This window comes from Sphingomonas sp. BK345 (assembly GCF_014193845.1).
Taxonomy (GTDB): Bacteria; Pseudomonadota; Alphaproteobacteria; order Sphingomonadales; family Sphingomonadaceae; genus Sphingomonas.
The window spans coordinates 736,092-793,762 of sequence record NZ_JACHZX010000003.1; the positions used below are offsets into that span (position 1 = coordinate 736,092).

Consider the following 57,671-nt stretch of genomic DNA (forward strand, 5'->3'; position numbering starts at 1 on the left):
GCTCTCCTGCGCCTCAGCGGCGAGTGGGGCGGCGCCAAAGGCGAGCGCCAGGCCGAGAGCGGAAGGACGACGCGGACGGGACACGGAAGCGAAAGACATGCGGGCTCCTGGGGCGCGACAACCAGCGGCATCGAGATGATTGGTATGTTGCAACATTCCATACTGCTTCGGCGCCGCGACGCAACACCGCGCGGGATCGCTGCGATCCGAAACCGGCCCTTGGCCTGACTGCTCACGGAGTCACGCGCTGCAAGCGGGAGACGAGCGCGAGCGACGACACTAGCCCGGTGACGCAGTTACGTTGTAACGCCGCGCGTCGGCGCGGCGGCGTTATGGGTCAGGGCGGAATGAGTTCGGGTGCGCGATCGAGGTGGAGCGGACGACATACGTCAGCGGTGGCGCTGCCGGGGTGCTGTCGTTGACCGTCCCGTTCGTTCCACTCGCGTTCGGCGTCGCGGCCAGCCTGACGACGATCGCCGGCGGCGTGCTGGCGTTCCGACTGGCCCATCGCATGACGGCGATCCTGGCAATCGCGGCGGGGGTCGTGCTGGGAGTCGCCTTCTTCGACCTTCTGCCCGAGGCACTTGAGTTCGGCGAGCGAAGCTACACGCATCGGAGCACGATCGCGCTGGCGGCGCTCGGCTTCACCGGTTATCTGCTCCTAAGCCGCCTCCTGGCCACGGCGGAGAAGCGGAGCCGATGGCAGGCCCATCTCGGACCAGCCAGCCTGACGCTGCACAGCTTCCTCGACGGATTGCTGATGGGCATGGCCTTCCAGATCGCGCCGGAGATCGGCTGGGCGGTCGCGCTGGCGGTGCTGACGCACGACCTGGCAGACGGGGTCAACACGGTGAGCCTCGCGCTCTCCATAGCGCATCGCGGCTTGGCGGTGAGATGGCTCGTCGTCAACGGCCTGGCCCCGCTCGCTGGCGTCTTGATCGGGCTGCTGATCCGGCTGCCGGACGCGGTGTTCACCCCGTTGTTGGCGATCTTCGCCGGCGTGTTCCTCTACATCGGCGCCTGCGAGCTGCTGCCGCGGAGCCTCGCGAGGGACGGCCGGCTCCGTACCACCTGGGCGGTGCTGGCGGGGATCGCCCTGATGCTGGCGGTCACGCGGTACGCCGGCTAGGCTCTGGTCCAATGGGCGATAGTCCCCCGGGCGCATGTCAGGATCAAGCGCAGTCGCGTTCGTGGCATCTGGCGCCTGCCGGCGGCGGTCCGACCCTGGCAGCGGTAGGCGCCGCCCCGGCCATGTCAGCCGGCGATGATGTACGGGACGATGGCGGATCAGCGCGGCAGCCGCGGCATGACGCGTTGCTCGAGCAGGCGCGCCTCCGCGGCGCAGTCGCGCGCCGGGGCGGCGCCGCCCGCACGCAGCGCCGCCAGCTCCGCTCGGACCTCGCCCAGCGCGGCCTGGTAGGCGGGCTTCGTGGACACGAGCGCCATGGTGGCGGAGGCGGACTGCATGCCGGCCTCGACCGCGCTCTCGTTGTGCGCGCCGCAGACGAAGCGGCTGTCGCCGTAGGCGCGGCCGCGCGTCAGGATCTCCTGCGCGCGCTCCGGGATCGCCGCGGTGAGGACCAGCGCCCAGGTCCAGCCCCATGTCGTGTGTCCGGAGGGATAGTCGTAGCTCATGTGGTGGGCTCGCTCGTCGTAGAGCTGCGCGGGCGCCTGGCAGACGGGGCCGCGATCGATCACGAACGGGCGGTCTCGCCGGAACACCTCCTTGGCGTGCCCGGTCTGCGCGCCGGTGTCGGCACCGGCGCGCTGCACCAGGGCGGCGAGTTCGGGGGCGCTCTGCGGGGTGAGCTGCACCCCCGCTGCGCAGCTGAAGTCGTTCATCAGCGCCGGGACGCTGTAGTCGGCGTCGGCGGTGGCGAGCTGCCAGCGCGGTGATCCCTTCAGGGCGCGGGTCGCACGGAAGATCGTACGGTCGGTCTCGTAACGTGGGTCGCCCTTCGCCGGCGCCGGCTCCAGGACCGGCACGACGTCGAACTCGCCGTCCACCAGGAAGCCCCGGCTCTGCTGCGACGCTGCCACGCCGAGCGACGCGAGGCAGGAGAGGGTAAGGCCGAGGAGGACGTGGGCACGGCTCATGCTCGATCACCTATGGTTATGCGTGGCAATTATCCGGGAAGGGCGTGCGCGCTGCGTCGATCTCGAGCAAGGACCATCGCTCGGCGGTCCGTTGCGACGAGACATCCCGATGCGTTTGGACGCGACGAACCGAAAGGGGGCAGCTTGAAAGAGACTTGTCATCTGTCACTAAGGTCATGGTATGATACACTATCCCATATTTCTAGCTGAACGGAAGACAATGTCCACTACTCTCCCGCAGGTCGCGGATGGGCCGCGCACGCGGCGCTGGGTCCGGCTCGCCGACAGCGCGGCGATGGTCGCTTCCGCGCTGTGCCTCGTCCACTGTCTCGTCCTGCCGACTCTCCTGCTCGCCCTGCCGCTGCTCGCGGCGGTCGTGACCATCCCGGAGACGTTCCACCCGATCGCCTTTCTCGTGGCGCTGCCGTTCAGCGCGTTCGCGCTGCTCTCCGGTCATCGGCGCCATCGCCGCCGGTGGCCCGGCTTGATGGCCCTAGTCGGACTGACTCTGCTCGGGTTCGCCGCTTTCGTCATCGAGGGTGAAGCCGTCGAGCGCGCGATGAGCTCGCTCGGCGCGATCCTGCTCGCGATCGGCCACGTCGCGAACTGGCGGGCGATGACGCATCGGGGAGTGTCCTGCGTGGTCGGCGATGCCGCATGAGCACGCTGCTCCCGAGAAGCGTCGACAGGGTGTCGGCGCCTGGCCTCACAGTGTGGTCGGCGCGTATGTGCGTGTGGCGCGAGCGCGCCGGAGAAGCCATCGCTCGCGCGCGGTGCCCCGTCCCGCAGGCTGACTCACCGCTTCTCCCTTGCGGCGCGCGTGCGCTAGCGCGACGCTGGATCCTCGATCGCTACCAGGAAGCCCGATGCGTCTGATCCTCTTCACATTGCCCCTCCTGGCCGCGGCGACCCCGTTGTCCGCGCAGGTGATCCACCAATATGGCGCGCTCGCGCTCGCCCCGACGGGTGACCGCGTCGCCGCGGTGGAGAGCGGCGGCGGCCACGGAGCGGTGACGATCCGGCGCGTCGCCGATGGCGCGATCGTCCGCACCATCGACCCGTGCGCGACGTGCAGCTACACCGGCCTGACCTTCGCGCCCGATGGCGCGCTGCTGTTCCTCGCGCGCGATCCGGCCACCCCCGGCGTTCGGCTGCTTCGCGCCGACGCGAGCGCGAGCGCCCCGCGCCTCATCGCCACGGTGGCGGGGATCGCACAGACACCGCGGGTCTCCCCCGACGGCCGCCGCGTCGCGCTGCTGATCACGCTCGGCGCCGCGAAGGAGTCGGGCGCGACCCAGGCGGGCGTCCGCCAGGTCGGCGAGATCGGCGAGCGGAACGACGAGCAGCGGCTCGCGATCGTCGACATCGACGGCGCGGCGCGCGCGGCGACACCGCTGTCGCCGGCTGGGCGCTACGTCTACGAATATGACTGGACGCCCGACGGCCGCACCCTCGTCGCCACGACCGCGCTGGGTAACGGCGACAGCAACTGGTGGGTAGCGACGCTCGACGCGATCGACGCGCGCACCGGCGCGGTCAGGTCGATCGCTCGACCGACCACCCAGCTCAACCAGCCGCGCGTGTCGCCCGACGGCCGCACCGTGGCCTATATTGGCGGGCTGATGAGCGACTTCGGCTCGATCGGCGGCGACGTCTTCACCGTTCCCCTGGCGGGAGGCACGCCCGCCAACGTCACCGCGGGCGCGCGGTCCACCGTCACCACCATCGCCTGGACCGCAGGCGGGCTGCGCACCGTCGCGCTGTCGGGCGACGAGGTGCAGCTCGGCAGGCTGCGGCCCGGCCAGCCGATCGCACGCGCCGACGGTCGCGCGGTGACCGCGTCGGCGGGCGACGGGCGCGCGGTCTTCTCGGCCGACGGGCGCGTCGCCGCCGCGGTGCTGCAGGACTTCACGCACGCGCCCGCGATCTATGCGGGGCCGCTCGGCGCGCTGCGCCAGCTAACCCACGACAATGACGCGCTGCCGGCGCGCGCGGCCGCTCGCAGCGTCCGCTGGACCAGCGAGGGCTATGACGTGCAGGGTTGGCTGCTCGCGCCGCGCGCACCGGTCGCGGGCAAGGCGCCGATGATCACGGTTGTGCACGGCGGCCCGGCCGCGGCCACCACGCCGACCTATCTGGCGCCGACCTCGCTCAACGCGGCACTGGTGGCCGCGGGCTATTACGTGTTCCTGCCGAACCCGCGCGGCAGCTACGGCCAGGGTGAGGCGTTCACCACGGCGAACCGGCGCGATTTCGGCGGCGGCGACCTGCGGGACATCCTCGCCGGGATCGACGCGGTGGAGCGGGTCGCACCCGTGGACGACGCGCGCCTCGGCCTCGCCGGGTGCAGCTACGGCGGCTTCATGGCCATGTGGGCGAACACGCAGACTAACCGCTTCAAGGGGATCGTCGCGGGCGCCGGCCTGTCGAACTGGGTGAGCTACTACGGCACCAACGGCATCGACCAGTGGATGCTGCCCTTCTTCGGCAAGACGATGTACGACGACATGGCCGCCTACGAGAAGGTGTCGGCGATCTACCACGCGAAGAGCGCCCGGACGCCGACATTCATCTACGTCGGCGAGCGCGACATCGAGGTGCCGCCGACCCAATCGATCGAGTGGTGGCACGCGCTGCGCGACCGCCACGTGCCCGTGAGCCTCGTCGTCTACCCCGACGCGGGCCACTGCGTCACCGGCGCGGACCAGGCGAGCGACGTCCGCGCGCGCTCCGTCGCGTGGCTCGACCGCTATGTGAGAGGGCAATAGCCTTGGCCGGTCGGCCGCACGCGGCCGCCGCAGCGATCCTCAAGCAGGACGTCCGGCGAGGGGCCTAGTCTTCGCCGTGCTTCGGCCCGCCGACCGCGACCGGGGACGCCTCGGCCGGGCCGACCGTCTCCTGCAGCGCGAGCCGCTCGTCGCCGGTGGCCATGAACGCTAGCGGATCGATCGCGCGGTCCGCGACGCGTACCTCATAGTGGAGGTGGCTCCCGGTCGAGCGCCCGGTCGAGCCGACTAGCGCGATCACGTCGCCGCGATGCACCCGCTGCCCCGCGGTGACGAGGATGCGTGAGAGATGTCCGTAGCGCGTCTGGATGCGGGCGCCGTGGTCGAGCTGGACGAGGTTGCCGTAGCCGCGCGCACGCTCAGCCTGGCTGACGATCCCGTCGGCGGTGGCATGGACCGGCGTCCCGGTCGAGGCGGCCAGATCGACTCCCGCGTGCATCGCGGTACCATGGCCGAACGGATCGCTGCGCATACCGAAAGGGGATGTATAGCGGAAACTGTCGAGCGGCCGCTGCGACGGCACCGACGCTTCAGAGCGTGGCGGGCGATCCGCCGCTTTCCACCGGTCGAAGAGATCCCGGAACGGCAGGTCGCCTTGCAGGGGCACAGTGCTTACCGCGGAGCCGGCGGCCGCGTCGACGTCGTCCCGCGCGTCGGTCGCATGCGCTGGTGCGCTGGTCACTGTTGCAAGAACGAGTGCGAAGGCGGCGTACCAGCGCGTGGCTGTGCTCAGTCCGACGTTCATCATGCTCAATGTCCCCGCGTCCTCCGTCTTGCCCAGACGTCACCACGGCGTCTCGCTGAACTCAACGTGTGATGAGATACTGTATCGATGGATGGTTGCCGTCGTGCGCCGGAACGTTGAGCCCCGTTCACTGTCGGGTGGCTGCACCGGCGGGCAGGGTCGGCCATCGTGCGATACGAGGCGCGGCCTTCCAGGCTTTAGGCGAGACAATGCCACGAGCCACAAAAGCCTGAGAGGCGGCCGTCTAGGAGGTGATCTGTTCAGCTTCCTAATTCGCCATCGGTGTATCGATTAGATCTTCGAAGGACAAGAATTAGCTGATTGGTATATCAAATTAGCAAACTAGCTGTGACGAAAGATACCTTTGCATGAACTTCTATCTTTTAGGTCGCGTCTTCGGTTTAATGGCTAGGCGAACAGATTCCGCTCCGATCGAACTGCGTCGACAAGCTTCCCGAGTTCGGAACGTGTATTGAACAAGGATGGAGTGACGCGCAACACGGGGCCTGAAGCCAGTCCCTGTTTCGCGACGACGAGAACCCGATGTTTCTCGACGAAGCGCTGCTGCGCCAGGCGTGCCTGCTCCAAGGTCCGCTGACCGGGAAGACGAAAGGCACCGATGACGGCGCAACGGCCGGGCTCCTCGGGATGGACGATCTGCAAGCCAGGCAAGTCACGGATCGCTCTCGTCCAGTGTTCGCGCTTCCCGATCAGGTCAGCGAGCTTGCGGCTCGGCCCGATCGCGCGATGCTCGCTGATCGCCGTGGGTATCGTCAGCCTTGCCGCGAAATCGACGGTCCCGGTCGGTACACGAGCCCGGACGTCGTCTTCGTCGTGAATGTGGTTACCGAGCCACGGTGCGATGTCCGCCAGCCGGCTCGCTCGAACGTAGATCGCGCCTGTCCCGAGCGGGGCCGCCAACCACTTGTGGAGGCTGAAGCCCATGAGATCCACGCCGAGCTCGTCCACGTCCACGGGCAGCAGGCCGACGGACTGCGCGCTGTCGAGGATGACGTCGACGCCTCGTGCCCTCGCCATCGCCGCGATCTCGCGGACCGGCAGGACCAGACCGCTGCGGTTGGAGACATGCGTCAGAAGCAGCAAGCGGGCACGAGGCGTGTCACGTAGCACCTGCTCGTAGGCGGCAAGGATGTTCGCCGTCGTCGATGGCTCGGGAAGGGCGACGTGAACCTGCGTGGCGCCCCGCGCCGAGGCGAGATGCGCCATGGCGTATTGCATCTCGTCATAGTCGATGTCGGCTGTGATGACGGCATCGCCAGCCTTGAGCGGTCGGTAGTTCACGATCAGGGCGTACAGCGCTTCGGTGCCGCCGGCGCACAAGGCGACCTCGCCTGATCGTGCTCCGATCAAGTCGGCGACGCTGTCGGTTGCGGGCTGCAACCGCGCGTCCTGTGAGAGGCGTGGCAGGGCGCTGCGCAGGAACAACGCATTGTGGCGGTTCACCCACTCACCGTGCTGGCGATAGGCAGCAGCGACCGTTTGGGTCATCGCGCCATAATAAGCGGCGTCGAAGTTCGCGAGGCTGCGATCGACGTCGTAGCGGTCGATCATCGCATCTCTCCCTGCGCGGACCATTTCTCCGGGTGCGGGCCAGGCGGCGTCTGCGACCGCGCCGCCCACCAGGCTTATGAATGCTCTTCGCCCGTTCACCTCGGCTCCTCTCGCTTGACCCCGCGTCTTCTAACCGGCAGGAGTGATACAATATATCAATAAATCGAAAAGGGGTATCTTGTGGCTTTTCCGATGCGTCGTGCCGCGTTCCTGCTCTCCGCCGCTGCCTCCATGCCGGCATTCGCGCAGGGGAGCGACCCCGCGGTGGAGAGCGAGGCCGACACGATCATCGTCACGGGCAGCCGCTTCGGCGGCCGAACATCGACGCAATCGGCGACCCCGGTGGATGCGGTCGGGCGCGAGCAACTCCAGCAGAGCGGCCGGGTCGACCTGATCCAGCAGCTCAAGGTCGAGGTGCCCAGTTTCAACACGCCGAGGCCGCTCGGTTCGGGGGTTGGCGACTATCTGGTTCCACCTTCGCTGCGCGGTCTCGGGCCCGGCGAGGTGCTGGTCCTGGTCAACGGCAAGCGCCGGCACACGTCCAGCGACCTGAACGCCAGCAACGGCATCGGCCGCGGCGACGTGTCGGTCGACTTCAACGCCATTCCCTCCTTCGCACTCTCCCGCGCGGAGGTGCTGCGCGACGGCGCCTCTGCGCAATATGGCTCCGACGCGATCTCGGGCGTCATCAACCTGATCCTCGACCGCTCGGTCGGAACGCGCGCGCAGGTGACCGGCGGGATCACGACCGAGGGCGACGGCGCCTATGGTGAGGCGAGCGTCTCGTCGGGCATCCGCGTCGGGGAGGACGGGGTATTCAGGCTGACGGCGTCGTTCCAGCAGCATGAGGGCACCGACCGATCGCGCCCCGATACCCGGCAGCAGTATTTCGGCACCAGCGCGGCGGGTCGCCCCACGACCATCTCCGGCAACTATGGCTCCGGCACCGGGTTGACACCGTCGAACGGCACGCTCGACCCGCGCGAGGCGACGATCGACCGGAACGTGTTCCGCTTCGGCGATCAACCCAGCACCAACGCGCAGCTCTTCTATAACTTCGCGGCGGCCGCCTCTGACAGCGCCGAGGTCTACTCGTTCGGCGGCTACAACCGACTCGACGGCGACATCGAGTATTTCTTTCGTCGCGCTGGTCAGGACGAGACGATCCGCGCGCTCAATCCCGACGGTTACCGCCCGATCCTCGACTCAAAGATGGAGAATCTGTCAGTCGCCGTGGGCCTTCGCGGCGACGACCTCGCAGGCTTCGGTTGGGACCTGTCCACCGTGTACGGGCTCAACGCGCAGGATCTCTACTACGACAACAGCGTCAACGTGTCCTACGGTCTCGCAACCCCGCGGCGCTTCAACCGGCTGCGATCCGACTTCTACCAGTGGACGAGCAACCTCGACCTGACCCGCGGGATACCGCTCGGCGATGCCGAGCCGCTGAAGCTCGCCGCCGGCCTGGAGTATCGCGAGGAAACCTACCGGCTCTTCTCGGGTGACCCGGCCGGGTACCTCAACGGCGGGGTCCCGATCCTCGACGGACCCAATGCGGGACGACCCGCCATCGTGGGAGCGCAGCCCGGCCCCAGCAACGGCGCCGACGACCGCGCGTCGCAGGGTCGTCACAGCTGGGCCATATACGGCGACGTGGAGAAGACCCTGTTTGACCGCCTCCTGCTTCAGGGCACGGTGCGGCACGAACATTATTCCGACTTCGGGAACACCACCAACTTCAAGGTGGCCGGGCGCCTGGGGTTGTTCGGAAGCCTCGCGGCCCGCGCCTCGTACAACACCGGCTTCCGCGCGCCCGCGCTGGCACAATCGGGCTATAACGCCTCCAACACGCTGATCCTGAACGGTCAGCAGGCGATCGTTCGCGTCGCTGCAGTGGATAGCGCGGCCGCCCGCTTGGCCGGGGCGACCGATCTCAAGCCCGAGACGTCGCGCAACGTGTCGGCTGGCCTGGTCTTCGAGGCTGGCGGTCTTACCGCGACGCTCGACGCCTATCAGATCAAGGTGCGCGACCGCATCGCGATTTCCTCCACCTTCCAGGACCCGCGGCTCACCGCCTATCTGGCGGCGAACGGGCAGGGCAATTTCAGCGCCATCTCGTACCTGACCAACGCCGTCGACACGAAGACGCGCGGCGTGGACCTGGTGGTGAACTATCGCGCGCGTGTCGCCGACGGCGTGTTCAGCGCGACGCTGGCGGGCAACTACAACAAGACTACCTTCGATCGCATCGCCGGTACGCCCGCGCAGCTGGCAGCGCTCGGGCTCGCCACCCCGCTGTTCGACCTGACCCAGCAGCTGCGCTTCTCCGACAGCCTGCCACGCACCAAGGTGACGCTCGACCTCAATTACTCGCATGGGCCGTTCGCCATCTCGCTGACGAACACGCGCTACGGCGAGGTGTCGACCGTCGCGCTGACCAATCGCACCCCCGCTCAGGTTGCGGCGCTCGTGCCGGGCTATGACGTGTCCTTGGTACCCGTCTCGCCCACGACCGCCAACGCGGACATCATCCAGCGCTTCGGCGCCGAGGTGCTGACCGACCTCGAACTCTCGTGGCAGGCGACGCGCGCGCTGCGCCTCAGCGCGGGGGCGCAGAACCTGCTCGACGTCTATCCGGGCGAGAACATCGCTTCCACCGTCGCCTCGGTCGCGACCGGCAGCAATGGGGCCGACAACGCCGGTACGCAGCCCTACAACGCGATCTCGCCGTTCGGCTTCAACGGCCGTACCGTGTTCGTCCGGATGAGCCTGACCTTCTGAGGATTATTCCCGCCATGTCAGCGACCAGACGCGACTTCGTCATCGGCGCGGCAGCTCTCGCGGCCGTGCCGGTCAGCGCGGGTGCGGCGGGGCGACGCCGGCGCGTGGGCGTGGTCGGAGGGGGCATCATCGGTGCCTCCGTGGCGTTTCAGCTCGCGCGGGCCGGCGCGGAGGTAATCCTGTTCGAGCGGGAGGCGCCTGCCGCAAGAGCGACGCGGGCATCGGTCGCCTGGATCAACCCGGTCGTGAACGACGCTGCCTACATGCGGCTTCGCCTCGAGAGCATGCGGGCATGGCGTGAAGACGATCGTGCGCTCGGCATGAACGCGATCTGGGGTGGTTCGATCAGCTGGGCCTATCCTGACAAGGAAGAGGCACTGCGGGCCAAAGCTGCAGTGCTGCAGCACACCGACGATCCGCCGCGTGCGCTGACATCCAGGCAGATCACCGAGGTCAGTCGAGGCATACACGCTGGCGACGATGTGGCCTTCGCGTTCGAGACACGGCGTGATGGCCACGTCGACCCAGTGCAGGCGACCAGGCGCTATCTCGCAGCGGCGAAGAAGCTGGGGGCGCGAATATTGTATCCCTGCGAGGTCGAGGGGATCGTCGTCGCATCCGGGCGGATGACGCATGTCGAGACGAGCCGCGGGCGCTGGGCGCTCGACGACATCGTCAGCGTCGCCGGAGTCGATACACCCCGGATCATGGCGATGATGGACAGGACGCTGGAGCTCGCGCACAAGCCGGGGCTGGTCGTCCACACCGAGGCTCGACCGGTCGTCACCGACAAGGTCTTCGAAGCATCGAGCGTAATCGAGTTCAAGCAATACGCCGATGGCCGCTTCCTCACGAGCCTGACTGGTGGGCCGCCCGAGCTGCCGGTCCACGCCGCCATTCGTCAGCAGCGCGCGGCCTTCCCCGATGACGAGCTGCGCCGGCGTCACGGGCAGATGCTGATCGATCAGACCGCGACATATCTGCCCGCGATGGCGGGTACGCGACCCGCTCAGGTCCTGCTCGGCTTTCGTCCCTATCCGCTCGACAACCGCCCCATCTGCGGCCCGGTGCCCGGCGTCGAGGGTGCCTATTTAGTGGTGACGCACAGCGGTCTCACGCTGGCACCGATCCTGGGGCGCTACGTCGCGCAGGAGATCATGGAGAAGACGCCGGCCGCGTTGCTGACGCCGTACCGGCCGAGCCGCTTCATGAAGGTATGATTTTCAGGCTACGTCTTGGCTCCGGGGGGTGCGGTCTTCCGGAGAACGGCTAATTCGAGACGAACTTCCCTCTGATCCGATCCACGATCAAGATCGCCAGTACGGAAGCTCCAAATAGCGGCAGTAGAAGACCCAGCGCGGCGATCACGATCGCAGCCCACCCCAGCTTGACCTGCGTGCCGGGAGGCGCTGCACAGCCGCCTTTTGGTCGGCGCCCGTGCCACATCAGCAGACCCACGAGGCTGAGGCCGACCAATGCCATAGCCGTGATCAGGCCGATGACCTGATTTATGACGCCGAACAGCTGCCCCTCGTGCCACGCCACGCCGGGGCTCTGTCAAAGCTAAAGCACCTGCGGCGCTCGCCGGGGTAGGGGAGGGGTATGCTCCGCCCGCGCAAGCCAGCCAGTCCGTTCCGCTACTTCAACTCGTCACCCGAGGTGATCCGGCTGGTGGTGCTGATGTACGTGCGCTTCCCGCTGTCGCTGCTCCCGCTGTCGCTGCGGAACGTCGAGGACCTGCTGTTGGAACGCGGTATCGACATCTGCCACGAGACGGTGAGGCTGTGGTGGAACAGGTTCGGCCCGCTGTTCGCGGGCGAGGTGCGGCGGCAGCGGATGAGCCGGATGCGGGCTTCCGCCATTGGCGCTGGCACCTGGACGAGATGTACGTGAAGCTGATCCGCGAGATGGTCTACCTGTGGCGAGCGGTGGATCATGAGGGCGAGATGCTTGAGAGCTACGTCACCCGAACGCGCGACAAGAAGGCTGCGCTCGCCTTCATGAAGAAGGCGCTCAAGCGGCACGGCTCGCCTGAGGCGATCACCACCGATGGTCTACGCTCCTACGGCGCTGCGCTGAGCGAACTCGGCACGCGCGAGAAGCAGGAGGTGGGACGCTGGGCTAACAACCGGGTGGAGAACTCGCACCTGCCCTTCAGGCGACGAGAGCGGGCGACGCTGCGCTTCCGGCAGATGCGCACGTTACAGAAGTTCGCCTCGGTTCACGCCAACGTCCACAACCACATCAATCACGAACGCCACCTCGTCGATCGCCAGACCTACAAGCAGCGCCGCTCCGCGGCGCTGGCTGAGTGGCAGGCGCTCGCCAGCTGACCCGCCGCCCACGAAGGCCCGAGTGCATCGTGCAGAGACGAGTTCGCGTTAGACTGACAGCACCATCGAGAGCCTCGGAGGCGGACAACCTACTCGCGATCCGCACCTTGCTGCGAGTGGCTGGTCAAGAGGCGAACCTGCGTCATATCGATTCGTCTTTCCCGTGTTCCGGAGATAGTGCGTGAACATGGCCAGCCTCGCCGCTCCGATCACCTTCGTCACCGAGCGGCCAGCGGTCGACGCCGCCACGTTCGCGCGCGAGATCGTGGGAGGCTATGCCCCGGTCGTGCTGCGCGGCCAGGTGAGCCATTGGGCCGCGGTGCGCGCCGGGGCTCAGGGCGATCGCGCGATGGCGTCCTATCTCGCGCGTTTCGGCGGCGGGCGGCCGCTGGACGTGATGATCGGCGCGCCCTCGATCCAGGGCCGCTTCTTCTACGATGACACGCTGACCGGCTTCAATTTCACGCGCCAGACCGTGGCGCTGGGGCAGCTGCTCGGCGAGCTGGTCCGGTTCGCGGAGGAGCGCGTAGCGGCGCCGCACGCGCTCTACGCCAATGCGGCCACCGCGCCCGACCATCTGCCCGGCTGGCAGGAGGAGAATGCGCTCGGGTTGCCGACGGGCGACGCGCCCGCGCGGCTGTGGATCGGCAACGCCACCCAGGTCGCGACCCACTACGACCAGTCGAACAATATCGCCTGCGTGGTCCACGGCCGGCGGCGGTTCACGCTCTTCCCGCCCGATCAGATCGCGAACCTGTACGTCGGTCCGCTCGATCACACGATGGCGGGGCCGCCGTCGAGCATGGTCGACCCGGACTCGCCCGATCTGGCGCGCTACCCGCGCTTCGCCGAGGCGAGCCGCCACGCCCTGGTCGCCGAGCTCGGGCCAGGGGACGCGCTCTTCATCCCCGCGATCTGGTGGCATCACGTGCGCGCGCTCGATCCGCTGAACGTCCTCGTCAATTATTGGTGGGAGCAGGAGGCGACCGCCTCGCCCTTCGGCGCGCTGATCCACGCGTTGATGAGCGTGCGCGACCTGCCGCCCGAACAGAAGGCGGCGTGGCGCAGCTGGTTTGACCATTATGTCTTCGCCCCCGACGCGGACCAGGCCGCGTCGCACCTGCCGCCCGCCGCGCGCGGCATCCTCGGCCCGGGGAGTGCGGCGAGGACCGAACGGCTGCGGGGCTTTCTGATCAGGCTGCTCGGCGGGCGGGTTTAATCATCCTCCCCGGTGTGTGGAGGATCTGTGAGGAGCCTACCTCCCGAGACTGTCGACCAAGGTCGCGCGGATGCGCGCCACGACGCTCGGGTCCAGCGGGCCGAGCACGCCCTTGACGGCGTCGGGCAGGTGCGCCGCGGGCGCGCCGTCGGGGCGGAAGACGAGATGGTCGAACACCGCGCGATAGGCTGCGCGCTGGTCCGCCGGCAGCGCGGCGATCGCCACCAGCGCGTGAAGCAGCACGTCATAGGGGTTGCCCAGCCCGGCCGGCGCCGGGTTCCACCAGTAATTGACGAAGGCGTTGACCGGCTCGAGCGACGCCACCGCGTGCCACCAGTGGAACGGGATGTAGATGCCGTCGCCGGGTTCCAGCGTGGCGCTCTGCGCCGTCCGCGATGCTTCGGCGAAGCGCGGGTAGCGCTCGAAGTCGGGCGCGTCGAGGTCGACCAGGCTCACCGGCGTGCCCGCGGGGGTCAGCTCGAGCGGACCCATGTAGAGGTTGGCGATCTGGTCGGGCGGGAACAGGGTGAAGCGCCGCCGCCCCAACACCACCACGCCGACATTCTCCATCAGGTCATAGTGCGTGGCGACGCGGATCGCGTTGCCCAGCCACATGCGCGGGACCACGCCGTCGGGCACGAGCGCGCAGGCGTTCGCCTCGGCGAAGCCGGGGAGCAGCTCGGGCAGCGGCACCGACTGGATCGCCATCGCATAGGGTTCGGCATGGCCGCGGTCGCGCAGCAGGCGGTCCAGGAACGGGTCGAGCGGGGTCTGCCCGCGCACGAAGTTGAGCGCCTTGAGATCGGGCGTGTAGAAGAAGCGACCCGCGATCCCCGGCTCGCCGAGGATCGCCGGCACCGGGGCGGAGCGGCTGAAGCGCTTGAGATAGCCCACGCCCGCCTCGGCCGACTCGCCCGCGGCGACCACCGCGGGCCAGTCGCGCGCGATGCCGCGCAGCACCACCGGGCGCGCGGCGGGGCGCACCTCCTCCTCGAAGCGGCGGCGGTCGACGCCGGTCAGCTCGGGCAACGGCGCGGTCACGCCGCCAGCCCCACCAGGTCGCAGCCGAGCCCGCGCAGGTGATCCTCTTGCCGCGGCAGCAGCGTCGCGGTCTCGGCGACGACCCGGCGGATATGATCGAGCCGCGCCAGCGTCTCGGGGTCGCTCAGCAGGTCCGCGGCGGGGTGATAGCCGCCGGCGGCGACACCCTGGCCGACCATCACCGACAGCCAGCTCGTCTCGGTGAACAACTCGTCGCCCTCGCGGAAGACGCGGCCGTTGGCGGCGAAGATCGCGAGCTTGTCGGCGAGCCCGGGCGGCGGTTCGAGCGTGCGGCAATAGTCCCAGAAGGGCGAGTCGCGCCGCTCGGTCGCCTTGTAGTGGAGCACGAGGAAGTCGCGGATGTCGCGATAGTCGGCGACATGGGCGGCGTTGAAGCGGTCGATCTCGCGCTGGTCGAAGCGGCGTGTCGGCCAGTAGGTCAGCAGCCGCGCGATGGCGGACTGGACGAGGTGGATGCTGGTCGACTCGAGCGGCTCGAGGAAACCGCCTGCCAGGCCGAGCGCGACCGTGTTGCCGACCCATGCGCGGCGGCGGTGCCCCGCGGTGAAGCGCAGCGGGCGCGGGTCGCCCAGCGGCGCGCCGTCGAGGTTAGCGAGCAGCGTCGCCGCCGCCTCGTCGTCGGAGAGGTGCTGCGAGGCATAGACATAGCCGTTGCCGATGCGGTGCTGGAGCGGGATGCGCCACTGCCAGCCGGCCGCGCGCGCGGTGGAGCGGGTCAGTGGCTGGCGGTCGCCGCCGTTGGCGCAGGGGACCGCGACCGCGCGGTCGCACGGCAGCCAGTGGCGCCAGTCCTCGAAGCCGGCGCCGAGCGTCTCCTCGATCAGCAGCCCGCGGAACCCCGAACAGTCGAGGAACAGGTCGCCCTCCACGCGCGCCCCCGTTTCGAGCACGACCGCGGCGACATGGCCGCTCTCGCCGTCGCGCTCGACCGCGACGATCCGCCCCTCTGTACGCCGCGCGCCGTTCGCCTCGGCCAGCCGGCGCAGGAAGCGCGCGTACAGGCCGGCGTCGAACTGGAAGGCATAGCCCAGCTTGGAGAGCGGCGAGCCGGGCTGGTCGGGGCGCGGGTGCGCGAAGCGGCCCTGCAGCCCCGCCACCACCGCGAGCGAGTAAGCGTCGAGCGGGGTGTCGTCGCCGAGCTCGCGGCCCTTGAGCCAGTGATGGTGGAACTCGATCCCCTTCATGTCGAGCCCGTAGAAGCCGAAGGGGTGAACGTAGCGATGGCCCGGCCGGAGCCAGTCGACGAACTCGATGCCGAGCTTGTAGGTGGCGCGGGTCTCGCGCAGGAATTCGGCCTCGTCGATGCCGAGCATCTTGTTGAACAGCACGATCTGCGGGATCGTCGCCTCGCCGACGCCGACGGTGCCGATCGCCTCGGACTCGACCAGCTCGATCGACAGGCCGGGCATCTCGCCGAGCACGCGCGCGATCGCGGCGGCCGCCATCCATCCCGCGGTGCCGCCCCCGACGATCACGACGCGGCGGATCGAGTCCGCCCTCACAGCGGGTCGGCCGAGAAGTTGAACGGCGTCTCGGAGGCGAAGGAGAAGGTCGGGCCGGGATCCGGCGCGGTGGGCGGGGGTGGGGCGACAGGAGTCGCGGCGGCGCCGATGTGGCGGAGGAAGTCGCCGTGGCGCGGCAGCTTGTCCGCCACGGCGAGATAGTCGCGGCGCATCTGCTCGATCGCCTCGGCGACGCGGTCCTCGTCGAGCGCGTCCGCCGCGGGCTCGTGCTCCTCGGGCACGACATGCTGGCCGAGGCAGACCGCGACCCAGCTGGTGGTGGCGAACAGCTCGCGCCCCTCGCGGAAGACGCGTCCTTTGGCGCGGAACAGGTCGATCTTGCGCTGGAGGCTCGCCGGTACGTCCATCGTGCGACAGCGCTCCCAGAAGGGCGTGTCGTCGCGCCGTGTCGCTTTGTAGTGCAGCATGACGAAGTCGCGCACGTCCTCGTACAGCTCGTGCATCTGCGCGTTATACTCGTCGCGCTCGACCGCGGCGAAGCGACGGTCGGGGAATAGCGCGATCAGCTTGGCGATGCCCGACTGGACGAGGTGGATCGAGGTCGACTCGAGCGGCTCGACGAAGCCGGAGGCGAGCCCCAGCGCGACCACGTTGCGATTCCACGCGAGCGTGCGCCGCCCGGTGGTGAAGGCGAGGTGGCGCGGCTGGGCGAGTGGCGGCCTTTCGAGATGGTGGAGCAGCTCGCGCTCCGCCGACTCGCGCGTCTGATAGTCGCTGCAATAGACCAGGCCGTTGCCCATCCGCTCCTGCAGCGGGATACGCCATTGCCAGCCTGCGCCGCGCGCGGTGGCGCGGGTATAAGGATCAGGGTCGCCCGCGAGCGCGCTGGGCACCGCCACCGCGCGGTCGCACGGCAGCCAGCGGCGCCAGTCCTCGTAGCCGGTGGCGAGCGTTTCCTCGATCAGCAGCCCGCGGAAGCCCGAACAGTCGACGAACAGCTCGCCCGGGATGACCTGGTCGTCCTCCAGCCGCAGCGCGGTGACGTAGCCGTCCTCGGCGCGCTGCGCGACCGCGGCGACCTTGCCCTCGACCCGGCGCACGCCGTTGCGCTCGGCGTAGCCGCGCAGGAAGTCGGCGTAGCGCGCGGCGTCGAAGTGATAGGCGTAGAGCAGCTCCTTCACCGCCGTTTGCGCGGTGGGCGAGGGCGGCGCGAACTTGCCCGCCTGCGCCGCGACAGCGCTCATCGACCAGGCCGAGATGTCCTGCATGACGCGGCGCTGGCGCTCGCGCAGGTAGAGCTGGTGGAAGTGAACGCCGCCAAGATCGTGGCCGTGCGCGCCGAACGGGTGGAAGTAGCGCTCGCCCAGCCCGCCCCAGTCGACGAACTCGATGCCGAGCTTGAAGGTGCCGCCGGTGGCGCGGATGAACGCCTGCTCGTCGATGCCGAGCATGCGGTTGAAGGTGAGCAGCGGCGGGATCGTCGCCTCGCCGACGCCGACGGTGCCGATCTCCTCGGACTCGACCAAAGTGATCCCCGTCACGCCGTTGTTGAGGAAGCGCGACAGCGCCGCGGCGGCCATCCAGCCGGCGGTGCCACCGCCGAGGATCACGACGTGGCGGATGGTATGGTCGTTCATCGGGCGAGCCGTTTCCGTGCGGTGGCGAGATATTCGTCGGCGGTGGGGCAGCGCGCCACTGCCTGCGCGATCGCGACGCGATAGGCCGCCATCGCGCGGTCGCTGTCGGCCGCGGCGGTGACGTCGATCAGCGGGTCGACGCGGCGCGGCACCACGCCTTGCCCGAGCAGCAGCGCGAGCCAGTCGTCGCGCGCGAACGTCTCCTCCTCGAAGAAGGGAAGGCGCCCGCGCTCGGCGAACAGCCGCAGCGTGCGGTCGAGGCTCTCGGGCAGGTGCGTTGGCGGCTGCCAGAAGGGGCCGGGCCGCCGCGCGGTGGCGTAGTGGCACAGCACGAAGTCGCGCACGCGCGTCACCTCGGCGCTCGCCTGGCGGTTGTAGTCGGCGAGTTCGAGCGGGTGGCAGGCGCGCCCGGGCAGCATCGCGACGATCCGGTCGATCGCGCTTTGCGCGAGGTGGAGGTTGGTGAAGTCGAGCGGCTCGATCACCGTCGCGGCGTCCCCCACCGCGACGCAGTTGCGCGCCCAGGGCGCGGGGCGCGTGCCCTGGCGAAAGGACACCGGCGCGGCGACGGTGGTCGCGCCCGCGACGGCGAGCGCGTCGCGGACCGCCGCGTCGCTCAGCGCGGCGGCGGCATAGCAGTGGCCGTGCAGCGTCCGACCCGGCGCCGCGCTGCGCCAGCGCCAGCCGCCGTCCGTCGCGGTGACACGGTCGAGCGGCGAGAGCGGCTCGGGCGCGCCCTCGCCGATGACGAGCCGGTCGCAGCGCAGCCACGCGGACCAGTCCTCGCGCTCCTGGTCGATCGCGCCGCGCACCATCGCCGCCGGGCCGCTGGCGTCGACGTAGAGGTCGGCCTTGAGCGTCGTGCCATCGTCGAGGACGAGCCGCTCGACGAAGCCGTCGTCGCCGCGCAGCTGCACCGCGGCGACCGACCCCTCGCGCACGCTCACGCCGAGATGGCGCGCGAAGGCGGCGAGCATCGCGCGGTAGCGCTCGACGTCGAGCACCAGCCCGGGCTGGACGTCGCCGAGCAGCGGGTCGGTCGTGCCCGTCCCCAACCGGCCCGCGCGCGCCAGCGCCGCCGCGGGAGCGTGCGAGTCGAACGGCGCGGCGGCGCCGACGTGCGCGGCGCGGACCCAGTGCTGGTGAAAGGAGGCGGTGCCGAACGGCCGACCGTAGCTGCCGTACGCGTGGACATAGGGCGGCAGACCCTCGACCCAGCCCTCGAACAGGGTGCCGAGCCGCCACGCGCCGCCCGCGCGCACCACCGCATCCTCCTCGCGCAGGCCGAGGTCGTCGTGGAAGCCAATCGTCGAGGGCAAGGTCTGCGGCATACGATCGGCGAGCGCGTCGGGGGCGGGGGGGCTGGCGAGGATCGTCACCTCCAGCCCCGGCACGCGCCGCCGCAGCGCCACCGCCGCGGACCAGCCGACGATGCCACCGCCCACCACGGCGACGCTGCGGATCGGCGCGTCGAGCATTGTCACGCCGCCACCGGCATCGGGCAGTAGCCCGCGAGGAAGTCGCGGTGATCCGCCATGCCGCCGATCGCCGCCTCGATCTCGCCGCGCAGCCGCTCCATGCCCGCGGCGAGGCTGTCGATGGTCGGCCCGTCCGCGCGCGGGTCGTGCCCGTCGGGCAGGACGCGCTGGCCGAGATAGACCGACACCCAGCTGGCATCGAGGAAGGCGCCCTGGCGGTACTTCACCACGCGGCCGCGGCGGCGGAACAGCGCCATCTTCTCGGCGAGACTGGCCGGGATCTCCATGCTGCGGACATATTCCCAGAAGGGTGAGTCGTCGCGCTGGGTGGCGTGATAGTGCAGGATCAGGAAGTCGCGGACGCGGTCATATTCCATGGCGACCAGGCGATTGAACTCGTTGCGATCGGCCGCGGCGATGCGGCGCTCCGGGAACAGCTCGACCAAGGCGGTGATCGCCTGCTGGACGAGATACAGGCTGGTCGACTCGAGCGGCTCGAGAAAGCCCGAGGCGAGCCCAATCGCGACGACATTGTTGACCCAGCTGCGCGCGCGCCGCCCCGCCTTGAAGCGCAGCACGCGCGGCTCGGCCAGCGGCGTCCCCTCGACCGCGGCCACCAGCGCATCCGCGGCGGCGCCCTCGTCGAGGAAGTCGCTGGCGAAGACATAGCCGTTGCCGGTGCGGTGCTGGAGCGGGATGCGCCAACGCCAGCCCGAGGGCATGGCGATCGCGCTGGTATAGGGCGTCACCGCGGTGGCGGTGCGGCACGGCATCGCCACCGCGCGGTCGGCGGGCAGCCAGCGCGACCAATCGTCGAACGGCTCGCCCATCGCCTTGCCGATCAGGAGCGCGACGAAGCCCGAGCAGTCGACAAACAGGTCGCCCTCGACGCGGCGGCCGTCCTCCAGCACCACCGCGGTGACGTCGCCACTCAGCGGGTCGCGCGCGACGTCGACGATCCGGCCCTCGGTGCGGCGCGCGCCCAGGCCCTCCGCGAGTCGGCGCAGATAGGGCGCGAAGGCCACCGCGTCGAACTGATAGGCGTAGCCGAAGGTGGAGGCGATCTGGCGCGGGTCGGCCGCCGGCGCGCCGAACCGGTTCGCGCGGGCGAGCGAGCAGGCCATGGAGAAGGCCTCGATCGGCGGCAGCGCCACCCCGGCGTGCAGCAGCCGCATATAATAATGGTGGAACTGCACCTCGCCGGTGCCGCGGCCAAAGGTGCCGAACGGGTGGATGTAGCTGTCGCCGATCCGCGCCCAGTCGCGGAACTCGATCCCCAGTTTAAAGGTGGCGCGGGTCGCCGCCATGAACTCGGCCTCGGCGATCCCCAGCCGCTCGTTAAAGGCCCGGATGTGCGGCAGCGTCGCCTCGCCGACGCCGATAATCCCGATCGCCTCCGATTCGACCAGATCGACCGTGCAGCGTCGCGGCAGCAGCTTGGCAAGCGCGGCCGCGGTCATCCAGCCGGACGTTCCCCCGCCGACCACCACCACGCGCTGTCGCTCCGCCCGCTCCATCCGTCTCCGACTCCTGCCGCGACCGTCCGTACCGGCGTCGCGATCGCCTCTGTCATAGCGCAAGCGGCGGCTGCGGGAATGCCGGAAAGCCACACAGAATAACGAAAAATGATAGCGCAAACATTTCCATTGCAGCGTCACCGCGGCGGTCGTACCCATAGTTGGAAGATGCCACGCGGTCGCCGCGGAGAGACATTGTAGTATGATTATTCAGGAGGGGGTGTGATGATCATCGAGGACAAGCCTGCCCGCGGCGGCCATACCCGACTTCGTAACGGGGTCGTTCTGACCGGAGTCTCCGTGACCGCCATGTGCGTCGTCGCGCTGGCGACCCCGGCGTACGCGCAGACCGGGCCCGCGTCCGGACAGAACACCGCCGGCGCGGCAACCTCGCCGAATACGCCAGGGTCAGATCCGGCCGCCCAGAGCAGCGGCGACACACCGGCGACCGACGCGGCGGGTGCGGACGACATCGTCGTCACCGGCATTCGGCAGAGCCTCGCCAACGCGCAGAACATCAAGCGCAACTCCGACACCGTCGTGGACGCGATCACGGCGCAGGACATCGGCGCGCTGCCCGACCGCTCGGTCACCGAGGCGCTCCAGCGTGTCCCCGGCGTCTCGATCAACCGCTTCGCCGGCAACAACGACCCGGACCATTTCTCGGTCGAGGGCTCGGGTGTGAACGTTCGCGGGCTCAATTTCGTCCGCTCCGAGTTTAACGGGCGCGACACCTTCTCGGCCGGTATCGGCGGGCAGGCGATCAACTTCGCCGACGTGCCGTCGGAACTGCTCGGCTCGGTCGAGGTGTACAAGAACGCCACCGCCGACCTGATCGAGGGCGGGCTCGCCGGCACGGTCAACCTCAACACGCGGAAGCCGTTCGACAACAAGGGCTTCCATATCGGCGGCGGGATCGAGGCCAACTATGGCGACTTCGCCAAGAAATGGTCGCCGACCGGCTCGCTGCTGGTCTCCAACACCTGGGAGACGCCGATCGGTCGTTTCGGCATCCTGGCCAACGCGTCCTACTCGCGGCTGAAGAGCCGCGCCGATGGCATTCAGGTCACCAACTTCCAGACGCGCGACGGCGTCCAGGCCGCCACCGGCACCGGCACCAACACCACGGTGACGTGCCGCAACCAGCTGCCCGGCACCACCGATGGCTTCACGCTGCTGCCCGGCACGGTGAACGGCGTCGGCGGTCAGTCCTTCCCTAACCCGGCCAACGTCTGCGGCGCGCAGGGCACGGCCGGCGCGGACGGCTATGCCGACCCGACCGCGATCGCTTATGCGCCGATCGGTGGGCAGTTCCGCAGCCAGGACTATGACCGCAAGCGCGACGGTCAGGCGCTGGCGGTGCAATGGCAGAGCACCGACGAGCGCACCACCTTCACCGCGCAATTCCTGCGCACGCACTCGAGCAGCGCCTGGGGCGAGCACACGTTCGAGACCGCGCCTGACCTCTCCGAGTACAACACCTATCCGGCCGGCTGCCAGCAGAACGGCAACGGTCCGCTCAACGGCGCGGGCAACAGCACCACGCGCGCAGAATGCCAGCTCAGCGGCGCAGGCCAGTTCCAGTTCGGCGCGAACCAGCGCGGCAACGGCTACAATCCCGGCGGCGGGCCCTATCCCAACTTCGTCTACGACGACAGCGGGCTGTTCCAGAGCGGCTTCATCACGCTGCCGGGCAACGGCTGGCGCACCGCCTCGAGCGGCTCGGCGACCACCACCGTCCCGTCGGGCGGCATGCAGCAGTCGCTGTCGCGGCGCCAGGTGTACGACGAGAATCTGGTGAAGGACGCCGGCTTCAACCTGAAGATCAACCCCGATGACCGTTGGTCGATCAATCTCGACGCGGACTATACCTACGCCAAGCACGACGTCACCGACCTGAGCGTGTTCGGCTCGACCTTCGCCGACGAGGAGCTTGATCTCTCCGGCAAGATCCCGGTGGTGATCCCGCACAAGCCGCTGACGCTCGCGGCCAATTGGGCGAACCCCAACCCGGCGATGGCGGCGGCGAGCGACTCGGACTACTTCCAGAGCCGCGACTTCCAGTTCTGGCGCGCGGCGATGGACCATATCGAGCACAGCGTCGGCTCGGAATATCAGATCAAGGGCGACTTCGCCTATAAGTTCGACGACGGCGACTTCCTGCAGCGCGTGAAGTTCGGCGCGCGCTACGCCGAGCGCCAGCAGGACGTCCGCTATACGGCGTACAACTGGGGTGCGATCAGCGAGGTCTGGTCGGGCGCGCCGGTCACCTTCAACCAGGGGGACACCAGCCGCTCGTCGCTCTATTCCTTCGACAACTTCTTCCGCGGCAAGACCGCGGCGCCGCCCAGCGCCTATTTCTACAACGGCGACCTGATCGGCGACTATAATGGAGCGACCAGTTTCTTTCAGTCGCAGAACGACGTCTGGCGCAACACGAACGGTGCGACCGCGACCAATCGATTCCTCGCCGCCGGTCAGCGCGTCGGCGCGATCCCGGGCACCGATTTCCTCCCGTCCGAAGTGTCGACCGTCAACCAGCAGGACACCGCGGCCTATGCCATGGTGCAGTTCGGCAACAACGAGCCGGTGTTCGGCGGCATCCGCCTCTCGGGCAATGTCGGCGTCCGTTACGTGCGCACCACGGTGCGGTCGCGCACCGAGACCGCGGTCCCCAACCAGACCGAGCTCGGCGTGGTCGATCCCTTCTCCACGCGCTGCGTCGCGACGACGCGGCAGCTGCCGGACGGGACCACGCAGGTGACCCAGCCCGGCGGCGTGTGTAATCTCGGCCAGACCGAATATGAGCGGCTGCGCACCTTCGCGACGCCGGGCTATGCCTCGCAGCCGGCAAACTTCACCAACAGCTACAACTACTTCCTGCCGAGTGCGAACCTCAAGTTCGGCGTCACCGACGATCTGATCGTTCGACTGGCAGGGTCGAAGGTGCTAACCCGACCGGACTTCGCCAATATCCGCCCCTACGTGACCTACACGTTGGAGCCGGGCTCGGGCACGGTGACGATCAACGCGGGCAACCCCTATCTCAAGCCGGCGACGGCGTGGCAGTTCGACGCGACGATCGAGTGGTACTTCGGCCGTGTCGGCCAGATCTCGCTCGACGCCTTCTACAAGACGGTCGACGGCTTCTTCTACCAGTCGCTGGTCAACCGCTCGATCACCAACAACGGCATCACGCAGAACATCCAGGCACGCGGCCCCGCCAATTACGACGGCAAGGGCAAGATCAAGGGCTTCGAGGTCGCCTACCAGCAGACCTTCGACTTCCTGCCGGGCTTCCTGAGCGGCCTCGGCTTCAACGGCAACTACACCTATATCGACAGCTCGGGGCTGCCCAACTCCTTCCTCAACGGCGGCACGCCCTCGTCCGATTCGACGATCGCCAAGGGCAATCTGCCGTTGGAGGGACTGTCGAAGCACAATATCAACGCCACCGCCTTCTACGAGAAGGGGCCGGTCTCGTTGCGCGCGGCGTACAACTGGCGCTCGCGCTTCCTGCTCACCGCGGCGGACGTGATCTTCCCCTACACGTCGATCTTCAACGACGCGACCGGGCAGCTCGACGCCTCGGCCTTCATCAACCTGAACAAATGGGTCAAGCTCGGCGTCCAGGGGGTCAATCTGACCAACACGACGACCAAGCTGCTCCAGGCCTACAAGGGCGGCTCGGACGATCTTGCGCCGCGCTCCTACTTCACCAACGATCGGCGCTACTCGATCATCCTGCGCGCCAATTACTGAGGAGCACGCCCGCCGGACCTCGCTCCGGCGGGCGATCGCCGCGCGTCACGCGCGCGCGGGCGCCTCCGCCAGCGCGCGCGCGATCGCTTCGTGCAGCGGCTTGGGGCGATAGTCGACGTCATAGGGGCAGGGGCGGCGCGGCGCCTTGTCGGGGCGCGGCTCGAACGGCCCGATCCAGCTGAAGCGGTCGCACAGCCCCCAGGCGAGCACGTCGCGCAGCCCCGGGTAGCTCAGCGTCACGTCGAGGTAGCGGCGCGCGTAATCGGCCACGCCGCGGTCGCGCGCGGCGTCCTCGGCGGGCAGGCCGTTGTCACGCACGTCGAACTCGGTGATCAGCAGGCGATAGCCCATCGCGGTCACCGCATCGAGGAAGCGCCGCCACTCGCCCTCGTAGGCGCGCGCACTCGCCGCGGTGTCGCTGCCGGCGGTGACAATGTGCGATTGCAGCCCGAGCAAGTCGACCGGCGTGCCGCGCCGGCGAAAGCCCTCCAGCAGCCGCAGGACGCCGGCGCGATGCGCCGCATTGCCCGGCTCCCAGCTCATGTAATCGTTGTAGACCAGCTCGGCGTGCGGGGCGGCCGCGCGCGCGGTGCGGAAGGCGAGGTCGAGCGTGGCCTCGGTGCCGCCGAGCGCCTGGCTGAGCGCGGTCTCCTCCAGCGCGCCGGTCTCGGGCGTCACTGCCTCGTTGACGACGTCGTAGCTGGTGATGCGTGTGCCGTAGCGGCGCGTGACGGTCTCGATATGCTGGCGCAGGATGCGCGCCGCCTCGGTCGCGGGACGCGCGCCGAAATCATGCGCCTCGAGCCAGCGCGGCATCCACTTGCGCCTCTGCCACAGCAGGTTGTGCCCGCGCAGCGCCATGTGCTCGCGCGCCGCATAGTCGGCGATCCGGTCGAAGGCGGCGAAGTTGAAGCGATCGGGGGCAGGGCGCAGGTGCTGCCACTTCATCTCATTCTCGGCGACCAGCACGCCGCAGTCGGCGCGCAGCAGCGCGGCGTAGCGCGGATTGTCCGCCGAGGCGCCCTGCGGCCGGCCCGACACTGCCGAACCGAAGCGAAAGCCGCGCCGGCGTGCGACCGCGTCGAGCCCGGGCGGGCCGCTCGCGCCGGTGGCGGCACCCGTCGCCAGTGCGGCGGTGAGCGCCGCCAGTCCCTCGCGTCGTGTCGGCGACCAGCTCATGCGCGGCTCCCTCGTCAGTGGCGGCGCAGGAGGCGCTCGCGTGGTTCGTCGAGCGCTGAAGCGACCCAGAGCAGCGGCGCGTTCCAGTTGATCGCCACCTCGTTGAGCGCATAGGCGCGGATATCGTCGGTCCAGCAGCGCTGCGGCGCGCAACTGCCCTTCATCTTGGCCGCGATCGGGTCCGCCATCGCGGTCGAGTTGGGGCCGCCGGAGACCACGCCGGGTGGCGGGCCGGGCAAAGTGGCGTCGAGCTGGTGCGCCCAGAAGCGGTGGTGCGGGTTGGTCAGCGGTCGCGCGCCGAAGCCCGAGACATAGCTCTGGTCGAGCGGATTGCGGCCGAGCACATAATCCATCGCGTCGACCATGCCGTCGCGGTAGCGCGTCGCCCCGGTGAGCCGCTGCGCCACGCCGAGGATCATCGCCCGGTTGAGGATCACCGCGTTCGACCCCCAGGGGTAATCGAGCGTGGCATAGGGGATGCGATAGCCGCTGCGCGCTTCCTCGGCGAGCAAGCCGTCGGCCGCGGCGATCAGCCCGGCGCGCGCGGGTATCGCCGCGCTCGCCGGCACACCCGCGACGGTGGCGAGCGTGATCGTGCCGAGCGCGGCGACATGCCCCCAGTCGGGCGCGTGCACCGGCGCGGCGTGCGACGGCGAGTGTTGCAGCGCCGTGGCGAACACCGGCTCGCGCGTCGTGGCGTACAACTCGGCTGCGGCCCAGTAGAATTCGTCGCTCACGTCGTCGTCGCCGTAGCCGCCGCTGCCCGTGAAGCTGCTGGTGGCATAGACCTGCGGCTGGCGTTGCGCGGCGGCATAGGCGCGGCGCGCGGCGGCGAGGCAGGTCGCGCTGAAGCCAGGATCGATGGTGCGCCAGATGCGCGCGCACTGCGCCGCCGTCGCCGCCAGGTTGAGCGTCGCGGCGGTGGTCGGCGGGTAGAGCAGCCGGTCCTCGCGGTCGTCGGCGGGGCGGGTCGGCAGCGCGGTCCAGCGGCGGTCGGCGACCTTCTGGTGCGCCATGCCGCCGGCGTCGATCGTCCGGAAGGCGCGCGCGCCTGCGCCGCCGGAGGCGCCGACAGGCACGGTCGCGCGCGCGCCGTCCGGGATCTGCATCGCCAGCAGGAAGCGCATCTCCCAGCGCGCCTCGTCGAGCAGGTCGTCGACGCCGTTGCCGCTCTCGGGCAGGTTGCCGCGACCGTCGGCGAAGGGGAAGCGGCCGGCGCGTGCCTCGCGCTCGTACAGGTTCTGCAGCGTCCAGAGCGCGATGCCGCCGTTGACGACATATTTGCCGTGGTCGCCCGCGTCATACCAGCCGCCGGTGACGTCGAGGCGATAGTCGCACCCGGCCCAGCGCATGCCGCGCTCGTCCGCGCCGGAGAAGCAGGGGGCGATCTCCTCGGCGTGGCCGGCGGGTCGCGCCCAGCGCGGATCGCCGGCGTAGCGCGGCTCGATCGCGATGCCCGCGCGCGTCTGGTAGAAATAGTGGAGCGCGGCCGCGGCGAGCGGCGCGTAGAGATCGGCGCCGACGACGAAGGGCCGGCTGGTCTCTCCCGCGACCGACAGCCGATAGGTGCCCGGCGCGGTGAGGCGCGCGAGATCGACGAGGTGGACGTGATCGCCCGACGCGGCGTCGTCGCCGATGAGCAGAGTTTTGCCAGACGCGACGACGCCGCCGCGCGCGTCGCGCGCGGTCCAGCGAAGCGGCGTCGTCGACGCGGCCGCAACGATCGCGCGCTTGGCGCCATCGGGCAGGAAGCCGAGCTGATTGAGGTGGATCGCGGCTTGTGGCGGGGCCGCACCAATCGAGGAAGCGGCGACCAACGCGATCGGGACGAGGGGGCGAAGGTTCATGCCCTCACTCTATGAGCGCGCGCGGGAAAGGGGAATGGTGACGGATCAAGCACCGGAGCGCTACTCGCCAATCACGAGCCTCTTATTCGTTCGACGGCGCGATCGCTTCATTGGGACGGCAGGTGTCATCCTTTTCAGCCGAAGCAGTGATGCTCTTATCTGTGCAAGCCTGAGATAACGACATGAACGCGCGGGCGGAGCCGGAGAGTTCTTCGCATTCCCCCGGCGACCGGTGATGGGTCGTCACTCGTCGATCGGAGGTTGTCTCCTCAGAGTCGTTCGCGCAGCGACGCGGTGATGGTCTCACCGAGCGGATCGATGCGATCGGTCTGGCACTGGCCGAGGGGGAGCCGCTGCCGATCCTGATCCTGAAAAGCATCGCAACGGCAAGACAAAAAAGCAGCTTTGCTCCGCGTTCTTCATTCAGATGCGCGAACGCATCGGCGGATGGCCTTCGCTTTGGAAGCACTTCGAGAGATCGACGGTCGAGTCGGCGATCATGTCGGATCGTACATCGGCGCCTGATTCGATCAGCTTTCGTCCCTGCATATAGTCCTTGGTGGCGTTGACGCAGTCGAGCGCGACGACCCGGCCGTTGCGAAGGTAAATCACCGAGAAGGAGCGAGCGTCGATCGCTCCGCGTAAGACCGCGAGATCGTGTCCCGCGGCGAGCCCCACCGTCTGTAGCCGCAGATCATATTGGTTCGACCAGAACCACGGCACTGCGTAATAGGGATGCGCGACCCCGGCGATCGAGCGCGCGACCGTGCCCGCCATGTCATTGGCGTTCTGCACCGATTCCAAGCGGATCCGCGCACCGTCGGCGAAGGCGTTGGCGTGCGTGGCGCAATCGCCGATGGCGTAGACGCCGGGCAGGCTGGTCCGGCACACGGCGTCGACCTCCACGCCGTTGCTGCCGCGCGCGCCGGCGGCGAGGAGCGGTGCCACCGCCGGTACGATGCCGACCCCGACGATCACCAGGTCGGCGGGCACCAGCTCGCCCGAGGCGAGGCGCACGCCGCAAGCGGTGCCGTCCCGACCCTCGATGCTGTGGACGGCGGTGCCGAGCCGCAGCGTCACCCCTCGCGCCCGATGCTCGGCCTCGAGGAAGCGCGCCAGCATTGTCCCCGACATGCGCGCGAGGACGTGCTGCTGCGCCTCGATCAGCGTCACCTCCTTGCCGGCGCCGACCAGCACCGCCGCCGCCTCCAGGCCGATGTAGCCGCCCCCGATCACGACGACCTGGCGCGCCGTGGGAAGCTCGCTCGCCAGCCGATCGGCGTCGGCGCGCGATCGCATCGAATGCACCCGCGCGAGCGCGGCACCCGGGCAGTCGAGCCGGCGCGCCGCCCCGCCGGTCGCCCAGACGAGGCGGCGATAGCCGATGCTGGTGCCGTCCGCCGCGGTGACCCGCCGCGCCGCGGGATCCACCGCGTCGATCCGGCAGCCGGGACGGAGATCGACCGCCTTCTCCTGCCAGAAGGCGGCCGGCCGGATCAGCAGGCGCTCGAAGCTCTTCTCGCCGGCGAGGTACGCCTTGCTCAGCGGCGGTCGCTCATAGGGCAGCTCGGGCTCGTCCCCGATCAGCGCGATCGTGCCCTGGTAGCGGAGCTGGCGCAGCGCGATCGCGGTCTGGGCACCGGCCTGGCCAGCGCCCACGATCACGACATCATAATCACTCACCGTCGCCCCGCTCACCGCCGCGCGCTCACCACTCGGGGGCGATCGTCACGCGAAGGCCGTCGAGCCGCTCGTCGAAGGCGATCTGGCAGCCCAGCCGCGACGTCGGCGCGACCCGGTCGAGTCCGTCGAGCAGGTCGCGCTCGGCCTCGCTGGGCGGCGGCAGGGTGATCGCCTGCGCCGGATCGACGATGACGTGACAGGTCGCGCAGGAGAGCGAGCCACCGCACGCCGCCAGCAGCTCGTCGATGCCGTTGTCGCGGATCACCTCCATCACCGAGAGACCGGCAACGGCGGGGAGCGGGCGCGTCGCGCCGTCGCGGGTGGTCACGATCAGAGAGGCCATACGTCATTCCTGTTGAAGGTGAAGGGGCGACCGGCCGGCGCGCGAGACGCGCTCGGCGGCGATCAATAATGGTATCTGAAGTCGATCCCGACCCGGCGCGGAGTCAGCACGCCGCGCGCGTAATAGCGCTCCACCACGTCGGTGCGGACCTGGTTGAACGACGAGATGTCGTTGCTGATCGCCGTCTCGGCATATTTGTTGGTGAGATTGTCGGCGAAGAGTCCGACCTCGAACTGCTTGCCGACATAGTTGAGCGAGGCGCTGTGGGTGACGTAGCCGGGGATCGCCTCGCCGTTGCCGCGCAGTCCGACGCGCGAGTAGATGTCGCCACGATAGACCGTCGCCCAGATCGCCTCTATCTTGCGATCCTGGCCGAGCGCATGGCTGTAGATGACCTGCGCGCTGCCCGAGTTCTTGGCCGAGCCCGGCAGGCGATCCCCCTCGACGGCGTCGTAGCGGACCCCCTGGCTGACCACGAGCCCGGTGACGTCCTGGGTGAGGTGCGCGTCGACGTAGGAGTAGGTGCCGATCACGGTCAGCTCGGACAGCGGGCGCAGAGTGGCCTGCACGTCGAAGCCGCGCGAGACCGCGTCGGCGCCGTTCACCGTGATGCCGATCGCGCCGTTGACGGTCTGGCTCGGCACCTGCACCCCGCTCCAGTTGATCTCATAGCCATCGACGGTGAGCTGGAGGCGCCGGTCGAAGAGGCTGGCGCGCAGGCCGATCTCCTTGTTGCGGGTGCGGTCGGGCCCGTAGACCAGTTCATTCGGCAGCGCGCAGAGGTTCTGCCCGGCGGGCAGCGGCTGGAGGCAGGGCACGACGCGATTGACCCCGCCGACGCGATAGCCGGTCGAATAGGTGGCATAGGCGAGCAGCCCCTCGCCGAACTTGTAGGAGGTGTTGGCCTTCAACACGAGGCCGTCCTTGGAGGTGTCGCCGGTGCGGATCCGGCTCGGGTCGATCGTGAACGAGGGATAGGGCATGCGGGTGAGCCCGCCACCGAACAAGGGGGTGTCGGAGCCGCCGCTGACGTCCGCGTCATATTTGAAATAGCGCAGGCCGCCGGTCACCTGCCACGCTTGGGTAAGGTGCAGCGTGCCCTCGCCATAGACGGCCTTCTCCACGGTCTTGCTGTTGACCTGCGAGATATATTCTAGGTTGTCGGGACGCGGGATGTCGAAATACTGCGCGAAGCCGGGCGTATATTCCTGCCGGTTACTGTCGAATTTAAGTCGGTTATAGAAGCCGCCGATCACCCAGTTCACCGGTCCACCGTGCGTCGAGACGAGCCGGACCTCCTGGTTGAACTGCTTATAATGCTGCTCATTGTCGGCATAGGAGGAGAATTGAGGAAAGGCCTCGTAGCCATAGTCGAGATCGAGCAGCAGGTCGGTGTTGTCGTCGACCGAGGTGATATGCTGCTTGGTGTACGCCGTGGTGCTGACGAGCTGCGCGATGCCGCCCAGGTTGATGTCGAACTCGGCGGCGAACAGGTCGGCGTCGCGCTCGACCGGCTCGAGATAGCGCCATGGTCCCTCATAGCGGCCGGTGCCGAGCACGCCCGCGCCATTCGCCTGGCGCCCGCCCGTCCTGGTGTTCTGGTGTGCGTAGGTCAGATACGCCTTGATGTCGGGATTATACTCCAGCAGCAATTGATTGCGCGTGGTGAAGGTGTGTTCGTAGTTCACATCCTTCTTGCGCTTGAAGTTGCTGCCGTAATTGCCCGTGTCGAGCGAGCCGGTCGAGCTCTCGGTGGCGCGGCCGGGCTGCGGGTCGGACACGCCGGGCTCTTGCAGCAGATAATTGTAATCGATGAAGCCGGCGTTGGCGTAATAGCCGGTGGCGGTGCGGAAGGCGATGTGGTCGCGCACGATCGGCACGTTGAGCGCGACGTCGCCGACCGCGCCGAAATCGTCCGAATAGGATTGCGCGTAGCCGCGGCCATGGACGTCGAGGCTGAGGCGATCGGTCTCGGGCCGATTGGGCAGGTAGCGCACCGCCCCGGCGAGAGTGCCGAGCCCGTAGAGCGTGCCCTGCGGCCCCTGGAGGACCTCGACACGGTTGATGTCGATCAGCTTGAAGTCGAGGTAGAGCGGCACCTCGCCGAGATAGACCCCCACCGCATTGCCGCTGTCGGCGCCGCCGACGCTGGTGTCGCCCGAGGCGATGCCGCGCAGGATGATCGCGCCGGTCGAGCCCGGGCCGGTGTCCGCGACCGTGACGCCGGGCGTGAACGAGGCGAGCGAGCGGATGTCGTCGAGCCGCTGCGACGCGATCGTCTCGGCCGATACCGCACTGATGTTGATCGGCGCGTCCTGCAGCGTCGTGCGCCGCCGGCTGCCGGTGACGACGATCTCATTTCCGTCGACCGACGCCGCGGCGGTGTCGCCGGGTTCGGTCACGACCGGGGCGACGCCGGTCGCGGCCTCCTGCGCCAGCGCCGGTCCACCGGCGACGCCCATCAGCGCGGTCGCGCACAGCAACCCTGCGCGGGAGAAACGTCCTGCCATCAAAGCCCCCAATCGATACGTTGAACGAGCCGCCCCTCCGCGACTGTCGGCCCGCGTCGGCGCCTCGCCCGGGCCCGATCGCTGCGATGCGAGATTGTTGGCAGCGGCGGCAAATCGATATGGGGCGTTTGACGTAAGCGCTCCCGCCGACGCTCGCCCCTACGTCAAACGGCGCATGTCGGACGCGTCGGGTCGCAGGCTATGCCGATCACATGGTCCGATCCCTCTTTCTCGCGCTGACCGGCTGCGCCGTCCTCTCGGCCGGACTGTCGGCGTCGCCGGCGGCAGCGGAGCGCGCGGCCAGCGCGCGGCTGGTCCACTGCGGCAAGGCGACCTGCCTGCGGCTCTCGGGCCGGCGCGACGGTGCGGCGACGGAGCTGCGGGTGGACGGACGTGTCCTGTCCGTCGTCGGCGAGCGTTCCTGGCAGGTGACGGTTCCGCTCGCCCAGGCGCGGACCTGGCGGCTCACGCGCGGCTATGCGGTGCCGATCACGCTGGTCGATCGTGCGAGCGGGGCGGAGCGCATGCTGGCGGTGCCGGTGCCGCCCGGCGCGCTCGGCGCGCGCGTGGAGCTCGCGTCGCTGATCGTTCGCGCGCGCTGATCCTGCGCGGGACGCTACGTTCTCCGCGCCTCGCTTGTGCCGGCGCGAGCGCGATCCTACATGGCTGCGACCCGATCGCCGGAGAGCGATGGGCAGCGATGCAGGAGATGAGGATGAAGATCGGTCTGGCCGCATGTGCCGCATTACTGATGGCCACGCCCGCGCTCGCCGCGCCCGGCGCGGACCCGCTCTCGGCCGAGAGCAGCGTGCTTAATCTGCGCGGCCTCGATCTCACCAGCGTCGAGGGGCAGCAGCGCCTCGCCATCCGCATGGACCGGGTCGCCGACACCGTCTGCGGTCAGGGGATGAGCAGCGTCCATCTCGCGCTCGCCGCGCAGGCGCGGGAGTGCCGCACCGACGTGCTCAGCGACATGCGCAGCCGAGTCGCCGCGGCGACCGCCGCGCGCGACGCCGGCGGCGCCACGCAGCTCGCGATGCGCTGACCTTTCGCGGGGCGGTTGCTCGGCGATCGCTCCCGCGGCCGCGTCGAACCTCCTTCGGGCTCCGGCGAACGCCGGAGCACGGGTCACCGGCACCGGCACGGCACCTCCGTGTCCGCAGCATTGCGACGCTCCAGCGCGTCACCTCCCCATGCGAAGGGGCCTCTTCCACCAAGACAGCGTGTGCGCGTCGTGCGCGCTGGTCCACAGCCCGGCGCGCGTGTAGCGCAGCGCGCCGCTGCCCGCCGCCGCGCCGATGCGCGCGGTGATCGCGAGCGAGGCGGGATCGATCACGACGAAGGTCTGCCCGGCGGTGGTGCGCAGCCAGACCTTGCCGCCGCCCGCGTCGATGTCGCCGTAGGCGAGCGTCGCGTCGACCTTGATCCGTCCCGTCACGTCGCCGCTCGCCGGATCGACGCGCGCGACCGTGCCGTCGCCCTGCTCCTGCACCCACACCGCGCCCTCGCCCGCGACCAGGAAGCCGGGCTCGCGGCCGAGCGCGGTGCGGTGGACGACGGTGTTGCTGGTCGGATCGACCTTCTGCAGGCTCTGGCCCTCCGCGCTGACCGCCCACAGCGCCCCCATGCCGAAAGATAGGTAGAAGGTGCCGGGGTCGACCGGGATCGACGCGGTCACGCGGTCGGTGGCAGGATCGATCCGTGCGACCGTCCCCGCGGCGTCGCTCGCCACCCAGATCGAGCCCGCGCCGGCGACGACGTTGAGCTCGCCCTTGGGGTTGGCGATCCCCGTGGGGATGGTCGCGGTGATCCGGGCGGCGCGCAGGTCGATCCGATGGAGGTTAAGCGCGGTGCAGTCCGCCACCCAAAGCGCCCCGTAGGCGACCGTCATCGCGCCGCACGGCCGCGTCATCGCCACCTCGGCGAGCTTGCCGCGACGTGACCAGCGCTCGACGCGACCTTTGTTGGTGGCCCATACCGAGTCGCCGTCGACCGCGAGGAAGTCCGCGAAGCCGGGGACCTGGATCACCTGCTCGCGCGGCGTCGCCGTCCGGCCCGGCGCCGGCGCCGCGCCCGCCAGCAGCGCGAACAATCCGATCGTCGTCGCGTGTGCCGCCGCTCGCGACGTCAAGCGGCGGCCTCCGCGCCGTCGCGCTCGCGCCGATCGTCACGCGTCTTGTAGCGCGCGATCAGCGGACGTGCGGGGAAGAGGAATTGCTCGCCGATCGACAGCCGCCGGCGCTCGTCCTGCCCGACGACCTCGGCCTCGCCCTCGCCGAAGGTGCCGAAGAGGCGATCCAGCAGGATCAGCGAGTTGCCGTAATTGCACCGGGTCTCCGCATAGCCGGTCGAATGGTGCAGGCTGTGATGGCGGATCGTGGTGAAGACGAAGGCGTACCAACGCGGCGGGTCGAACCGGGTGTTGGCATGCGCGAAGGTGGAGACCACCGCCAGCACGTTCAGCGCGCAGAACATCGCCGGCTGCGGCAGGTCGAACAGCGCCAGCACGCTGAGGCTGATCAGGAACAGCTCGATCGGATTGCCGACCGCGCCCTTCATCGCGTTGAGCTGGGTAAGGTGGTGGTGCGGCGCGTGGGTGGACCAGAAGAACGCCTGATTGTGCATCAGGCGATGCATCCAATATTGCCCGAACTCGACGAGGAACACCGCCAGCGCCACCTGCGCCACGAACGGCAGATGCATCGCCCAGAGCGTCGTGATCCCGAGCCCTTGCTTCAGCGCGGTCAGCGGCTCGTCCGCGAGCGTCTTCGACGCCCAGGCGATCACGGTGTAGCTCAGCGTCACGTAGAAGACGTCGGTGAGGAACTCGCGCCAGGTGAGCCGCCAGCTGGCGTGTCGCTCGTTGACCCACTCGAGCGCCTGGATCATCGCGGTGGTCGACAGCGTTGCGATCACGATCGACCAGGCGCTGCCCGTCCACGTCGCCGGCGCGAGCGCCCAGAACAGCAGCACGGCCGCGACCATCACGGGCTGCACGTAGCTCATCATCGCCTGCTTCATCGTCACCTGCCCGAGCGCACCAGCGCCATGCCTGGCACGCTAGAACAAGCGCCGCGCGGCTCGCAGGTGGGCGAATGACGTAGCCGATGCGTCAGTCCACCGGGATGCCGTGCTGGCGCAGGAAGGCGCGCGCCGGTTCCAGCGCCTCGGCGTGGCGGCGCCAGCGCCCGACCGCATCGCGGTACAACGGTCGGCGCACCTGCGCGGCGCTGGGCGTGGACACCGGCGCCGCGTTCGCCTGGAAGTCGAGGCAGGCGTCGCACCAGCTCAGCCCGCAATGGTGGAGCAGGCGGCGGGTCTGCCCCAGCTGATCCTCGACCAGCGCCTCGTAGCCGAGCTCGAGCACGCGGCCGGGCAAGGCCTCGCGCCAGATCGTCATCAGCCGATCGAAGCGCTGGTAATAGGCCGCGGTGTCGAGCAGGTCGTAGCTGTAGTCGTAGTAGCGCGAGCCGATCGCGAACAGATTGCGGAAGTTGGCGAGCACCGTGTCGAGCGGGTCGCGCCGCAGGCACACGATCGCGGCGCCCGGCAGCGCCCGCGCGATCAATCCCAAATACAGGAAATTACCAGGAAATTTGTCGACGAACCGGGGCTTGCGGCCCGGCACGTGCGCCGCCGCACGGACGAGATAGTCACGCCCGATCGCGCCTGGGTCGGCGTGCGCCGTCGCGCGGATCGTCTCGGGGTCGAGCACCTTTGGACCGCGCGTGGCGGCGTTCACCTTGACCGCGAGCGGCAGCGCCTGCAGCTCCCCGGCGCTCTCCACGTCGGGGTGCGAGGACAAGATGCGGTCGACCAGCGTGGTGCCGGTGCGCGGCATGCCGACGACGAAGATCGGCGCCGCCCCCGGCGGGGCGGATGTCGCTCGCGCGGCGGAAGCCGCCCAGCACGCCTCGATCGCATCGAAGACCGCTTCATCGTCGGCGAAGCGATAGGGCAGAGTGGCGCGGTGCTCGGCGTTGGCCTGCGCCAGCATCGCGAAGGCGGCGTGCGGGTCGGCGAGGTCGTCCAACTCCTTGGCCAACGCGTAGCCGAGCAGCAGCCGGTCGCGCGGCGCGGTGGCGACCGCGCGCGCGGCGGTGAGACGGTCGACGTGGTGGCGCTCGGGGGTTTGCCGCCGCAGTCCGGCGAGCAGGTGATGCGCGCGCGCATCCCCCGGTGCGCGCGCGATCAGCGCCTCCAGTGCGTCCTCGGCCTCCGCCTGCCGCCCGACGAAACTCAGCGCGGCGGCCAGATTGTAGCGGAAGGCGGTGTTGGTCGGCTCGAGCCGAACCGCCGCGGCGAAGTGCGGCAGCGAGGCGGCATGATCGCCCAGCCGCGCGTAGACGCAACCCATCGTGTCGCGCCCCAGCGCGTCCGGCGGCGGCGCGGCCTCGGCCGCCGCCAGCGCGCGAGCGGCGGCACCGTCGCGCCGCACCAGCGTGTACAGTCGCGCGAGCTGGGCAAGATATTCGCCGCGCCGGTCGCGCTCGACCGCCTGCTCGATCAGCTTGATACCGCCGCTGACTCGGCCGAGCATCGCGGTCGCCAGGCCGGCGAGGAAGAACGGCTCGGCCGCGGCGGGCGCGGCGTGGCGCCAGCGGTCGGCCGCGGCGAGCGCCGCCGTGATCTCGCCGCGCGCGAGGGTGCCGCGGATCGCGGTGGCGGTGGCGCTGGCGGTAGCGTCGGGCGGTCGGGCCATCGTCGACCTATCGTGTCAGCGTGGTGACCGCGATCGCGGTCGCCGACGCGCGATTCTCCACCCCCATCTTCTCGAAGATCTGCTCGAGATGCTTGTTCACGGTGCGCGGGCTGATCTGGAGGATCTCGCTGACCTCGCGGTTCGGCTTGCCGCGGCTGATCCACAGCAGCACCTCGGCCTCGCGCGAGGTCAGGCCGTGCTGCGCGGCCAGGATCGTCTTCTCCTCGCCCTCGTGCCGCTCGGACAGGCGGAACACCCATTGCGCCGCGGGCGTGCAGCGCAGCAGCCCGGCCTCCAGCGTGCGCTCGCCGGCGGACACGCTGATCCGCGCGCCCGGCGCCGGGGCGCTGGCCTGGAGCTGGCGTAGCGCCGCGGCGAAAGGCGCGGGCAGGGTGCCCGACGCCGCCGACCAGCCGGGGAACAGTCGCTCCAGCATCGCGCCGGCGACGGGGGTCAGCCACTGCGGCTCGCCCGCGCGATCGACCGCCAGCGCCGGCCGCCCGCTGGTGTCGAGCGCGAGCTGGCTGCCGTGTGCCACCCGTGCGGTGGCGAGATGGACGCGGATGCGCGCGAGCAGCTCGTCGAGCTCGATCGGCTTGCTGACGTAGTCGATGCCACCGGCGTCGAGCGCGCGGACGACATGCTCGGTCTCGGTCAGCCCGGTCATGAAGATGATCGGCAGGTGCTGGAAAGCGGGGTTGCCCTTGATCCGCCGCGTCGTCTCGAAACCGTCGAGCTGCGGCATCACAGCGTCCATCAGGATCAGGTCGGGGGTCACGCGCTTGAGCAGGTCGAGCGCGGCGAGACCGTCGATCGCGATCAGCACGCTCATGCCCGCGTCCTCCAGCGTGCTGGTCAGGAAGCGCAGCGCCTCGGGCGTGTCGTCCACCACCAGGACGACGGGTCGCGGCGACTCGGTCGGGTCAGCGCGTCGCATCGTCGATCGTGCCGAGCAGCGCGCGCAGGTCGAAGTCGCCGAGCTGCCGCCGCAGCACCGCCGCGAGCGTGCCGGCGGCGGGGATCGCGGCGGCGAGATCGTCGATCGCGCGCCCGACGCCGCGCACATGGCCGACCTCGGTGAGTTCCCGCACGCGCGCGAGCAGCGGTGCGGCCTCGGGCGGAAGGCCGGTCTGGGGCGCGGGAGCGTCCGGCGGAGCGACCGGCGCGACCGGCGCGGCCTCCTCCCAGCGCAGGCCGAGCTGCGCGCCGATCACGGCGACGAGCGTGTCCAGCTCGACCGGCTTGGTGACGAAGGCATCGTGGCTGCTGCGCCCGTCGCCGCCGGCGCGGAAGGCGTGCGCGTCGGCCGAGACCATCACGATTCGCAGCGGCGCGCCGTGCGCCGCGCGCAGCCGTTCGGCGACCTGCCAGCCGTTAAGTCCCGGCATCTGAATGTCGAGCAGGACGACGTCGGGCGTGACCTCGGCGGCGAGCGCGATGCCCTCTGTCCCGTCCGCGGCGACGTGGACCACGAAGTCGAGTCCCCCGAGCAGCGCACGCAGGATGTGGCGCTGCGACGGGTCGTCGTCGATCACCAGCACGGTGCGACGCGGTCCCTCGTAGCCGATGATCCGCCCGCGCGCGCCGCGGCTCCGCGCCGGCGTCGCGATCGAGGGCAGCATGGCGCGGAAGCGGAACACGCTGCCGATGCCCGGCGTGCTGGTCACCGCGACGTCGCCGCCCAGCACGCGGGCGAGCACGCGCGTGATGGCGAGGCCGAGTCCGATCCCGGGCTGGCGCTGCGCCGCGGCGAGGCTGCCGCGATCGAACGGCTCGAACACGCGCTCGAGGTCCTCGGGCGGGATGCCGATGCCGGTGTCGATCACCTCGATGTCGGCGACCTGGCTGCGATAGCGCACCGCGAGCGTGACGTGACCGGCGGGCGTGTATTTGATTGCGTTGGAGACGAGGTTGATGAGGATCTGGCGCAGCCGCTTCTCGTCCGCCTTGACCTGATCGGGCAGGCGGTCGCGTACGTCGAGCGTCAGCGTCAGTCCCCTGGCACTCGCCTGCATCCGGAACATGTCGACGACGTGCTGAAGCAAAGCGCGAAGGTCGACGAGGTCCTGCCGGATCGTCAGCACCCCGCTCTCGATCCGCGAGATCTCGAGCAGTCCCTCGACCAGGTTGGTGACATGCTCGGCCGAGCGGCGGATGATCGTGCCCGCCTCCGCGCCGGAGAGATGGTGGTCGCGCTCCAGCAGCTGGGCATAGCCGTAGATGACGTTGAGCGGCGAGCGGATCTCGTGGCTGACCGCGACGAGGTAGCGCGTCTTGGCCTCGTTGGCCGCCTCGGCCGACTCCCGCGCGCGCTGCAGCTCGGCCAACGCGCGCGCGTGCGCGGCAGGCTCGGCGTCGAGCGGCGCGCCGTCGAAGGGGTCGGCCGCGGCGGTCACGCCCCGGCCGGGCGGGAGAGGCCGTCGATGTACGCGCGCCAGCCGCCCAGCGCGGTGATGTCGCGCGCGCCCTCGATCGCGCGCGGCTCGGCCACGAAGCCCTTCACGACCGACCCGTCCGCGAGCGTCACCGAGCCGATCGCGAGCGGCGCGGGCACCTCCACCACGAAGCTGCCGAAGGCGGCGACGTCGAGCTCGTACACCTCGACCGCGATCGCGGCGCCGTCGGCGGCATGGATCAGCGCGGGCTTGGGCGGGGTGCTGTTCGCGATCGCGTACAGCCGGTAGCTGGGCGCGGTGGTGGTGGCGGCGACCAGCCGCGCGTCGCGCGAGCTGAGCTGCCAGTGCAGCGGCATGCCTTCTAGATGGGCACCGACAACGGCGAGCTTCACTGTGTCCATTCTGTCCTCGATGTGGAGCGGAGGGGGAGGAGGCAGCGCCGCGGCGTCGAGAAACGCCTGCCCGGCGTCGAGCAGGGCCGTGTCGCTCCACGCCGGCGCGATGAGCGTGACGCCGAAGCCGGTGCCATTGTCGCGCCAGCCCGCCGGCACGGCCAAGGCAGCCATGTCGAGCAGGTTCACGAAATTGGTGTAGAGTCCGAGGTTACTGTTGAGCGCGACCGGCGCGGCGCGCATCTCCGCGATGCGATAGATCGTCGGCGCGGTCGGCAGCGCGAGCAGGTCGACGCGCTGCCACATTTCTCCCGCGACGCGCTGCAGCTCGGTGAGGCGATACTGGCCGCGGAACACGTCCACGCCGCTGGTGTGGCGCCCGTCTTCCAGGATGGCGCGGACGGTCGGATCGAACGCCTCGGGGCGCTCGTCCAGCAGCGGCAGCGCCGCGGCGACCCGCTCCGCCACCCACGGGCCGCCGTAGAGCAGCATGGCCGCCTCGCGCAGCGGCGTCATGTCGAGCTCGACCAGCTCGGCGCCCCGCGCGGCGAGCGTCGCCAGCGCGCGCTCGTACGATCGCTCCGACGCGGCGTCGCCGAGGAAGAGGCGCTGGTCGGGTCGCGGCACGCCGACGCGGCGCGGCGCGAGCGTGCGCTCCTCGCCCTCGCGCGAATAGGGATCAGCCGGGTCGAAGCCGGCGACCACCGCGTCGACGATCCGCGCGTCCTCGATCGTGTGGGTAAGCACGGTGAGACAGTCGAGCGTGCGGCAGGCGGGCACCAGTCCCGCCGTGCTCCACCGCCCCTTGGTCGGCTTGAGCCCGATCAGCCCGTTGAAGGCGGCCGGGACGCGGCCCGACCCGGCGGTGTCGGTGCCGAGCGCGAAAGCGACCAGCCCGGCCGCGACCGCGACCGCCGAGCCCGAGCTGGAGCCGCCGCTGACATAGGCGCGATTGAACACGCAGGCGGGCGCGCCATAGGGGCTGCGCGTGCCGTTGAGCCCGGTCGCGAACTGGTCGAGGTTGGCCTTGCCCAGCGGCACCGCCCCCGCGTCGATCAGGCGCTCGACTACGGCGGCGGACTCACCGGGCGTGTAGGCGAAGTCGGGGCAGGCGGCGGTGGTCGGCACGCCGGCGAGGTCGATATTGTCCTTGATCGCGAACGGCACGCCCGCGAGCGGCAGCCCTTCACCCGCCGCCACGCGCGCGTCGACCGCGGCGGCGGCGCGCAGCACCGCCTCCTCGTCCAGCCGTGTGATCCACACCGCGGGCTGCACCTCGGCATAGGCGGCGATCCGCGCCAGCGCCTCGCGCGCGACCGCGACCGCGCTGGTCTCGCGCGCGTTGACCGCGGCGGCGAGCGGGGCGACGTGGAACGGCGGCGCGCTCATGCCACCTCCACCGCCAGCATCGCACGGCCGGGCGAGAGCGCCTGCTTCTCCTGCACGTAGATGCCGCGCACGACCCCGCTGACCGGGCTGATCACCGCCGATTCCATCTTCATCGCCTCGATGATCGCGATGGTGTCGCCCGCGCTCACGCGCGCGCCGTCGGCGACGAGGAGCTTCCACAAACTGCCGCCGAACGGCGCCTCCACCATCTCGCAGCCTTCGGGCAGCACGATCTCGGTGTCGCTCGCGGCGGATTCGGCCTCCTCGGTCAGCGCGGCGACGCGGTCGAACTCGCCGTCGCGCTCCCAGGCGGCGCGCTCCGCGTCGAAGGCGGCCTGGCGCCGCGCCTGGAAGGCCTGGATCGTCTCGGCGTTGTCGGCGAGAAAGGCGCGATAGTCGGCGAGGCGGAACACCTCCTCCTCGATCCGGATCGCGCGCCGGCCGAGCGGGAAGTCGCGCCGCCACTCGGTCAACTCGTCGTGGCTGACGGGGAAGAAGCGCACGCGGTCGAAGAAGCGCAGCAGCCAGGGCTTGCCGTCGCGGAAGGCGTCGGTCTGCCGCCACGCGTTCCACACCTGGATGGTGCGGCCGAACAGCTGATAGCCGCCCGGCCCCTCCATGCCGTAGATGCACATATAGGCGCCGCCGATCCCGACCACGTTGGGCGGGGTCCAGGTCCGCGCGGGATTGTATTTGGTGGTGACGAGGCGGTGGCGCGGGTCGATCGGGGTCGCGACCGGTGCGCCCAGATAGACGTCGCCCAGCCCCATGACGAGATAGTCGGCGTCGAAGACGATCCGCTTGACCTCGTCGATGCTGTCCAGCCCGTTGACGCGGCGGATGAACTCGATGTTGTCGGGGCACCAGGGCGCGTCGTCGCGCACCGACTCCATGTATTTGTCGATCGTCTGGTAGATCGCGGGGTCCTGCCACGACAGCGGCAGGTGGACGACGCGCGAGGGGATCTCGAAGTCGTCGAGCCCGCCCAGCCGCTCCTCCGCGGCGACCAGCGCCTCGAGCAGCGCCGCCTGCGACAGCAGCCGGCTGTCATAATGGAGCTGGAGCGAGCGGATCCCCGGCGTCACGTCGATGATGCCTGGCAGGCCGCCCCGCTCGACCTCGAGCATCAGCGCATGGACGCGCAGCCGCAGCTCGAGGTCGAGCGTGATCGGGCCGTATTCGACCAAGAGGTTGCGGTCGCCCTGCTGGCGGTACGTCACCGCCGGGCGCACGCCCTTCGCGGCGATCCGGTGCAGCACCGGCGAGCCGAGCGCCTCGTCGTTCGGCATCGGCTCCTTCGCCGCGCCGGTAAGCGTGGCGACCAGCGCATCCTGCGCGCGCTCGGCGGCGGCGGCGCTGGCCTCGTCGATCGGCGCGAAGCGCACGCTGTCGCCCGGGGCGAGCTGACCGACCTTCCACAGGTCGGCCTGCGCCACGACGAAGGGGCAGAGGAACCCGCCGAGCGATGGCCCGTCCGGCCCGAGAATGATCGGCATGTCGCCGGTGAAGTCCACCGCGCCGATCGCATAGGCGTTGTCGTGGATGTTGGAGGGGTGGAGCCCCGCCTCGCCGCCGTCGGTGCGCGCCCACTCGGGCTTAGGGCCGAGCAGGCGGACGCCGGTGCGGTTGGAGTTGTAATGCACCTTCCACGCCGTCTCGCGCAGCATCGCGATGTCGCCGGGGGTAAAGAAGTCGGGCGCGCCATGCGGGCCGTAAAGCACGCGCAGCGTCCAGTCGCGCGTGATCGCGGGGCAGTCGGCGGGGGCGAGCGCGCCCGCGTGCGCCAGTTCGGCCGGGGTCCGCGACAGGTGGAGCGTGTCGCCCGTCATCACCGCGCGCCCCGCGTGGCCGCCGAACTCGCCGAGCGTGAAGGCGCTGCGGCTGCCGAGGAACAATGGCACGTCGAGCCCGCCCGCGACGAGGATATAGCCGCGCATCCCCGCACCGGTGACCCGGCCGATCTTGAGCGTCTGCCCCGCGGCGACGTCGACGGGCGCGTAGCAGCCGAGCGGCACGCCATCGAGCGTCGCGCCGAAGTCGGCGCCGGTCAGGCAGACGCGCGCCGCTGCGTTGAACAGCAGCGTCGGCCCGGCCGCGGTGATCTCCAGCCCGGCGGCGTCGTCGGCGTTGCCGACCAGCCGGTTGCCGAGGCGGAAGGCGAGCGAGTCCATCGGACCCGAGGGTGGCACCCCGACGTGCCACAGGTGGAGGCGGCCGGGATAGTCCTGCACCGTCGTCGAGGCGCCTCCCGCGAGCACGCGGATCGTGCGCGGCGTGTAGGCGATGTCGGCGAGCGCGCGCGTCGACACCGCGCCGCTGGTGAAGACGTCGGAGCGGACGACCGTGCGCAGCCAGTCGAGGTTGGTCTCGATCCCGGCGATGTCGGTGCGGTCGAGCGCCTCCTGCATCGCAGCGACCGCCGCCTCGCGCGTCGGCGCGGTGACGATCAGCTTGGCCAGCATCGGGTCGTACCAGGCGGACACTTCCGTCCCCGCCGCGACCCAGGTGTCGACGCGTGGCCCCTCCGGAAAAGTAACGCCGACGAGCCGGCCCGAGCTCGGGCGATAGTCCTGCGCCGGGTCCTCGGCGTAGAGGCGGACCTGGATCGAGGCGCCCCGCGGCGCCGCGACGAAGCCATGGAGGAAGCCGAAGTCGCCCGCCGCACCGCGCACCATCCACTCGACCAGGTCGACGCCGGTCACCTGCTCGGTGACGCCGTGCTCGACCTGCAGCCGGGTGTTGACCTCGAGGAAGAAGAAATCGTCGCGCTCGGCGTCGTAGAGGAACTCGACCGTGCCGGCCGAGCGATAGGACGCGGCGGCGGTGAGCCGCACCGCGGCATCGATCAGCGCCTGCCGCGTCGCGGGCGGGAGCAGCGGGGCGGGCGTCTCCTCCACCACCTTCTGGTTGCGGCGCTGGAGCGAGCAGTCGCGCTCGCCGAGCGCGACGACATGGCCCGCGCCGTCGCCGAACACCTGCACCTCGATGTGGCGCGCGCGCGCGACATAGCGTTCGAGGAAGACGCCGCCGTCGCCGAAATTGCCCGCGCCGAGCCGCGCCACGGTGGCGAAGCCGTCGCGCACGTCGGCGGCGTCGGCGCACACCTTCATGCCGATGCCGCCGCCACCCGCGGTTGCCTTGAGGATCACCGGATAGCCGATCCGCTCCGCCGCGGCGAGCGCGGCGGCCTCGTCGCGGAGCAGGTCGGTGCCGGGGGCGAGCGGCACGCCGTGCGCGGCGGCGAGGTCGCGCGCGGTGTGCTTGAGCCCGAAGGCGCGGATATTGTCGGGCGTCGGGCCGATGAAGACGATCCCGCGTGCTGCACACGCCTCGGCGAAGGCGGTGTTCTCGGAGAGAAAGCCGTAGCCGGGGTGGATCGCCTCCGCCCCGGTAGCCGCCGCCGCGGCGAGGATCGCTTCCACGTCGAGGTAGCTCTCCGCCGCGGGGGCAGGGCCGATGCGGACCGCCTCGTCCGCCTGCGCGACGTGCGCCGAGCCCGCGTCGGCGTCGCTGAACACCGCGACCGAGCCGACGCCCATCTGCTTCAACGTGCGGATGATGCGGCAGGCGATCGCGCCGCGGTTGGCGATCAGGACCTTGGTGAACATCAGCCGATCACCTGCATGCGCACCGGCGTGGGATTGAACCCGTTGCAGGGATTGTTGATCTGCGGGCAGTTGGAGACGACGACGATCACGTCCATCTCGGCGCGCAGCTCCACCGTGAGCCCCGGCGCGGAGATGCCGTCGACGATCCCGAGCGTGCCGTCGGCCTCGACCGGCACGTTCATGAAGAAGTTGATGTTCGACACCATGTCGCGCTTGCCGCGGCCGGCGCGGCCGTTGGCGTCGAGGAAATTGTCGACGCAGCTGTGCTGCGCCTTGGTGTGGTGGCCGTAGCGCAGGGTGTTCGACTCGCACGAGCAGGCGCCGCCGATCGTGTCGTGATAGGCGACGCTGGTGGCGGTGATCGTCATCATCGCGCGCCCCTCGTTGGACAGCAGCACCGCGCCCGCGCGCAGGAAGATGTTGCGCTGCGCCGCGATCGTGTCCTGCGCGCTGTAACGTTCGGCGTCGTCGTCCGCGGCGTACATCAGGAAGTCGACCGCCTGATTGCCCTCGAGATCGATGATGCGCAGCGTCTCGCCGGCGTCGACGCGGTGCATCCACGGCGCGCGCGCGGGCACGACCTCGTCGTGGCGGAGCGTGCCGGGGCGGGGAAGGTCAAGGCTCATATCGCTTCCTTCAGCGCGCGTAGAGATCGTCGGTGTTGAGAAAGGCGCGCTCGCCCTCGGGCGTGGCGAGGCGGATCGGATCGTCCGCCGCGGCGGGCGCGCCGCGCCACGCGGTCGCGCGCAGCGGGGTGACGGTGTAGTCGGCGCGCGGGTCGAGCACGTGCGGGCAGTTGGCGAGCACGACGATCACCTCCATCTCGGCGCGCAGCAGCAAGGTACGCCCGGGCGCGAAGGGGCCGATCTGCGGCTCGGTTGTGCCGTCCGCCGCGATGCGGACGCCCTTGAACCAGGTGACGCAGGGGTGGACGTCCTTGCCCCCCAGCCCGTGCTTGGCGGCCGCGAGCAGGAAGCGGTCGCGCGCGTTGGGGTGCGGCCCGTAGTTGGCGCCGTCGCCATAGGCGCGCGCGTTCGACATCGCGGTGGAGGCGCCGCAGAAGGCGTCGTGCGTGCCCGCGTCATCCTCCAGGATCGTCATCATCACGCGACCCAGGTCGGAGAGCAGCAGCCGGCCGGCGCCGAGATAGCCGTTCCACTGCACCTTGAGCGTGTCGGCGACGTTGAGCCGCTCGGTCGGCATGTCGGCGTTGAACAGCAGCATCGCGGCGCAGGCGTCGCCCGCGACGTCGACCAGCCGCAGCCGCGTGCCGCGCGCCAGCCGCCGCGCCGCATAGCCGCCCGGCGCGATCGTCTCCTCCCACACCACGCCCTCGGGCGCGTCGTCGGCCGCGGCGGGGAGCGTGGGCATCGCCTCGACGCGGGTGCCCGCCATGGCGCGGGCGTGGTCGCGGGCGCCGGCGGGATCGGCGGTGCTGGTCGTCATGCCAAGTCTCTCTGCGGAAGGTCGTCGCCGCCGAGCGCCTCGACCAGCGCCGGCGGCGGCAGGGTCTTGCGGTCGAGCGACAGGTCGTAGGTGACGGTGGCGCCGTAGCGGTGCGGCGCGTGCGGGTCGTGGCGGCGCTTGTCGAAGGCGAGCACGCGCGTGCCGAGCTTGAACGCCTCGCCGATGTCGTGCGTGACCATCAGGATGGTCAGGCCGTGTTCCTGCCACAGCCGCGTGATCAGCGCGTGCATGTCGAGCCGGATGCCGGGGTCGAGCGCACCGAACGGCTCGTCGAGCAGCAGCACGCGCGGGTGCTTGACCAGCGCCTGCGCGATCGCCAGCCGCTGCTGCATGCCGCCCGACATCTGCGCGGGATAGACGTGCAGGCTGTGCTCGAGCCCGACCGCCGCCAGCATCTCGGCCGCGAGGTCGCGCGCGGCGCGGCGGCGCGCCCCGAACAGCCGCGCGGTCAGCGGCGCCGCCGCGCACTCGATCCCGAAGAGCACGTTCTGCAGCGCGGTGAGATGCGGGAACACCGAGTAGCGCTGGAACACCACGCCGCGGTCCGGCCCGCACTCGGCGCGCATCGCGGTGCCGCCGAGCAGCACCTGGCCGCGCGTCGGCGCCTCCTGGCCGAGGATCAGGCGCAGGAACGTGCTCTTGCCCGCGCCTGAGGGGCCGACCACCGCGACGAAGCCACCCTCGGCGAGCTGGAGCGAGACGCGCTCGAGCACGATCTTGTCGCCGTACTCGACCCAGACGTTGCGGAGCTCGACCAGCGCGCTCATCGGCCACCCCCGTGCGCCCAAGGGAAGGCGCGCCGGCTCAGCAGCAGCAGCAATGCGTCCGTGGCGATCGCGAGCAGCGAGATCCAGGCGACGTAGGGGAGGATGATGTCCATCGCGAAATAGCGCCGGACCAGGAAGATGCGGTAGCCGAGCCCGACGTCGGCGGCGACCGCCTCGGCCGCGATCAGGAACACCCAGGCGGGCCCGAGCGACAGCCGCAGCGCCTCGATCAGCCGCGGCATCAGCTGCGGCAGCGCCACCCGCAGCGCGAGCTGCCAGCTGTTGGCGCCGAGCGTCTGCGCCTTGGCGATCTGCTCGGCCGGCAGCGCCGTGACGAAGCCGGTGAGGTCGCGCGTCATGAAGGGGGCGACACCGATCGCGATCAGCGCGATCTTGGACGCCTCGTCCAGCCCCAGCACGATGAAAAGGATCGGCAGCACCGCCACCGGCGGGATCACCGCGATGATCGCGATCACCGGGCCGAGCAGCGCGCGGGCGAGCGGGACGACGCCGAGCAGCAGGCCCAGCACCAACGCGCTGCCGGTGGCGATGGCGAGGCCGAGGCCGAGCCGGTACAGGCTCGCCAGCGTGTCGGCGACGATCACGATGCGGTCGCTGGCGGGGTCGCGGTCGGTGCTGAAGCCGTGGATCGCCTGCGCCATGGCGGAGAAGGTGGGCAGCAGCTTGTCCGCCGGGTTGACGGCGTGGCGTGCCTGCGAGGCGACCAGATAGACGAGCAGCAGCGCCACGATCGGCACCGCCCCGAGCAGCAGCCGCGCGCCGCGTCGCGGGCGCAGGTCGACAAGACGGGTCACGCGCGGGCCGCCGTGGGCGCGAAGGTCCGCCGCCCGTCGCCTGATCCGTTGCTGTGATCGAGTCTGATGCTCATCTCGTTCCTGACACTGCCCACGTTCATCGCGGGCATGGTTCCTCGATCGCCGCGACCCTCTGGTCCGGCGTTCGTCGCTCGATCTTCTGCCTGCGCGGCTACAGCTTCCCGTCCGCCGCCATCTTCATGTAGCTGGGATCGAACCGTAGCTTCACGTTCTTCGGATCACCGAGCGACTTGCCGCCGGCGAAGCTGATCCCGATCGCGTCCACGGACTTGGCGCTCGGCCCGAACAGCCCGTGGGCGAAGCTGAACTGGCGCACACGGTCGGTCACGGTGACGAGGTCGGGGTTGGCGGCGTAGGCCGCGGCGTCCTGCGGGCGCGCGTAGAGGTGCGTGGTCTTGAGCTGGTCGTCGAAGCTCTGCGGCGTGGTGCCAGCCGCCTTGGCCATCGCGGCGCGCGCGGCGCGGCCCGCCGCGTCGTCGCGCGTCATGATCGCCATCGTCTCGTACCAGATGCCGGCCAGTGCCTTGCCCAGGTTCGGGTTGGCACGCAGCGTGTCGGTGCTGACGTTGAGCGTGTCGAGGATCTCGTTGGGGATCTTCGAGCTGTCGAACACCTCGGTGGCGCCCTTGGTCGCGCGGATGGTGGCGAGCTGCGGGTTCCACGTGGCGACCGCGTCGACGCTAGGAGAGGCGAACGCCCCGACGATGTCCGCATCGCCGGTGTTCACCGTCTTCACGTCCGAGAGCGACATCCCGCTCTGCTCGAGGCCGCGCGCGAGCAGGAAGTGCGACACCGACAGCTCGACCAGCTTGACCGAGCGACCCTTGATGTCCGCCATCGAGCGCGCGTTCTTGAGCACGACGCCGTCGTTGCCGTCGGAATAGTCACCGATCAGCAGCACGGTGGTGTCGCGACCGCCGGCGGCCGGAATGGTCAGCGCGTCCATGGTGGTCGAGACCACGCCGTCGAGCTTGCCCGCGGCATATTGGTTCACGGACTCGACGTAGTCGTTGACCTGCACCAGGCGGATGTTGATGCCGTATTTGTCGGCCCATTTCTTCACAATCCCGGCCTGTTGTGCGTACGGCCACGGCATCCAGCCGGTGTAGATCGACCAGCCGATGGTGAAGTCCTTCTTCGCCGCTCCCGCGGCCTCGCTGCCCGATCCTGCCGGCCCACTGCCACAGGCAGTCAGCGCGAGGGAGAGCGCGACCGCCGCTGCGCCGCTGAACCATCGTCGTGCTGCCATTCGCCAACCCCCGTCATCCCCGCTGCGGTCGCTCTCGCGCTGATCCCGTGAGAACAAGACAGCGGCGGCGAGCCCGTGCGGCATCGTCAGGGGCAAATTGCCTACCGGCCACTCATCGATGAAGATCGAAAATGATGATGAAAGCCATCAATCCCATCTATGACCGGTGCTGCGCGCGGCGGCGCCGCAGCACCTCGTCGAGGAATAGCTGGGTCGGGGTGTCGCGCGTTCCCTCGGCGCGGGCGAGCAGGAAGATGTCGTAGAACGGCTCCATGTCGGGGTGGAGCAACGGCCAGAGCTGGCGCTGCTCGACCGCCTGCCACGCCGCCATGACTGGCAGGAAGCCGATGCCGACTCCCAGCGTGATCAGTCGCTTGGCCTCGTTGATGTCCTCGGCGCGGCCGGTCGCCCGCGCGCCGAGCCGGTAGCGGCGGCGCAGTCGCGTGACGGTGTCGAGCTCGTCCTCGCCGGTGAGCACGAAGCCCTCGTCCTTGAGCTCGCCGAGCCGCTCGACGCGGTGGCCGAACAGCGGATGGCTGCGCGCGCAATAGAGCTGCTGGCGCTCAACGAAGAGCGGCTCGTAGAGCAGGCCGCCGCGCACGTTGCTGTCATAGCCGACGCCGATCTCGGCCTCGCCCTGCTCGAGCGCGTCGAGCACCGCGCGCCACGGCGACACGCGCAGCTCGATGTGGATGTGCGGGTTGCGGCGGTGGAAGCTGGCGATCGACTCGTCGAACTCGGGCGACGTGACCGCCGAGATCAGCTGGATCCGCACCGCGCCCTCGACCCGCCGCGTCGCCTGCGCGACCTGGTGCGGCACCATGCGCGCGGTCTCCAGCATCTCCTCGCACAGGCCGAGCAGCGCGGTGCCCGCCGCGGTGGTCTTGATGCCCGTAGGTGAGCGCTCGAGCAGCTGGACTCCGACCTGCTCCTCCAGTCGCTTCAACGCCGCGCTGATACTGGGCTGCTGCTTGTGCAACTTGCGCGCCGCGGCACCGATGCCGCCGGCACGGACGATCTCGACGAAGGTGCGCAGCAGGTTCCAGTCGACACGGCTGGCGAAATGCTTGTCCAGCACCGCTCCACGATCCACCAACACTTTGCTCCCGTTCGTCCGCGCGGCTTATCTTACGGGCGAGCGACTTGGGCGCAACGCGGTCGCGGTGAGCAAGGCCTGCGGCCGACCGGCACCGCGCTCGAGTAGCCGATCCATCCCAGCCGAACCATACTCCGGCGAACGCGGAAGTGCAGAGCGGTACCCCTGATCGCCTTTCGGCTCCGCGTTCGCGACACCAGCGCGGCCGACGTCATTCAGCCGTGAGCCGGAATCCATGGTGCCGCGAGGGCGACGGTCTAGGCGTACGCTGGCCCATGGCTGCCGGGTCGAGCCCGGGGTGACGCGTTGGTCGCCGGAGCAGGCGGACAGTCCAGACGTGGCGGAGCAGGCCTCAGTGCGCGGACAGGCGCGTCGTGAACAGCCGTCTGACGAGGCGCGCCTGTCCGATCCGGCCGACCAGGTAGAGCACCGAGAAGATGCCGGCGAAGACATAGGCCGCCGTCGGTCGGGGCTTGTCGTCGTCGTCCTTGCTCTTCGGATCCTTCTTCTTCGGCTTCTCTGGCGCGGGTGCGCCGAGGAACGCGTCGATCGGGCTCATCGGCAGCGCCGCCTTCGCCTCTTCCCGCTTCTCTTTCGCCGCGATCTCGGCGGGCGTCGGCTTGTTATACTCGCCGACGATCACGGTGAGCCGCGCGACGGCGAGGAACATCAGCGGCGCGAGGAAGCAGAACAGCAGCGCCCGGCTGGTCAGATGATAGCGCAGCACCGGCGCCCCGACGCCGCGCTCGACCCGCAGCTCGCCGCCGTCGAACACCGCCATGCGGTCCTGCGCCGCCTGATCGCGCTTGCGAAAGCGTAATCGACTGCCGTCGCGCTGTCGCGTCGTGCCCGTCTCGCGGAACAGCGGGTCGAGGCGCGCGAAGGCCTCGTCGCTCGTCTGCCCGGGGGGAAGCGCCAGGCTTCCCTTCACGTGCCAGATCCATTGTACCAGGCGGTGGTTCATCGCTGTTCCTTCGATCGCGGTCGCGGTGCCGGCGTCATTCCGCCGGCATCACCGAGCGCCGCCCGAGCCGCTCCTTCAGCGTCCGCCAGCCGTCCGCGAAGGGATACACCATGGTCTCGCGGATCGACATCGGTCGTCCACCCTCCATGCCGAGCAGCTCGGCCTCGCCGTCGACGCAGGTGCCAAACATCCGGTCGATGACCACCCAGGTGCTGGCATAGTTGCTGCGGCTCGCCTCGAAGTCGCGCGAGTGATGGACGCTGTGATGCTCCGTGGTGTTGAAGAGGAAGCGCCACCAGCGCGGCGAGTTGAAGCGCACGTTGATATGCTGGTACGTGCCAACCGCCAGACCCAGGCTGCCGGCGAGCAGCGCCGCGCGCGGCAGGAAGTCGAACAGGCCGCCGATCCCCAGACCGATGAGGAAGAGCTCGACCGGGTTGCCGACCGCGCCCTTGTTGACGTTGAGCTGGGTGATATAGTGATGCGGCGCGTGCGTCACCCACAAGGGGTACCAATTGTGCATGCCGCGATGCATCCAATATTGGCCGAAGTCGAACACGAACGAGATGAGGAACGCCTGCAGCAGCAGCGGCAGGCCGATGAACCAGGCGAGCTTCTGCCAGTCGAACGAGGTCTGCACCGCCTCGATCACCGCGTCGCTGCCGATGAACCCCTCGATCAGGCGCAGCACGGTATAGCCGAGGCTGACGTAGAAGAGGTCGACGGTCAGCTCCTTCCACGTCAGCCGCCAGCTCTCGTGCCGCGGCGCGAGCCATTCGAGCCCGAGCAGCAGGATCTTGAAGGCAATGCCGATGCCGACCGCGGTGGAGGCCTTGGCGATCGAATTGGGCGCATAATACCAGAAGGCGATCAGCGCGAAGAGCATCGTCGGCTGGAACCAGGTGAAGAAGAAAAGGCGCATCGGCCCGCCCTCGACCTTGGGAATGTTCTCCCAACCCACCGTCACGGGCGACTGCGCGCCGATCACCCTTTTGCCGACTCGAACCCCGTCCATCTCGTCCTCGCGCCGTCAACCTCTGGCAATAGTGACGAAAAAGGGGGGCGGACGTGATACGTCATCGGACGTATAAGCGGTCAGAGGAGCGCGCTGTACGCGGCCACGAGGGTGAGGTTCGCGCGAGCTACGTCGCCCGAACATGCGACAAGAGAGCAGCGCTCGCGTTCATGACGATGGCGCTCAAGCACCACCGCTCGACCGAGGCGATCACCGTCGACGGTCGAGGGATTGAACAGCGAGGGCCTCCCGGGCGACGACTTCGCCTGTGCGACCGCCTGGTTTTACCGCCGCGACGCGCTGGACGTGCCCGCCTGACTGACGCGCTATCTCGCCGCCCGCTACGGCGCCGTCGACGCGGCGCTGGTCGCGGTGTGGCATGACGTGGTCGCCGGCCTGTACGACACGCGCGACGGGACGCGGCGCTGGCGGCACGAGCGCGCCGGCGCAATCTGCGGTTCCAGCGCCCCGGCGCATCCTCACCGCGCCGTTAATCATATGGTGACCCGGCCCGCCTAGGTCCGCCCCAGGTTTTGGGGTTAGGTCACGTGAGAGAATTGATCGGGGCGGCGGTGGTGGCGGGCAGCGTCGTGGCGCCGCTGCCGCTGCAGGCGGAATTGAACGTACCGATCGCGGTGCGGGTGGTGTCGTTCCTGCAACCGCCGCCGAGCGGCATCATGCCCGCCGCGATCGTGGTGGCGCCGGGCAATGCCGCCTCGCTCGCCGACGCCGCGGCGATCGAGCGCGCGCTCGGCGGTGGCGCCATCGCGGGCAAGGCGACGCTTCGCACCAGGCGGGTGCCGGTGACCGCGCTGGACTCGCTGACCGGCTATCGCGTCGCCTTCGTCACCGCGGGGACGCGCGAGGATCAGGGCGCGATCGCCGCGGCTGCCGCGCGCAGCTCGGTGGTGACGATCACCTCGGACGACGCCTGCGTCCAGGCGGCGCGTTGCGTCGTCGGGATCGGCAGCGGCGCGCGCGTGCAGATCACCGTCAACCGCGCTGCCGCGCGCGCCGCGAACGCGCGCTTCGGCTCGGCCTTCCTCATGCTCGTCAAGGAGATCTGAGCGTGACCGCGCTCATGCTGCGCCGCGCGCTCGTGCTCGGCGCCGCGCTCGCCCCGATCGTGGCCGCGGCGCCGGCGACCGCTCAGGCGGTCGACTATTCCGCGCTCGAGGCGATGGTCGGCGAACCCGTCACCACCAGCGTGATCGGCAAGCCGCAGCGCGCCTCCGAGGTCGCCGCGTCGGTCACGATCATCACCGCGGACCAGATCGCGCACTCGCCCGCGCGCGACCTGCCGGGGCTGCTCAAGGGCTATGCCGGGGTCGACGTCAACCGTTGGACCGCGGGGCAGAGCGACGTCGCGGTGCGCGGCGGCGTGCAGACGTACAATGCGCGGCTGCTGGTGCTGGTCGACGGGCGGCAGGTCTATCTCGACCATTACGGCCTGACCGACTGGAACCTGCTCGGCGTGCAGTTGGAGGAGATCCAGCAGATCGAGCTGGTGCGCGGCCCCGCGGCGGCGCTGTTCGGCTTCAACGCGGCCAGCGGCGTGGTCAACATCATCACCAAGCGCGGCGGCGAGGCGGCGAGCGTGCGTGCCGCCGCCTCGGCGGGCGACCACGGCTTCTCGCGGCTGGCGGGCACCGCGTCGCTGCCGCTGGGCGGCAGCGTGCGCGCGCGCGTCAGCGCCGGGCGGCTGCGCGAGGACGAGCGTCGCCTCTCCGCCGGGCTGCTCGCGCCCACGCCGATCGCGGACGTTAGCGCCGACCAGGTGGCGGGCGAGCTCAGCGCGCGCCTCGGTGCGACCGAGGCGGTGCTCGGCGGCGGCTATGCCAGCAACGAACAGATCGAATATCTGCCGAGCCAGCTGCTCTCGAACCAGCGTTATCGCAGCAGCAATGTCCACGCCGGGCTGACGCACGACACCTCCTGGGGCGGCGCGTCGCTCAACGGCTATATCAACTGGCTCAACGCGGACTATGGCGAGGAGGGCAGCGACGGGGTCAACCGCGTCAGCGCCCCCATCGAGAACCGCCTCGTGGCGGTGAAGGCCGCGGCGCTCTACCGGCTCGATACCGACGATACGCTGCGCATCGGAGGCGAGTATCGCAACAGCCGGATGCGTGGCCCGGCGCAGTTCGCGCGGACCATCGCCTATGACGTCGCCTCGCTCGACGCGATGCTCGACCTCCACCCGCTCGATCGCGTCGGCGTGAGCGGCGCGGCCCGGGTCGATCGGCTGTGGCTCGGCCAGTCGGGCGCGATCGCGCAACCGGTGCTCGACGATCCGGCCGCGTTCGACCGCGCCTTCACCCGCTTCAGCTTCAACGCCGCGCTGGTGGTGCAGACCAGCGCGAACGGCCGGCTGCGGCTGAACGGCGGGCGCGGCTACCAGCTGCCCTCGCTGGTGAGCTTCGGCTTCCGCCTCCCGCTGGCGGTGCCGACGCCGGTGCCGATCGTGATCACCGGTTCGCCGCGCATCCGCCCGGTGGCGGTATGGAGCGGCGAGCTCGGCTATACCCACGCGCTCGGCGCGACGCGGCTGGAGGCGACCGCTTTCTACACGCGCACCAACGACGCGATCGCCTCGCCGGGCGACGGGCTGGAGCCCCACCTCGACCTCTTCCTGACGCCGACGCCGGTACTCGCGGCGCGCTTCGCGGCGGTGGGTGCCTATGCCACCTACGGCACCGAGTGGCAGGCGAGCGGCCGCGTCGCCGCGCTCGACTGGCGAGCCAACTACACTTGGACCGCCACCGACGGCGATCTCGCCGGCACGACGCTGCCGATCCCCTACGCGCTCGCGCCGCGCGCGACGACGCCGCGCCACAAGGCCAATGTCGCGCTCGGCTACGACGGCGGCCGCTGGTACGCGAGCGCGCTGGCGCGCTACACCTCCGCGACGCGGCAGTTCGCCTTCTCGACGCTGCAGCAGCTGCGCCTGTACCGGGTCGACGATGCGGTCGCATTCGACGCGCGCGCGGGTTATCGCCTGAGCAGCGCCTTCGAGCTGTTCGTCGCGGGCGAGAACCTGTCGCTGGCCGACGGCGCGGCAGGCTCGCCGATTCCGGCCGACCGCCGCGTGCGCGGCGGCCTGCGCGTGACGCTGTGAGCGGGCGGAAGGCGACACCGGCGCGATGCTGACCCTGCTCTCCGCGCTGGCGGACCGCGTCGAGCGGCGCGCGCGGCTGGCCGACCGGCCGATCACCGCCAAGGTCGCGGCGACGCCGCTGCTGATGCTGGTGCTGTTCGCGCTGATCGCCGCGCTGAGCGCCACCGCGCTGGTGGTGGCGGATCGCAGCGTCAGCCGCATCGTCCAGGTCGACATGCGCGACCTGAGCCAGCTCAACGCGGTCGCGCTGCGCTTCGAGATGGCGGACTCCGAGCTGTACCGGTTGCTGATTGCCAAGGCCGCCGCTCCTGCCACCGACGTGCCAACTCGCGCCGCCGCGGTGGAGCGCGACCTCGACGGCGTGCGCGACGCGTTGCTGCGCTACCGCGCGCGCCACCCCGGCGAGCGCGCCGCGCTGGATGGCATGCTCGCCGACCTCGGCGAGTATCGCGCCACCGTGGGCGTGATCACCTCGATGCTGGAGATCGACTTCGCTAGCAGCGCCGCGATGGTGGCGCCGTTCCGCGAGAACGCACGCCGGGTCGAGCAGCGGCTCCGTGCCATGACCCGCTCGGGGGTGGCGCGCGCCGACGCGGGCGCGGCCAGCGCCGTCTTCGCCACCCGCGCGACGCTGCTGGCGATCGTGCTGGTGTCGTCGCTCGCGGCGGCGCTCGGCGTGGCGATGGCCTATGTGATCAGCCGCTCGACGGTTCGCTCGATCACGAGCATCGCCGCCGTCACGGAGGCGGTGCTCGCCGGCGACACGCCGGACCTCGCCGCGCTGCGTCGACGCGACGAACTGGGGCAGATGGTGACCGCGCTGCAGCGCTTCGACCAGCAGCGCGGCGAGGCCGAGCGGCTGGCGGCCGAAACCGCACGGCTGCACGAGGAGGCGCGTCGCCAGGAGAGCCGCCGTGGCGAGGAGGTGGCGCGCGCGACCCGCGCGGCCGAGGCGCACCGCCGCGAGACGCTGCGATCGCTGGCGCAGACGTTCGAAGAGCAGGTGGCGGGGGCCATCCGCGAGGCGCAGTCGGCGATGGCACACCTCGATCGCAGCGCGCGCGATCTCACCGACTCGGCAGGCGGAAACCGCGCGCTCGCGACCGAGCTTGACACGATCGCGCACCAGTTCAGCGAGGAGATGCGCGAGGCGAGCGAGGCGACCCGCTCGCTCGCGGGCGCGTTCGAGAACATCGACCAGGAGGTGGAGGGGACCAGCCGCGCCGCGCGCTCGATCAATCGTCACGCCCAGGGTGCACAGGCCGCTGTGGCGCAATCGCAGCAGCAGGCAGCGACGATCGAGCAGATCGTCGACGTGATCGATGCGATCGCCCAGCAGACCAACCTGCTCGCGCTCAACGCCACGATCGAGGCGGCTCGCGCCGGCAGCGCGGGGACCGGCTTCGCGGTGGTGGCGGCGGAGATCAAATCGCTGTCGAGCCGCACCGGCGCCTCCACCAGCGACGTGCGCCGCACGATCGAGGCGGTGCAGGGCACAATCGGCACGATGGTGTCGAACACCGACAGCCTGGGCGTGCTGATCGCCGGGATGGACGAGGGGGCGGGGCGGGTCGCGCTGATGTCGCGCGGCCAAACGCGCTCGATCGACCAGCTCAATGCGCGGATCGGCGAGGTGCGCGAGCGCAGCCAGTCGTTGGCCGAGGCGAGCGAGCGGATCGGCACCTCGGTGCAGCGCAACCTTGCCGCGGTAGAGCGTTTCCGCGACGCCTCGCGCACACTCGACCGCACGCTATCGCTGCTGGCGGGTGACGCGCAGCGCTTCACCCAGACCCTGCTGGCAGGGTAAAGGAGGGACTGGCGGCCGGCAGTGGCGGACCTCGGCGCGGCGGCCGTGATCACCGCCGCGGTGAGGGGGGGCATGCCTCGCCCGTCCGAGCCAGCCAGCCAGCCCGTTCCGCTACTTCGACCCGTCGCCCCGAGGTTCTACGGCCGGTGATGCTGAGGGACGCGCGCTGGCCGCCGTCGCTGCGGAACGCGGACGACCAGCTGTTCGAGCGCGACGCGCCCATGCGGAGAAGCTGCCCGATCCGCCTCGACGCTCCGCCGCCGGGCCGCTAAAGCCCTGCACGTGTCGCCCGTGTCTTTCCCAGCATGACCGCCGAGACCGGCCTCGTCGCGCTCTGGCTCGCCGCCGCGCTCGCGCTGGCGCAGCTCGTCCTCGGCGCGCTCGCGCTCAAGCGGGGTGCGGACGCCGCGCGCGCGGCGCCCACTGTCCGAGCGGTCGCCACCGTTCAGGGCGTGCTCGCCCTGATCGCGATGGCGGCGCTGATCGCCGCCTTCCTCGCCTCGGACATGTCGGTCGCGCTGGTCGCCGCCAACAGCCACTCGATGAAGCCGACGCTCTACAACTTTGCGGGCGCGTGGGGGAACCACGAGGGTTCGATGTTGCTGTGGGTGACCATCCTCGGGCTCGCCGGCGCGGCGGTGGCGCGGCTGGAGCACCGCCTCCGCGCCGACACGCTGGTGGCGACGCTGGCCGCGCAGGCGACGATCGCGCTTGGCTTCTACGCCTTCCTGCTGTTCGCCTCCAACCCGTTCGCGCGGCTCGACCCCGCGCCTGCTGACGGCGCCGGGCTCAACCCGCTGCTGCAGGACCCCGGGCTGGCCTTCCACCCGCCGACGCTCTACGCCGGCTAC

At 70.1% G+C, this 57,671-nt stretch carries 43 protein-coding genes and 1 pseudogene (2 of these 44 cut by a window edge); 14 read left to right on the forward strand and 30 right to left on the reverse strand.

What is annotated here, in order from left to right:
- Nucleotides 1–99, reverse strand: partial view of a TonB-dependent siderophore receptor gene (locus FHY03_RS12730; RefSeq protein WP_183931176.1) — the start only. The gene continues 1,977 nt to the left of window position 1, outside the view; 99 of the gene's 2,076 nt are visible here — the first part of the coding sequence; it begins with the start codon at nucleotides 97–99; its stop codon lies off the left edge, out of view.
- A gap of 319 nt (nucleotides 100–418) precedes the next feature.
- Here FHY03_RS12730 and FHY03_RS12735 point away from each other — a divergent pair, with 319 nt between their 5' ends.
- Nucleotides 419–1,129: a ZIP family metal transporter gene (locus FHY03_RS12735; protein WP_183931178.1), complete on the forward strand. Its 711-nt coding sequence runs from the start codon at nucleotides 419–421 to the stop codon at nucleotides 1,127–1,129.
- 158 nt (nucleotides 1,130–1,287) lie between these two features.
- Here FHY03_RS12735 and FHY03_RS12740 read toward each other — a convergent pair whose 3' ends face one another.
- Nucleotides 1,288–2,097, reverse strand: coding sequence for a phosphatase PAP2 family protein (locus FHY03_RS12740; protein WP_183931180.1), 810 nt, complete (start codon nucleotides 2,095–2,097; stop codon nucleotides 1,288–1,290).
- A 295-nt stretch (nucleotides 2,098–2,392) separates the two neighbouring features.
- On the opposite strand from FHY03_RS12740, the gene FHY03_RS12745 reads away from it, so the two are divergent.
- Both FHY03_RS12745 and FHY03_RS12750 read left to right on the forward strand, forming a co-directional pair.
- Complete coding sequence (locus FHY03_RS12745) at nucleotides 2,393–2,758, forward strand: MerC domain-containing protein (protein WP_183924941.1); 366 nt, start codon at nucleotides 2,393–2,395, stop codon at nucleotides 2,756–2,758.
- Nucleotides 2,759–2,963: 205 nt separating this feature from the next.
- Complete coding sequence (locus FHY03_RS12750) at nucleotides 2,964–4,865, forward strand: S9 family peptidase (RefSeq protein ID WP_183931182.1); 1,902 nt, start codon at nucleotides 2,964–2,966, stop codon at nucleotides 4,863–4,865.
- Nucleotides 4,866–4,929: 64 nt separating this feature from the next.
- On the opposite strand, the gene FHY03_RS21100 is transcribed toward FHY03_RS12750, so the two are convergent.
- Together FHY03_RS21100 and FHY03_RS12760 are read right to left on the reverse strand one after the other, a co-directional pair.
- Complete coding sequence (locus tag FHY03_RS21100) at nucleotides 4,930–5,355, reverse strand: M23 family metallopeptidase (RefSeq protein ID WP_260158900.1); 426 nt, start codon at nucleotides 5,353–5,355, stop codon at nucleotides 4,930–4,932.
- Nucleotides 5,356–6,036: 681 nt separating this feature from the next.
- Nucleotides 6,037–7,200 (reverse strand): aminotransferase class V-fold PLP-dependent enzyme, encoded by a 1,164-nt coding sequence (locus FHY03_RS12760; protein ID WP_260158901.1) that lies wholly within the window; start codon nucleotides 7,198–7,200, stop codon nucleotides 6,037–6,039.
- A gap of 192 nt (nucleotides 7,201–7,392) precedes the next feature.
- Here FHY03_RS12760 and FHY03_RS12765 point away from each other — a divergent pair, with 192 nt between their 5' ends.
- Nucleotides 7,393–9,981 (forward strand): TonB-dependent siderophore receptor, encoded by a 2,589-nt coding sequence (locus FHY03_RS12765; RefSeq protein ID WP_183931187.1) that lies wholly within the window; start codon nucleotides 7,393–7,395, stop codon nucleotides 9,979–9,981.
- 14 nt (nucleotides 9,982–9,995) lie between these two features.
- Nucleotides 9,996–11,201 carry an FAD-binding oxidoreductase gene (locus tag FHY03_RS12770; RefSeq protein WP_183931189.1) on the forward strand — a complete coding sequence of 402 codons (1,206 nt, stop codon included), beginning with the start codon at nucleotides 9,996–9,998 and terminating at the stop codon, nucleotides 11,199–11,201.
- 49 nt (nucleotides 11,202–11,250) lie between these two features.
- On the opposite strand, the gene FHY03_RS12775 is transcribed toward FHY03_RS12770, so the two are convergent.
- Complete coding sequence (locus tag FHY03_RS12775) at nucleotides 11,251–11,526, reverse strand: hypothetical protein (protein ID WP_183924933.1); 276 nt, start codon at nucleotides 11,524–11,526, stop codon at nucleotides 11,251–11,253.
- A 57-nt stretch (nucleotides 11,527–11,583) separates the two neighbouring features.
- Here FHY03_RS12775 and FHY03_RS12780 point away from each other — a divergent pair.
- Together FHY03_RS12780 and FHY03_RS12785 are read left to right on the forward strand one after the other, a co-directional pair.
- Nucleotides 11,584–12,314: pseudogene (locus FHY03_RS12780) on the forward strand (IS6 family transposase).
- 187 nt (nucleotides 12,315–12,501) lie between these two features.
- Nucleotides 12,502–13,533, forward strand: coding sequence for a cupin-like domain-containing protein (locus tag FHY03_RS12785; protein ID WP_183931367.1), 1,032 nt, complete (start codon nucleotides 12,502–12,504; stop codon nucleotides 13,531–13,533).
- A 36-nt stretch (nucleotides 13,534–13,569) separates the two neighbouring features.
- Here FHY03_RS12785 and FHY03_RS12790 read toward each other — a convergent pair whose 3' ends face one another.
- Genes FHY03_RS12790 through FHY03_RS12810 form a run of 5 tightly spaced genes read right to left on the reverse strand, consistent with a single transcriptional unit; the run spans nucleotide 13,570 to nucleotide 20,690 of the window.
- Nucleotides 13,570–14,574 carry a cupin-like domain-containing protein gene (locus tag FHY03_RS12790; RefSeq protein WP_311721549.1) on the reverse strand — a complete coding sequence of 335 codons (1,005 nt, stop codon included), beginning with the start codon at nucleotides 14,572–14,574 and terminating at the stop codon, nucleotides 13,570–13,572.
- Nucleotides 14,571–16,097, reverse strand: coding sequence for a tryptophan halogenase family protein (locus FHY03_RS12795; protein ID WP_183931191.1), 1,527 nt, complete (start codon nucleotides 16,095–16,097; stop codon nucleotides 14,571–14,573). Before FHY03_RS12795 ends, FHY03_RS12790 begins: the two co-directional genes overlap by 4 nt.
- On the reverse strand, nucleotides 16,094–17,695 hold the full coding sequence (locus FHY03_RS12800) for a tryptophan halogenase family protein (protein ID WP_183931193.1): 1,602 nt from the start codon (nucleotides 17,693–17,695) through the stop codon (nucleotides 16,094–16,096). The genes FHY03_RS12795 and FHY03_RS12800 overlap by 4 nt, the downstream gene beginning before the upstream one ends.
- Complete coding sequence (locus FHY03_RS12805; RefSeq protein ID WP_183931369.1) at nucleotides 17,692–19,173, reverse strand: tryptophan 7-halogenase; 1,482 nt, start codon at nucleotides 19,171–19,173, stop codon at nucleotides 17,692–17,694. The genes FHY03_RS12800 and FHY03_RS12805 overlap by 4 nt, the downstream gene beginning before the upstream one ends.
- A gap of 2 nt (nucleotides 19,174–19,175) precedes the next feature.
- A complete protein-coding gene (locus FHY03_RS12810; protein ID WP_183931195.1) occupies nucleotides 19,176–20,690 on the reverse strand; it encodes a tryptophan halogenase family protein in 1,515 nt (504 codons plus the stop codon).
- A 309-nt stretch (nucleotides 20,691–20,999) separates the two neighbouring features.
- On the opposite strand from FHY03_RS12810, the gene FHY03_RS12815 reads away from it, so the two are divergent.
- Entirely contained in the window at nucleotides 21,000–24,452 is a 3,453-nt protein-coding gene (locus FHY03_RS12815) for a TonB-dependent receptor (protein ID WP_183931370.1), read from the forward strand.
- 45 nt (nucleotides 24,453–24,497) lie between these two features.
- On the opposite strand, the gene FHY03_RS12820 is transcribed toward FHY03_RS12815, so the two are convergent.
- From FHY03_RS12820 to FHY03_RS12840, 5 genes are all read right to left on the reverse strand, one after another.
- Nucleotides 24,498–25,631 carry an endo-1,4-beta-xylanase gene (locus FHY03_RS12820; protein ID WP_183924925.1) on the reverse strand — a complete coding sequence of 378 codons (1,134 nt, stop codon included), beginning with the start codon at nucleotides 25,629–25,631 and terminating at the stop codon, nucleotides 24,498–24,500.
- Nucleotides 25,632–25,645: 14 nt separating this feature from the next.
- The gene (locus FHY03_RS12825; protein WP_183931197.1) at nucleotides 25,646–27,478 is read right to left on the reverse strand and encodes a glycoside hydrolase family 9 protein; all 1,833 of its coding nucleotides are present in this window, start codon (nucleotides 27,476–27,478) and stop codon (nucleotides 25,646–25,648) included.
- Nucleotides 27,479–27,901: 423 nt separating this feature from the next.
- Nucleotides 27,902–29,176, reverse strand: a complete 1,275-nt coding sequence (locus FHY03_RS12830) for an NAD(P)/FAD-dependent oxidoreductase (protein WP_409314190.1) — start codon at nucleotides 29,174–29,176, stop codon at nucleotides 27,902–27,904.
- Between the two features lie 10 nt (nucleotides 29,177–29,186).
- Complete coding sequence (locus FHY03_RS12835) at nucleotides 29,187–29,504, reverse strand: 2Fe-2S iron-sulfur cluster-binding protein (protein ID WP_183931199.1); 318 nt, start codon at nucleotides 29,502–29,504, stop codon at nucleotides 29,187–29,189.
- A 62-nt stretch (nucleotides 29,505–29,566) separates the two neighbouring features.
- The gene (locus tag FHY03_RS12840; protein ID WP_183931201.1) at nucleotides 29,567–32,014 is read right to left on the reverse strand and encodes a TonB-dependent receptor; all 2,448 of its coding nucleotides are present in this window, start codon (nucleotides 32,012–32,014) and stop codon (nucleotides 29,567–29,569) included.
- 212 nt (nucleotides 32,015–32,226) lie between these two features.
- On the opposite strand from FHY03_RS12840, the gene FHY03_RS12845 reads away from it, so the two are divergent.
- Together FHY03_RS12845 and FHY03_RS12850 are read left to right on the forward strand one after the other, a co-directional pair.
- Nucleotides 32,227–32,616 (forward strand): hypothetical protein, encoded by a 390-nt coding sequence (locus FHY03_RS12845; protein WP_183924917.1) that lies wholly within the window; start codon nucleotides 32,227–32,229, stop codon nucleotides 32,614–32,616.
- A 113-nt stretch (nucleotides 32,617–32,729) separates the two neighbouring features.
- The gene (locus tag FHY03_RS12850; protein WP_183931203.1) at nucleotides 32,730–33,059 is read left to right on the forward strand and encodes a UrcA family protein; all 330 of its coding nucleotides are present in this window, start codon (nucleotides 32,730–32,732) and stop codon (nucleotides 33,057–33,059) included.
- A gap of 138 nt (nucleotides 33,060–33,197) precedes the next feature.
- On the opposite strand, the gene FHY03_RS12855 is transcribed toward FHY03_RS12850, so the two are convergent.
- The 15 genes from FHY03_RS12855 to FHY03_RS12925 form a co-directional block, all read right to left on the reverse strand.
- A complete protein-coding gene (locus FHY03_RS12855; protein WP_260158957.1) occupies nucleotides 33,198–34,097 on the reverse strand; it encodes a YncE family protein in 900 nt (299 codons plus the stop codon).
- 44 nt (nucleotides 34,098–34,141) lie between these two features.
- A complete protein-coding gene (locus tag FHY03_RS12860; protein WP_183924913.1) occupies nucleotides 34,142–35,035 on the reverse strand; it encodes a sterol desaturase family protein in 894 nt (297 codons plus the stop codon).
- Nucleotides 35,036–35,126: 91 nt separating this feature from the next.
- On the reverse strand, nucleotides 35,127–36,716 hold the full coding sequence (locus tag FHY03_RS12865) for a sulfotransferase (protein WP_183931205.1): 1,590 nt from the start codon (nucleotides 36,714–36,716) through the stop codon (nucleotides 35,127–35,129).
- A gap of 7 nt (nucleotides 36,717–36,723) precedes the next feature.
- Nucleotides 36,724–37,653: a DNA-binding response regulator gene (locus FHY03_RS12870; protein WP_183924909.1), complete on the reverse strand. Its 930-nt coding sequence runs from the start codon at nucleotides 37,651–37,653 to the stop codon at nucleotides 36,724–36,726.
- Nucleotides 37,640–39,112 carry a hybrid sensor histidine kinase/response regulator gene (locus FHY03_RS12875; protein ID WP_311721557.1) on the reverse strand — a complete coding sequence of 491 codons (1,473 nt, stop codon included), beginning with the start codon at nucleotides 39,110–39,112 and terminating at the stop codon, nucleotides 37,640–37,642. Before FHY03_RS12875 ends, FHY03_RS12870 begins: the two co-directional genes overlap by 14 nt.
- A complete protein-coding gene (atzF, locus tag FHY03_RS12880; RefSeq protein ID WP_183931207.1) occupies nucleotides 39,109–40,893 on the reverse strand; it encodes an allophanate hydrolase in 1,785 nt (594 codons plus the stop codon). The genes FHY03_RS12875 and atzF overlap by 4 nt, the downstream gene beginning before the upstream one ends.
- The gene (uca, locus tag FHY03_RS12885; protein ID WP_183931209.1) at nucleotides 40,890–44,501 is read right to left on the reverse strand and encodes an urea carboxylase; all 3,612 of its coding nucleotides are present in this window, start codon (nucleotides 44,499–44,501) and stop codon (nucleotides 40,890–40,892) included. The genes atzF and uca overlap by 4 nt, the downstream gene beginning before the upstream one ends.
- Complete coding sequence (locus FHY03_RS12890) at nucleotides 44,501–45,127, reverse strand: urea amidolyase associated protein UAAP2 (protein WP_183931211.1); 627 nt, start codon at nucleotides 45,125–45,127, stop codon at nucleotides 44,501–44,503. Before FHY03_RS12890 ends, uca begins: the two co-directional genes overlap by 1 nt.
- A 10-nt stretch (nucleotides 45,128–45,137) precedes the next feature.
- On the reverse strand, nucleotides 45,138–45,947 hold the full coding sequence (locus FHY03_RS12895; RefSeq protein WP_183931213.1) for an urea amidolyase associated protein UAAP1: 810 nt from the start codon (nucleotides 45,945–45,947) through the stop codon (nucleotides 45,138–45,140).
- The gene (locus FHY03_RS12900) at nucleotides 45,944–46,735 is read right to left on the reverse strand and encodes an ATP-binding cassette domain-containing protein (RefSeq protein WP_183931215.1); all 792 of its coding nucleotides are present in this window, start codon (nucleotides 46,733–46,735) and stop codon (nucleotides 45,944–45,946) included. The genes FHY03_RS12895 and FHY03_RS12900 overlap by 4 nt, the downstream gene beginning before the upstream one ends.
- Complete coding sequence (locus FHY03_RS12905; RefSeq protein ID WP_183931217.1) at nucleotides 46,732–47,550, reverse strand: ABC transporter permease subunit; 819 nt, start codon at nucleotides 47,548–47,550, stop codon at nucleotides 46,732–46,734. Before FHY03_RS12905 ends, FHY03_RS12900 begins: the two co-directional genes overlap by 4 nt.
- 172 nt (nucleotides 47,551–47,722) lie before the next feature.
- Nucleotides 47,723–48,820, reverse strand: coding sequence for a putative urea ABC transporter substrate-binding protein (locus tag FHY03_RS12910; protein ID WP_183924895.1), 1,098 nt, complete (start codon nucleotides 48,818–48,820; stop codon nucleotides 47,723–47,725).
- 157 nt (nucleotides 48,821–48,977) lie between these two features.
- On the reverse strand, nucleotides 48,978–49,916 hold the full coding sequence (locus FHY03_RS12915; RefSeq protein WP_183931219.1) for a LysR family transcriptional regulator: 939 nt from the start codon (nucleotides 49,914–49,916) through the stop codon (nucleotides 48,978–48,980).
- A 352-nt stretch (nucleotides 49,917–50,268) separates the two neighbouring features.
- Nucleotides 50,269–50,880, reverse strand: a complete 612-nt coding sequence (locus FHY03_RS12920; RefSeq protein WP_183924891.1) for a hypothetical protein — start codon at nucleotides 50,878–50,880, stop codon at nucleotides 50,269–50,271.
- 34 nt (nucleotides 50,881–50,914) lie between these two features.
- Entirely contained in the window at nucleotides 50,915–51,895 is a 981-nt protein-coding gene (locus FHY03_RS12925; RefSeq protein ID WP_183924889.1) for a sterol desaturase family protein, read from the reverse strand.
- Between the two features lie 548 nt (nucleotides 51,896–52,443).
- Between FHY03_RS12925 and FHY03_RS12930 the strand changes: the two genes are divergently transcribed.
- From FHY03_RS12930 to FHY03_RS12945, 4 genes are all read left to right on the forward strand, one after another.
- Nucleotides 52,444–52,962 (forward strand): YfiR/HmsC family protein, encoded by a 519-nt coding sequence (locus FHY03_RS12930; RefSeq protein WP_183924887.1) that lies wholly within the window; start codon nucleotides 52,444–52,446, stop codon nucleotides 52,960–52,962.
- A 2-nt stretch (nucleotides 52,963–52,964) separates the two neighbouring features.
- Nucleotides 52,965–55,013, forward strand: a complete 2,049-nt coding sequence (locus FHY03_RS12935; protein WP_183931221.1) for a TonB-dependent receptor domain-containing protein — start codon at nucleotides 52,965–52,967, stop codon at nucleotides 55,011–55,013.
- Nucleotides 55,014–55,038: 25 nt separating this feature from the next.
- Nucleotides 55,039–56,820 carry a methyl-accepting chemotaxis protein gene (locus tag FHY03_RS12940; protein WP_183931223.1) on the forward strand — a complete coding sequence of 594 codons (1,782 nt, stop codon included), beginning with the start codon at nucleotides 55,039–55,041 and terminating at the stop codon, nucleotides 56,818–56,820.
- Between the two features lie 305 nt (nucleotides 56,821–57,125).
- On the forward strand, nucleotides 57,126–57,671 hold the 5' portion of the coding sequence (locus FHY03_RS12945) for a heme lyase CcmF/NrfE family subunit (protein WP_183931225.1). It continues 1,410 nt past the right edge of the window; 546 of the gene's 1,956 nt are visible here — the first part of the coding sequence; its start codon is at nucleotides 57,126–57,128; its stop codon lies off the right edge, out of view.

Excerpts from the sequence above, each read along its gene's own strand:
- FHY03_RS12740 (WP_183931180.1), bottom strand. The coding sequence starts at position 2,097 with ATGAGCCGTGCCCACGTCCTCCTCGGCCTTACCCTCTCCTGCCTCGCG.
- FHY03_RS12745 (WP_183924941.1), top strand. The coding sequence starts at position 2,393 with ATGGTCGCTTCCGCGCTGTGCCTCGTCCACTGTCTCGTCCTGCCGACT.
- FHY03_RS12750 (WP_183931182.1), top strand. The coding sequence starts at position 2,964 with ATGCGTCTGATCCTCTTCACATTGCCCCTCCTGGCCGCGGCGACCCCG.
- FHY03_RS21100 (WP_260158900.1), bottom strand. The coding sequence starts at position 5,355 with ATGCGCAGCGATCCGTTCGGCCATGGTACCGCGATGCACGCGGGAGTC.
- FHY03_RS12760 (WP_260158901.1), bottom strand. The coding sequence starts at position 7,200 with ATGATCGACCGCTACGACGTCGATCGCAGCCTCGCGAACTTCGACGCC.
- FHY03_RS12765 (WP_183931187.1), top strand. The coding sequence starts at position 7,393 with ATGCGTCGTGCCGCGTTCCTGCTCTCCGCCGCTGCCTCCATGCCGGCA.
- FHY03_RS12770 (WP_183931189.1), top strand. The coding sequence starts at position 9,996 with ATGTCAGCGACCAGACGCGACTTCGTCATCGGCGCGGCAGCTCTCGCG.
- FHY03_RS12785 (WP_183931367.1), top strand. The coding sequence starts at position 12,502 with ATGGCCAGCCTCGCCGCTCCGATCACCTTCGTCACCGAGCGGCCAGCG.
- FHY03_RS12800 (WP_183931193.1), bottom strand. The coding sequence starts at position 17,695 with ATGAACGACCATACCATCCGCCACGTCGTGATCCTCGGCGGTGGCACC.
- FHY03_RS12805 (WP_183931369.1), bottom strand. The coding sequence starts at position 19,173 with ATGCTCGACGCGCCGATCCGCAGCGTCGCCGTGGTGGGCGGTGGCATC.
- FHY03_RS12810 (WP_183931195.1), bottom strand. The coding sequence starts at position 20,690 with ATGGAGCGGGCGGAGCGACAGCGCGTGGTGGTGGTCGGCGGGGGAACG.
- FHY03_RS12815 (WP_183931370.1), top strand. The coding sequence starts at position 21,000 with ATGTGCGTCGTCGCGCTGGCGACCCCGGCGTACGCGCAGACCGGGCCC.
- FHY03_RS12820 (WP_183924925.1), bottom strand. The coding sequence starts at position 25,631 with ATGAGCTGGTCGCCGACACGACGCGAGGGACTGGCGGCGCTCACCGCC.
- FHY03_RS12825 (WP_183931197.1), bottom strand. The coding sequence starts at position 27,478 with ATGAACCTTCGCCCCCTCGTCCCGATCGCGTTGGTCGCCGCTTCCTCG.
- FHY03_RS12835 (WP_183931199.1), bottom strand. The coding sequence starts at position 29,504 with ATGGCCTCTCTGATCGTGACCACCCGCGACGGCGCGACGCGCCCGCTC.
- FHY03_RS12840 (WP_183931201.1), bottom strand. The coding sequence starts at position 32,014 with ATGGCAGGACGTTTCTCCCGCGCAGGGTTGCTGTGCGCGACCGCGCTG.
- FHY03_RS12845 (WP_183924917.1), top strand. The coding sequence starts at position 32,227 with ATGGTCCGATCCCTCTTTCTCGCGCTGACCGGCTGCGCCGTCCTCTCG.
- FHY03_RS12850 (WP_183931203.1), top strand. The coding sequence starts at position 32,730 with ATGAAGATCGGTCTGGCCGCATGTGCCGCATTACTGATGGCCACGCCC.
- FHY03_RS12860 (WP_183924913.1), bottom strand. The coding sequence starts at position 35,035 with ATGAAGCAGGCGATGATGAGCTACGTGCAGCCCGTGATGGTCGCGGCC.
- FHY03_RS12865 (WP_183931205.1), bottom strand. The coding sequence starts at position 36,716 with ATGGCCCGACCGCCCGACGCTACCGCCAGCGCCACCGCCACCGCGATC.
- FHY03_RS12870 (WP_183924909.1), bottom strand. The coding sequence starts at position 37,653 with ATGCGACGCGCTGACCCGACCGAGTCGCCGCGACCCGTCGTCCTGGTG.
- atzF (WP_183931207.1), bottom strand. The coding sequence starts at position 40,893 with ATGAGCGCGCCGCCGTTCCACGTCGCCCCGCTCGCCGCCGCGGTCAAC.
- uca (WP_183931209.1), bottom strand. The coding sequence starts at position 44,501 with ATGTTCACCAAGGTCCTGATCGCCAACCGCGGCGCGATCGCCTGCCGC.
- FHY03_RS12890 (WP_183931211.1), bottom strand. The coding sequence starts at position 45,127 with ATGAGCCTTGACCTTCCCCGCCCCGGCACGCTCCGCCACGACGAGGTC.
- FHY03_RS12895 (WP_183931213.1), bottom strand. The coding sequence starts at position 45,947 with ATGACGACCAGCACCGCCGATCCCGCCGGCGCCCGCGACCACGCCCGC.
- FHY03_RS12900 (WP_183931215.1), bottom strand. The coding sequence starts at position 46,735 with ATGAGCGCGCTGGTCGAGCTCCGCAACGTCTGGGTCGAGTACGGCGAC.
- FHY03_RS12910 (WP_183924895.1), bottom strand. The coding sequence starts at position 48,820 with ATGGCAGCACGACGATGGTTCAGCGGCGCAGCGGCGGTCGCGCTCTCC.
- FHY03_RS12920 (WP_183924891.1), bottom strand. The coding sequence starts at position 50,880 with ATGAACCACCGCCTGGTACAATGGATCTGGCACGTGAAGGGAAGCCTG.
- FHY03_RS12925 (WP_183924889.1), bottom strand. The coding sequence starts at position 51,895 with ATGGACGGGGTTCGAGTCGGCAAAAGGGTGATCGGCGCGCAGTCGCCC.
- FHY03_RS12940 (WP_183931223.1), top strand. The coding sequence starts at position 55,039 with ATGCTGACCCTGCTCTCCGCGCTGGCGGACCGCGTCGAGCGGCGCGCG.